Source organism: Abditibacteriota bacterium, from assembly GCA_017552965.1.
Classification (GTDB): domain Bacteria; phylum Armatimonadota; class UBA5829; order UBA5829; family UBA5829; genus RGIG7931.
Map to the genome: position 1 here is coordinate 1 of JAFZNQ010000112.1, position 45652 is coordinate 45652.

General features: G+C 60.4%; 34 protein-coding genes. 8 read left to right on the forward strand and 26 right to left on the reverse strand.

Translation table 11 applies throughout. The features are described from left to right. Positions 1-242: 242 nt before the first annotated feature. On the reverse strand, positions 243-3020 hold the full coding sequence (locus tag IK083_08995; GenBank protein ID MBR4749686.1) for a hypothetical protein: 2778 nt from the start codon (positions 3018-3020) through the stop codon (positions 243-245). Positions 3021-3150: 130 nt separating this feature from the next. Further along, on the reverse strand, positions 3151-5901 hold the full coding sequence (locus IK083_09000; GenBank protein MBR4749687.1) for a hypothetical protein: 2751 nt from the start codon (positions 5899-5901) through the stop codon (positions 3151-3153). Between the two features lie 194 nt (positions 5902-6095). Between IK083_09000 and IK083_09005 the strand changes: the two genes are divergently transcribed. The 7 genes from IK083_09005 (at position 6096) to IK083_09035 (ending at position 12987) form a co-directional block, all read left to right on the forward strand. After that, complete coding sequence (locus IK083_09005) at positions 6096-6917, forward strand: LysM peptidoglycan-binding domain-containing protein (protein MBR4749688.1); 822 nt, start codon at positions 6096-6098, stop codon at positions 6915-6917. Positions 6918-6961: 44 nt separating this feature from the next. Further along, positions 6962-7501, forward strand: a complete 540-nt coding sequence (locus tag IK083_09010) for an FKBP-type peptidyl-prolyl cis-trans isomerase (protein ID MBR4749689.1) — start codon at positions 6962-6964, stop codon at positions 7499-7501. A gap of 68 nt (positions 7502-7569) precedes the next feature. Further along, positions 7570-8187 carry an SIS domain-containing protein gene (locus IK083_09015; GenBank protein MBR4749690.1) on the forward strand — a complete coding sequence of 206 codons (618 nt, stop codon included), beginning with the start codon at positions 7570-7572 and terminating at the stop codon, positions 8185-8187. Positions 8188-8336: 149 nt separating this feature from the next. Continuing rightward, positions 8337-10295 (forward strand): ATP-dependent zinc metalloprotease FtsH, encoded by a 1959-nt coding sequence (ftsH, locus tag IK083_09020; protein MBR4749691.1) that lies wholly within the window; start codon positions 8337-8339, stop codon positions 10293-10295. Position 10296: 1 nt separating this feature from the next. Continuing rightward, entirely contained in the window at positions 10297-11283 is a 987-nt protein-coding gene (locus tag IK083_09025; GenBank protein MBR4749692.1) for a 6-phosphofructokinase, read from the forward strand. A 5-nt stretch (positions 11284-11288) separates the two neighbouring features. After that, positions 11289-12359, forward strand: coding sequence for a hypothetical protein (locus tag IK083_09030; protein MBR4749693.1), 1071 nt, complete (start codon positions 11289-11291; stop codon positions 12357-12359). A gap of 10 nt (positions 12360-12369) precedes the next feature. Further along, positions 12370-12987 carry a sugar O-acetyltransferase gene (locus tag IK083_09035; protein ID MBR4749694.1) on the forward strand — a complete coding sequence of 206 codons (618 nt, stop codon included), beginning with the start codon at positions 12370-12372 and terminating at the stop codon, positions 12985-12987. A 58-nt stretch (positions 12988-13045) separates the two neighbouring features. Here IK083_09035 and IK083_09040 read toward each other — a convergent pair whose 3' ends face one another. The 13 genes from IK083_09040 to IK083_09100 all read right to left on the reverse strand — a co-directional run bounded on the left by IK083_09040 (position 13046) and on the right by IK083_09100 (position 31564). Next, positions 13046-14314, reverse strand: coding sequence for a hypothetical protein (locus IK083_09040; protein MBR4749695.1), 1269 nt, complete (start codon positions 14312-14314; stop codon positions 13046-13048). Continuing rightward, positions 14311-15018 (reverse strand): DNA alkylation repair protein, encoded by a 708-nt coding sequence (locus tag IK083_09045; GenBank protein ID MBR4749696.1) that lies wholly within the window; start codon positions 15016-15018, stop codon positions 14311-14313. Before IK083_09045 ends, IK083_09040 begins: the two co-directional genes overlap by 4 nt. A gap of 1 nt (position 15019) precedes the next feature. Continuing rightward, positions 15020-18283, reverse strand: coding sequence for a hypothetical protein (locus tag IK083_09050; protein ID MBR4749697.1), 3264 nt, complete (start codon positions 18281-18283; stop codon positions 15020-15022). A 67-nt stretch (positions 18284-18350) separates the two neighbouring features. Next, positions 18351-19148: a sugar phosphate isomerase/epimerase gene (locus IK083_09055; protein MBR4749698.1), complete on the reverse strand. Its 798-nt coding sequence runs from the start codon at positions 19146-19148 to the stop codon at positions 18351-18353. Next, complete coding sequence (locus IK083_09060; protein ID MBR4749699.1) at positions 19148-20314, reverse strand: U32 family peptidase; 1167 nt, start codon at positions 20312-20314, stop codon at positions 19148-19150. The genes IK083_09055 and IK083_09060 overlap by 1 nt, the downstream gene beginning before the upstream one ends. After that, entirely contained in the window at positions 20314-22053 is a 1740-nt protein-coding gene (locus tag IK083_09065; GenBank protein ID MBR4749700.1) for a proline--tRNA ligase, read from the reverse strand. The genes IK083_09060 and IK083_09065 overlap by 1 nt, the downstream gene beginning before the upstream one ends. A gap of 154 nt (positions 22054-22207) precedes the next feature. Then, entirely contained in the window at positions 22208-24445 is a 2238-nt protein-coding gene (locus IK083_09070) for a glycoside hydrolase family 127 protein (protein MBR4749701.1), read from the reverse strand. A 73-nt stretch (positions 24446-24518) separates the two neighbouring features. Beyond that, positions 24519-26753, reverse strand: a complete 2235-nt coding sequence (locus tag IK083_09075) for a glycoside hydrolase family 32 protein (GenBank protein ID MBR4749702.1) — start codon at positions 26751-26753, stop codon at positions 24519-24521. 10 nt (positions 26754-26763) lie between these two features. Next, on the reverse strand, positions 26764-28446 hold the full coding sequence (locus IK083_09080; protein ID MBR4749703.1) for a family 14 glycosylhydrolase: 1683 nt from the start codon (positions 28444-28446) through the stop codon (positions 26764-26766). Then, on the reverse strand, positions 28443-29006 hold the full coding sequence (locus IK083_09085) for a hypothetical protein (GenBank protein ID MBR4749704.1): 564 nt from the start codon (positions 29004-29006) through the stop codon (positions 28443-28445). The genes IK083_09080 and IK083_09085 overlap by 4 nt, the downstream gene beginning before the upstream one ends. Next, positions 28999-29640 carry a methionine biosynthesis protein MetW gene (metW, locus tag IK083_09090; GenBank protein MBR4749705.1) on the reverse strand — a complete coding sequence of 214 codons (642 nt, stop codon included), beginning with the start codon at positions 29638-29640 and terminating at the stop codon, positions 28999-29001. The genes IK083_09085 and metW overlap by 8 nt, the downstream gene beginning before the upstream one ends. Then, complete coding sequence (locus IK083_09095; GenBank protein MBR4749706.1) at positions 29637-30782, reverse strand: homoserine O-acetyltransferase; 1146 nt, start codon at positions 30780-30782, stop codon at positions 29637-29639. The genes metW and IK083_09095 overlap by 4 nt, the downstream gene beginning before the upstream one ends. Continuing rightward, positions 30782-31564, reverse strand: a complete 783-nt coding sequence (locus IK083_09100; protein MBR4749707.1) for a sulfite exporter TauE/SafE family protein — start codon at positions 31562-31564, stop codon at positions 30782-30784. The genes IK083_09095 and IK083_09100 overlap by 1 nt, the downstream gene beginning before the upstream one ends. Positions 31565-31735: 171 nt before the next feature. Here IK083_09100 and IK083_09105 point away from each other — a divergent pair, with 171 nt between their 5' ends. After that, entirely contained in the window at positions 31736-32644 is a 909-nt protein-coding gene (locus IK083_09105) for a hypothetical protein (protein MBR4749708.1), read from the forward strand. 103 nt (positions 32645-32747) lie between these two features. Here IK083_09105 and IK083_09110 read toward each other — a convergent pair whose 3' ends face one another. The 11 genes from IK083_09110 to IK083_09160 form a co-directional block, all read right to left on the reverse strand. Continuing rightward, positions 32748-33368 (reverse strand): flavodoxin, encoded by a 621-nt coding sequence (locus IK083_09110; protein ID MBR4749709.1) that lies wholly within the window; start codon positions 33366-33368, stop codon positions 32748-32750. Between the two features lie 101 nt (positions 33369-33469). Continuing rightward, the gene (locus IK083_09115; protein ID MBR4749710.1) at positions 33470-34372 is read right to left on the reverse strand and encodes a hypothetical protein; all 903 of its coding nucleotides are present in this window, start codon (positions 34370-34372) and stop codon (positions 33470-33472) included. Beyond that, positions 34369-35202 carry a hypothetical protein gene (locus tag IK083_09120; protein ID MBR4749711.1) on the reverse strand — a complete coding sequence of 278 codons (834 nt, stop codon included), beginning with the start codon at positions 35200-35202 and terminating at the stop codon, positions 34369-34371. Before IK083_09120 ends, IK083_09115 begins: the two co-directional genes overlap by 4 nt. A 70-nt stretch (positions 35203-35272) precedes the next feature. Continuing rightward, positions 35273-36127, reverse strand: coding sequence for a hypothetical protein (locus IK083_09125; GenBank protein ID MBR4749712.1), 855 nt, complete (start codon positions 36125-36127; stop codon positions 35273-35275). A 10-nt stretch (positions 36128-36137) separates the two neighbouring features. Continuing rightward, a complete protein-coding gene (locus IK083_09130) occupies positions 36138-36923 on the reverse strand; it encodes a hypothetical protein (protein MBR4749713.1) in 786 nt (261 codons plus the stop codon). Between the two features lie 460 nt (positions 36924-37383). Beyond that, positions 37384-38478, reverse strand: a complete 1095-nt coding sequence (locus tag IK083_09135; GenBank protein ID MBR4749714.1) for a hypothetical protein — start codon at positions 38476-38478, stop codon at positions 37384-37386. 53 nt (positions 38479-38531) lie between these two features. Continuing rightward, positions 38532-39923, reverse strand: coding sequence for a hypothetical protein (locus tag IK083_09140; GenBank protein MBR4749715.1), 1392 nt, complete (start codon positions 39921-39923; stop codon positions 38532-38534). After that, positions 39920-41581 (reverse strand): hypothetical protein, encoded by a 1662-nt coding sequence (locus IK083_09145; GenBank protein ID MBR4749716.1) that lies wholly within the window; start codon positions 41579-41581, stop codon positions 39920-39922. Before IK083_09145 ends, IK083_09140 begins: the two co-directional genes overlap by 4 nt. A 69-nt stretch (positions 41582-41650) precedes the next feature. Then, positions 41651-42712 (reverse strand): hypothetical protein, encoded by a 1062-nt coding sequence (locus IK083_09150; GenBank protein ID MBR4749717.1) that lies wholly within the window; start codon positions 42710-42712, stop codon positions 41651-41653. Positions 42713-43164: 452 nt separating this feature from the next. After that, positions 43165-44205, reverse strand: coding sequence for a hypothetical protein (locus tag IK083_09155; protein MBR4749718.1), 1041 nt, complete (start codon positions 44203-44205; stop codon positions 43165-43167). Positions 44206-45263: 1058 nt separating this feature from the next. Beyond that, positions 45264-45652 (reverse strand): DnaB-like helicase C-terminal domain-containing protein (locus tag IK083_09160; protein ID MBR4749719.1); only part of this gene is annotated, 389 nt, incomplete at its 5' end.

Sequence of the window (45652 nt, forward strand, 5' to 3'; positions counted from 1 at the left end):
CCCCCCAATGCCTGCGGCATCGGTCCCCCCGTAGATCTCTTACCGGTGAGGGCATGAGTAGCCCTCACCGCCGAGATGACGCGGGGTTTGGCGCTGCCGCCGAGATGACGCGGGGTTTGGCGCTGCCGCCGAAGTGACGTTGTGTTTGAACGGGACAGAGCGCGCTCCGCGGACCGGGCCGGGGGACAAAAAAACAGCGCCCCCGCGAGGGGGCGCGAAATGCCGTTTGCGCTGTTGCGCGCTTACATAGTGGCGCTCTTGATATCCGAATAGGCTATCTTTTCCACGCCGTTGGTGTCTCTGTAAACCACGAAGGCTCTGCCGTACCAGACGTCGCCGTCCGCTACGTTCTTCTTGTTGATGATGAAGGTCTTGCTCACGGCGGAGTAGCCGGAGGACTTGCCGACTATGACGCCGGGGGTGTCGATGACCAGATCCGTGACGGGCGCGTCGGACCTCAGGAGCAGCACGCCGTGCATGATCTCGGAGGCAAAGTCGTCGCCCTCGACTACCTGGCCGGTGAAGGCTATCTTGCCGGAGGACACTATGGGAGTCTGCAGAATGGCGAGGGTGACGCTGTTAGCGGCTTCCCCGTAAACTGCTTCCACATTCATGTCCGAATACACGGATACCTTCAGCTCTGCGTTATAGCTGAGCACGCAGCCCGAGTCGCTGTCCTTCCAGCAGGAGAAGGCGCTGCCCTCGTATTCGTCGGGAGCGGTCCTGGTAAAGAGAGCGGCCAGCTTCAGGTTAGCCGTTTCCTCTTCGCCTGCCACGTTGGAAGTCACCCGATAGGTGGTGGAGGTCTTGGTCAGGGACGCGGTGAAGGTCACGTTGCCGGTGACTTCGCCGGAGGCGGGCAGGCCGCCCTCATAGTCGTTGGTCCAGCCGCTGACGGCATAGCCGGTCCTGAGGCCGGTGGAACCTACCTCTGCGGGATAGGCCACTTCGCTGTAGTCGGTGACGGGCTGGATCTTGTAGATCTTGCCGTAGGTGTCCTTGTATATGAAGTCGTAACTGTTTTCGGGAGCCACCACGGCCGTAAGGGTAGTGGTCCTGTTCACGGTGTAGGTGAACTCGGCGTCCTCGGAGAGCTTGTTGCCGGCGGAGTCGGCCCAGTAAAGGAACCTGTAGCCTTCATCGGGCACCGCTTTGAGGGAGAGCTCGTCGCCGAATATGCGGTATTCGCCGTCGGTCTCGAACCAGTCCTCATCGGGCTCGAACCAGTAATATATGGAGGAGTTTTCGTTGTCAAAGATAACGGTATAGAGGAACTTGTCATGCTCTATGGAGAGGAGAGACAGTATCAGCCGGTCGGCGTCGTCCCAGGTCATGAAGAGATAGCGGTCGTCCAGCTCTTCCTGAGCGTCGTCTATGGCGGCCTTGAGCTCCGCTCTGCTGGCGGCGCTGTAATACCTGGCCGACTCCCGGTATATCCTGTTGGCTTCCTCGATAGTGGGTATCACGCCGTATTTGCTGGCGCAGTTGTCCACCACGGCGGAGAAGGTGAGCGTGTCAAAGTCGCCGGCGGTGACGGTCTCCGTCATTTCCTGTCCGTTCAGGGTGACGTATTCCACCTCCAGGTCCAGGCCGCCCTCGTCGGGTCCCACGATATAGAACAGGTCGGGGTCAAACTCGGCGGCCGGGTCCGCCAGGCCCATGGCGGCTACGTCCTCGCCGTCGTAATAGAGTCTGTAATCGGTTGCGGGCAGATAGTCCCCGCCTCTGTGCAGCCTGGCAAAGGAAACGGGCACCCGGTCGGTCCACAGGGGATAGCCCTCGGGGCCGTAGTTGGTCCAGCCTTCGCCCAGATTGTCGGCTGCCCAGCCCTCCGCTGTCATGGCGCTCTTGGCTACGCCGGCGCAGCCTGCAAAATTGGTGTCCGCAGCGTTGCCGCCGGACGTGCAGTAAAGCTCGGTGACGTCGGTGAAATCGGTGCAGAAGAAGCAGTTGGAGAATTTGACCTCGCCGTCAGAGGCGTCGTAGGTGCCCACTATGCCGCCGGCTTCGGAGGTGCTCCCGTACTGCATGCCCCGGCTGACGGCTCCCGCCCAGTAGCAGCTCTCGCAGGCGGCCGGCTCGTCTGCCGTGTCGGTAAACTGGCCGAACAGGCCGCCGATGGCGCAGTAGTAATTGCCGGAGTGGACGATGTCCACGTAGTTGATCCGGCAGTCCGTGACCACACAGCCCTGGGCAGAGCCGGCAATGCCGCCCACAAAGCCGCCTTTCGTTGACGTCAGTGAGCAGTTCGTGGCAGTGCAGAGATCCACCTCTGCCGGCAAAAAATAACCACCGGAAAAGGCCGAGCTTTCAATGGACCCGGCAATGGCGCCGCACCAGGAAGAGTCGTAGTTGCGGATCTCTACGCTTACGTTGTTGACGGCGCAGTTCTGCAGCGCCGTCTCGCCGATCTGGCCTACGTGTCGGCCTGCAATGCCTCCTGCGCAGCAGTAAAGGGCTGTTGTGACAATGGATATGCCGCTTACGCTGCAGTCTGCTATGACGCCTTCGTTCCAGCCTGCAATGCCTCCGGCGCAGGAGTTACTGGCTGTGGCTTTGATGGTCACGCCCTCCTCCGCGCTGCCGTAAACCCGGCAGTTTAAGATATCGCCCGTGTTGTATGCGGCCACTGCTCCGAAATACTGTTTGACCTCGGCGTCTGTGTCGAGCTCGATGTTCAGATCCTCCACAGTGCCATTGTTGATGGAAATAAAGCCGTGACAGTTGCCCGAAATACCCGCAACGCTGCGGTTATATCTGCTCATGTTCAGACCCTTGATCACGGCTCCGTTGCCGTTGAATACACCATTCATACAAATGATGGGCTGCCAGGAATTGGCGCCGGTACTGTAGGGGGACATGTCATAAACCTCGCCGGTGAGATTGACGTCCTCATTTATTTCGGCGCCGCTGCAGTATTCATACAGCTCCTGGGCGGTGGCTATGTCAACTGCTGCCGCAGCTAAGGGAAGCAGAGCCAGCAGGGCGGCAAACAGCCACAGTCCGGTAAATCGTTTCATTTGTTACTCCTTTTGCGACCCCGGCCCTGCGGGCCGGAGAGGCAGAAATATCAGAATTCATCCAAGTATATTATAGCAGAAAAAAGCGCCCCGCGAGGGGGCGCGAAAACATCTTGCGCCGGCGGCGCGCTTACATAGTGGCGCTCTTGATATCCGAATAGGCTATCTTTTCCACGCCGTTGGTGTCTCTGTAAACCACGAAGGCTCTGCCGTACCAGGTGTCGCCCTCGGCCACGTTCTTCTTGTTGATGATGAAGGTCTTGCTCACGGCGGAGTAGCCGGAGGACTTGCCCACAATGACGCCGGGGGTGTCGATCACCAGGTCGGTGATGGCACTGTCGGACCTCAGGAGCAGCACGCCGTGCATGATCTCGGAGGCAAAGTCGTCGCCCTCGACTACCTGGCCGGTGAAGGCTATCTTGCCGGAGGACACGATGGGAGTCTGCAATACGGCCAGGGTGACGCTGTTAGCGGCTTCCCCGTATACGGCCTCCACGTTCATATCCGAATACACGGATACGGACAGGGTCTTGGCGTAGCTGAGCACGCAGCCCGAGTCGCTGTCCTTCCAGTAAGAGAAGGCGCTGCCCTCGTATTCGTCGGGAGCGGTCTTGGTAAAGAGAGCGGCCAGCTTCAGGTTAGCCGTTTCCTCTTCGCCTGCCACGCTGGAAGTCACCCGATAGGTGGTGGAGGTCTTGGTCAGGGACGCGGTAAAGGTCACGTTGCCGGTGACTTCGCCGGAGGCGGGCAGGCCGCCGTCATAGTCGTTGGTCCAGCCGCTGACGGCATAGCCGGTCCTGAGGCCGGTGGAGCCCACCTCTGCGGGATAGGCCACTTCGCTGTAGTCGGTGACGGGCTGGATCTTGTAGATCTTGCCGTAGGTGTCCTTGTATATGAAGTCGTAACTGTTTTCGGGGGCCACCACGGCCGTAAGAGTAGTGGTCCTGTTCACGGTGTAGGTGAACTCGGGATCTTCGGAGAGCTTGTTGCCGGCGGAGTCGGCCCAGTAAAGGAACCTGTAGCCATCATTGGGCACAGCCTTCAGGCCGACTTCCTCGCCGAACAGGCGGTATTCGCCCTCGGTCTCGAACCAGTCGCAGTCGATAGTGGACCAGTAATATACGGTGGAATCGGGGTGCTCAAAATCAATTCCGTAAGAGAATTTATCCATCTCTATCTCCATGAGCCTGGCGATGAGCTCGTCGCACCGGTCCCAGGTCATAAAGAGATATTCTTCGTTCAGGGCCGTCGTGGTGTCGTTTATGATAGCCGCAAACTCCGCCCTGCTGGCGGGGTTGTAGATGCCTTCAGTCTTGGCATACATTTCTACGGCTTCTTCCAGGACGGGTATCACGCCGTATCTGCTGGCGCAGTTGTCCACCACGGCGGAGAAGGTGAGCTCGCCGAAGTCGCCGGCGGTGATGGTGTCCGTCATCCGCTGTCCGTTGACGGTGACGTATTCCAGCTCCAGATCCAGGCTGCTGTCCTCGGGTCCCACTATGTAGAACAGGTAGGGGTCAAACTCGGTGTCCCGGTCAACCAGGCCCAAGGAGGCTACGTCAACGCCGTCGTAATAGAGCCTGTAACCTATGGGCAGATACTGGGTGAGTCTGTGCAGTCTGTCAAAGGAAACGGGTACCCCGTCGGAAAACACGGGATAGTTGTCGGGACCGTAGTTGAACCAGCTGCTGCCCATGTTCTGGGGGGCCCAGTTGGGAGCGGTCATGTCATCCTTGGTCAGGCCCGCGCAGTTGACAAAATTGTCGTCGGAGGCGTTGCCGGTGCGTTCGCCGTAGAGAATTTTGACGTCGGTGAAATCGGTGCAGAAGTAGCATTTTTCGAATATGGTGGCGGCGCTGTCGTCGGCGTAGTAGGAGCCCACTATGCCGCCGGCATTGTCTGTGGTCTTGTACTGCATACCACGGGCGATGCCTTCCGCATAATAGCATCTCTCGGCAGTGGAGGGCGTGTCAATTTCACTTTCAAACTCGCCGAACAGGCCGCCCACGTTGCAGTCCAGGCTTCCGGAGTGGATGATGTCCACGAAGTTGACGCGGCAGTCGGTGATCTCGCAGGCCTTGGCGAAGCCGGCGATGCCGCCCAGATAGCCTCCGTCCGTGACCAGGGAGCTGTAAATGGCGGAGCACTCCGTCACAGTGACCGGGACATAGGGATCGAACTCATAGCCTTCCACGCGTCCGACGATGCCGCCCACGGTGCAGGAGTTGCTGGCAGCGATGGCCACATTGTACACGGTGCAGCCACCTATCTCGCCCCCTTCACTGCAGAGGCCGGCGATGCCGCCTCCGTAGGACAGGTTGACGGCCAGATCAAAGCAGACGTCGTTCACGATGCAGTTCTGTATCAGACCGAAGTTATCTCCGGCGATGCCGCCGGCGAAGCCGGCTTTGCCCACGCTGATGACCACGTCATCGTCAGCGTCGCCGAAGACCCGGCAGCCGAGGATGCTGCCCTCGTTATGGGCGACCACGGGGCCCAGGTAAAACGCCGAGGTGTTGGAGCTGGAGCCCAGCTGTATGGTCAGGTCAGCTACGATGCCATAGTTTTTGGCGATAAAGCCGCTGTAGCCTTTGGAGCCTTCGTTATATCTTTTGGACAGGTCCAGTCCCTTGATCACGGCTCCGTTGCCGTAAAAGCCGACCCCGGGGCCGACCTGGGTGATGGGCTTCCAGGGATTCGAGCCGCTCATGTAGGGGGACAGGTCGTACTCCTCGCCTGTGAGGTTGATCTCCTCAGTCAATACAGCGCCGCTGCAGAACTCGTACAGCTCCTCCGCGGTGGCTATGTTCCTGGCAGCGGCAGCTACAGAAAACAGAGCCAGAAGGACCGCGAAAAGCCACAATCTGGTGATTATTTTCATACTGTACTCCTGAAAAAAAGTGCAATTTTCTATACTAATATTATAATCTCCGGCGAGGTGATTTGTCAAGGGCCGGCGGATTTTTTGCCTGAAAAAAGGGCGTTTTTCGTCCCTTGCGCCCCGGGCCGGGGGCTTGCCTTCCGGAGCCGGCTTGTGGTATAATATAATTGAATAAATCAAGGAAGGTATGCTTTTTGATTTGCAAAAAGATAAGGCTCTTGCTGCCGTTTGTGGTGTGCTCGCTGGCTGTCTCCGTTCACGCTTATAAGGTGGAAAAGGGAGACTCGCTCTACAAGATAGCCAAGAAGCACGGCACCACCGCCGCGCAGCTGGCCAGGCTCAACGGCATTGAGGAGGATGCGGTCCTTACGGTGGGGCAGGAGATCCGGCTCCCCGGCGCTGCCGACAGCCCCAGGAACAGAGTGCTGAACCGCGCCGACAGCGCAGCGCTGTCCTCGGTGTATGTGGTGGAGCAGGGCGACACCCTGTCCGGCATTGCCAAAAAAACGGGCGTGACCATAGCGGCCCTGCTGAAGGCCAACGGCTTTGACGAAAAGGCCGTGCTCAAGCCCGGACAAAAGATAGATCTTCCCAAGGGCGCCGAATATACTCCGCCCAAGGTCAAGTTTGCCGAAAAGCCCCCCGCGCAGGGCAGAAGCGATATGGCCGGCCTGGCTCTTTCGCTGGTGGGAGGCCGATACGTCAGCGGAGGCACCTCCAGAGGCGGCTTTGACTGCTCCGGTCTGGTGAGCTACGTGTATTCCAACTTTGGCATCAAGGTCCCCCGCACTTCCCGCGAGCAGGCCACCTTTGGCAAGGCCGTGGACAAGGCCAATCTGCAAAAGGGCGACATCCTGCTCTTTTCCATCCACCGCTCCGGTGTGGACCACGTGGGCATTTACGTGGGCGGCGGCGAGTTCGTCCATGCGGCAAACAGCAAAAAGGGCGTTGCCAAGGACAAGCTCGGCTCCGATTTCTACTCGAAGCATTACGTGGGAGCCAGGAGAGCGCAGTAGTTGACAACAGCGGGCCCCGGGCCCGCGGCTTTTGTGAGGAGCGTATGAGAACACTATTTTTGATCGCTCTTTGCGTTCTGACGGTCTGTATGACGGGCTGCCGGAACAACAAGGTGGAGAGCGTCGAGATCAATAAAGGCGAGACAGAAGTGACCCGCACCGAGGACGCCCTGTACGAGCAGGCCGGCGAAAATCCTTTCCAGAGCGATTTTCGCGAAAAGCAGGAAGAAATAAACAACAGGCTGGCTGTCGGCAAGGCAGAGACCGGGCTGAAGATAGAGGATCTGAAGCTGGGCACCGGCGACATGGTAGAGGACGGCGACACTGTCAGCGTCCACTACAAGGGCACCCTCGAAAACGGCGAGGAGTTTGACTCCTCTTACAAGCACGGCAAGCCCTTTGGCTTTACAGTCGGCAAAGACAGCGTGATACAGGGCTGGGAACAGGGCATAAAAGGTATGCAGGTGGGCGGCAAGCGCAAGCTCACGATACCTCCCTCCCTGGGCTACGGCGATGCGGATATGCCCGGCATACCGCCCAACTCTACTCTGATATTTGAGATAGAGCTGCTCGGCAAAGAATAGTCTCTTTCGTATATTGTGCAAAAGGCGTGACTTGACTCATGCCTTTTGTTTGTTTTGTTTGGTGGCAAATGATGAAAAAACCCTTTGACGATTATCCCGAGATGCTGTACCTGGAGCCGGCGCTGGACGAGGCCTGCCGGCTGCTCGTTGACTCCGTCACAGGCGGCGGCCGCATACTGGTGTGCGGCAACGGCGGCAGCGCCGCCGACAGCGAGCATATAGCCGGCGAGCTGCTGAAAGGCTTTCTCAAGCGCCGCCCCATAGCTGCGGACATGAGGGAGGCCCTGCGGCGTTATGGCGGAGAGGCGCTGGCCGACGGGCTGCAGCAGGGGATAGACTGCGTCAGCCTGGTGAGCCACAGCGCCCTGCTGAGCGCCGTGATCAACGACAACGGCGCGGAATATATGTATGCCCAGCAGGTGTGCGCTCTGGGCAGGAAGGGCGACGTGCTCATAGGCCTGACCACCTCGGGCAACGCCGTCAACGTGGTCAACGCCGCCGTCTGCGCCAAGGCCATGGGCATGCGCGTCATAGGCATGACCGGCTCCGGGGGCGGCAGGCTGAAGCCTCTCTGCGACGCCCTGCTCAACGCGCCTTCGGACGTGACCTACAGGGTGCAGGAATACCATATCCCCCTGTATCACTATCTCTGCGGCGCTCTGGAAGAAAAAATCTTCGGAGCCTGATGACATTTTCGGGCTGATATCCGTATAATATATAGTGGCAGACATGCCAAGTATGAAGTGGAGGAAGCATCATAAAAAAGATATTCATATTTTTGCTGGTGGCCGCGGGGCTTTTGCTGATATTCAAAGGCGACGCCATCTTCGGCGGGATGGGAGCGCCCAGCAAGAACATATCATATTCCCGCGCTCTGGACATCATTGAGTCCGGAGCGGTGTCCGGCGCCGCGTTCAAAAAGGATACGCTGGTGCTGGAGACCACCAAGGGGGACAAATACACTGCCAATATGGATGCGGCGGCGCCCGAGGAGAGGGCCCGCCTGCATACGCTGCTGCAAAAGCAGAAGGTGAGCTACAAGATAGAAAAGCCTCCCATCACCGACATGATATGGACCATAGTGGTGTCGGTGATACTGCCTGTGGCCATGCTGCTGTTTTTCTGGATGTTCATCATCAGAAGCCAGCAGGGCGGCGGCTCTGCCATGAACTTCGGCAGGAGCAAAGCCAAAAAGATAGAGGACAACGGCCAAAAGGTCACCTTCAGCGACGTGGCCGGCATAGACGAGGCCAAGACCGAGCTGGGCGAGGTGGTGGACTTCCTGAGAGACGCCAAGAAGTATCAGAAGCTGGGCGCCAGGATCCCCAAGGGCATACTGCTCCTGGGACCTCCGGGCTGCGGCAAGACCCTGCTGGCCCGGGCCATAGCCGGCGAGGCCAAGGTGCCCTTTTTCTACATATCGGGCTCCGATTTTGTGGAGATGTTCGTGGGCGTAGGCGCCAGCCGCGTGAGGGACCTCTTCAACAATGCCAAGGAGAGCAGGCCCTGCCTGGTGTTTATCGACGAGATAGACGCGGTGGGCAGGCACAGAGGCACCGGCATAGGCGGCGGCAATGACGAAAGGGAGCAGACTCTCAATCAGCTGCTCATAGAGATGGACGGCTTTGAGACCAATTCCGGCGTCATCCTGGTGGCCGCCACCAACCGCCCGGACGTGCTGGACCCCGCCCTGCTCCGCCCCGGCCGTTTTGACCGGCAGATCACGGTGGATCTGCCCGACGTGAAGGGCAGGGAAAAGATACTGCTGGTCCACGCCAAGAACAAGCCCCTGGGAGATGACGTGGATTTCAAGACTCTGGCAGCCAGGACCGCCGGCTTTTCCGGCGCGGAGCTGGCCAACCTGGTCAACGAGGCGGCCCTGCTGGCAGCCCGTCTCGATCAGAAGGAGGTCACCGCCGCCAACTTCAGCGAGGCCATCGACAAGGTGCTGGCGGGACCGGAGCGCAAGAGCATGACCCTCAACCCGGAGGAAAAGAAGATGACTGCCTATCACGAGGCGGGCCACGCCATAGTCATAGAGACTCTGGCCGCCGGGGACAAGGTGCAGAAGGTGTCCATCATGCCCAGAGGAAGGGCGCTGGGCCTGACCTGGCATACTCCTCAGGAGGACCGCTACACCCAGACCCGCTCCGAGCTGCTGAACCGGGTGTGCGGCCTGCTGGGCGGCAGGGTCACCGAGGCCATGGTCTATGACGAGATCACCACGGGAGCCGCCAACGATCTGGAAAGGGCTTCCGGCATCGTCCGGACCATGATATGCGAGCTGGGCATGAGCGAGAACCTGGGGCCCATAGTCTTTGGCAAGCATTCCGGCAACCCGTTCCTGGGCAAGGACATCTACGAAAGCCGCAACTATTCGGAGAGCGTGGCCCAGGCCATAGACGCGGAGATCAAGCGGATCATAGAGGAGTGCTACGCCCGCACCGAGGAGATACTGCTGGCGCGCAGAGACGCGCTGGACAGGCTGGCCGGCATATTGGAAGAAAAGGAGACCATAGAGAGGGACGAGTTCCTCTCGGTGGCCTTCCCCGACAGGTATGAGCAGGAATACGGCCGGCCGGGCGACGGCGAGGCCGAAGCCCCCGCCGCCGGCGAAGCAGAGGCTGCTCCGGAGGAGACGCCTGATGAGGCCGGATGCGGGGCCGCAGAGGTTCCCGAAGAGGCGCAGCCGGCGGACAGTGACAACGATACAAGCGAGGCCGGATGCGGGGCCGCAGAGGTTCCCGAAGAAGAGCAGCCGGCGGACAATGACAACGATACAAGCGAGGAATGACATGAAAAAGATAGCAGTTCTGACCAGCGGAGGCGACGCCCCCGGTATGAACGCCGCCGTCCGGGCGGTGGTGCGAGTGGGTATATCCTTTGGGGCCGACGTCTATGGGATATACAACGGCTACAAGGGCCTGATGGAAGGAGACCTGCGGCAGTTCTCGGCCAAGGACGTTTCGGACCTTTCGCGCAAGGGCGGCACCATCCTGGGCTCTGCCCGGAGCAAGGAATTCATGACCGAGGAGGGCTTCAAAGAGGCTCTGCGGATCATCAAGGGCTATGAGCTGGACGGTCTGGTGGTGGTAGGCGGCGACGGTTCGCTGCACGGGGCCCAGCGCCTGTCGGAAAGCGGCGTGAACACCATGGGCATACCCGCTTCCATCGACAACGATCTGGCCTTTACCGATTATTCCATAGGCGTGGATACGGCCCAGGATACCATCATAGAGGCCATAGACAAGATCAAGGACACCGCTTCTTCTCACAGGCGGGGCTTTGTGATAGAGGTCATGGGCAGGGCCCACGGCTTTTTGGCTCTGTCCACGGCAGTCGCCTGCGGAGCGGAAATGGTCATCCTCCCCGGCGACGACCTGACAAACCCTCAGCGTCAGGAGCAGATCGTGGACGAAGTCAACAGATACTACGTCCGCAAGAAGCCCAACTTCATCTGTGTGCTGGCGGAGGGAGCCTCCGGGCCGGACTGCAACGCGGTGGATATCCTGGCTGACCTTATCAGCCGGGCCGGCTATGACTGCCGCAAGACTATACTCGGTCACGTCCAGAGGGGCGGGACCCCTACCTGCAACGACAGGAACCTGGCCACCATCATGGGCTTTGCCGCCACGAAGGCTCTGCTGAACGGAGATACCGGGAAGATGGTGGGCCTGAAGGGAAGAGAGGTGCTGCTGACCCCCTATGAGGAGGTCTTTGCCGCCTCCATGGACCTGCCTGCGGAAATGCTGGACAAGGTGCGGCTCCTGTCGGTCTATTAGGGCCCATGAAGACTCTGCCCTGTGTCATAATCATGCTGCTGATCCCCGCCGCACTGTGCGCGGCGGGTTTCTTTGATCCCGATTACGTGGGCGCCCTCTACCGGGACGCCTCCGAGCAGCTCCTGAGTCTGGAGGGCGAAAGGAACACGGTCTATACGCCTGCCGGCGCCGCCCTGTGCGGCGCCCTGCTGTGCGTGGGAGCCTCCGAGGAGGAAGCGGCAGCCTGCGCCGCCGCCTTTGGCCTCGGCAGCGATGCTCTCATAGAAAACAGCGTCAAGGCGCTCTCTTATCTGGACAAGCCGTCCCTCAAAAAGCAGCAGGTCTTTTTCTCCGGCGCCCTGTGGTACCGGAAGGGAGCCCGGCTGTCTCCGGATTACGCAAAGGCCCTGGAGAGCTTTTTCGGGCCCAGGGCCCTCGCCTATGAAGCGGGAGAGGAACTGAGCCGGTTTTTTGAGGAGCTGTCTTTGCGGGGAGGCGAGGAGGCCGACGCCGTGAGCCTGCTGGCCTGCGGCGCAGCGGCAAAGCCCCGGTGGACCACCCCTGCCGGCGCCTCGCGGGTGGACTATTTCCTGCCTTATATAGGCGAGCGGAGAGCGCTGGTGTATTTTGCCGCCGCAGTGAGGGCCCGGTATTATGAGACGGAGCGCAGCTTCTTTGTGTCTATGCCCTTTGCGGGAGACGCCATGCGGCTGGATATATACTGCTCCGAGTCACGCCTGCAGCTGCTGGAGGCGGTCAGAAGCCTGGGCAAGGGAGGGCTCCCGTCGGACAACACTTCGGAGAGGGACCTCCTGGTCTATATGCCCGGCACGGTCATCGAAAGCCGGGAGGAGCCCCTGGAGAGGCTGGGCGCAAAGGGCCTCAGGACTCTGGGCTACAGCCATATACTGGGCAAAAGGCCCATGCCGGTGGACGATCTCATAGCCAAGGGGGCCCTGACCCTGGAGCCCGGGGAAGACGGGGAGGCCCCGGCGGCAGCCGCCGAGCTGTCTCTTTGCCGGCCCTTTGTGTTCGTGGTAAGAGACGAAAAATACGGCCTGCCGCTGATGGCGGGCGTGTGCGCGTCGTGCAAATAGAGGAGGACCCATGATATCAAAAGACGTGATCCACGGAGGGATGCTGTATGATCCCACCGACAAGGAGCTGATGGAAGAGCAGCTCAGGTATCTGGACAGGCTGTATGACTTCAATCACACCCGGCCTTCCCAGATGGAGGAGCGCATAAGGTTTATGAAGGAGCAGTTTGCCGAGTGCGGCGAGGACTGCTATATAGAGCCTCCCTTTTACGCCAACTGGGGAGGCAAGAACGTCCATTTTGGCAACGTGGTCTATTGCAACTTTGGCTGCACCTTCGTGGACGACACCCATATATACGTGGGGGACTACACCAAGCTGGGACCCGGAGTGGTGCTGTCCTCGGCAGGGCATCCCATACTGCCGGAGCTGAGGGAGAGATCTCTGCAATACAACTTTCCCGTACGCATAGGCCGCTGCTGCTGGCTGGGGGCGGGAGTCATCGTGGTCCCCGGGGTCACCATAGGGGACAACTGCGTCATAGGCGCAGGCGCTGTGGTCACCAGGGATATACCCGCCGGCAGCGTGGCTGCGGGAGTGCCCTGCCGGGTGCAGAGGCCCATCGGAGACAAGGACAGGGAGGTCTATTTCAGAGACAGGAAGATAGACTGGGACAGTCTGAAGCTCTGACACCGCCGCAAAACACAGCGGGCCTCGTGTGAGGCCCGCTGTTATTATTTTCGGAGTGTTATTTTACCCGGACCCGGATGACGGGTCTGATCCCCGCCAGAGCCGTGGCTGTGTTGGCTGATGCCAGGGCTGTTTTTTCCACTCTGCCGTCCTTGGTGACGGCGCAGGCCCTCATGTCGCCCATGCCTTCGGATCTGAGCCACCAGGGGCAGGTCTGAGGAGCGCCCTGCTTTCTGGCGTATTCGGAAGGGCGGCAGACCCGGGCGTCGTACCTGTTGAAGAAGGACTTGGCTTCGGCTTCCGACAGCAGGGTGACCCGGTCCTCCGTGTCCTTGATGTCGAGGATGGCGCTGCGCTCCCTGGGTGAAAACGCTGCAAAAAAGAATTCCGCGTTGAGAAAGCCCCGGAGAGTGCTGTCTTCCCAGGTCACGGGAGGGTAGGCGTTGTGTTCTGCCTTGTAGGCCTTCAGCTCTTCCACGGACTCCTTGTAGGCGTGAAACTTGCCGTAGCCCAGGGCCTGCTCGCTGAGGAGCAGGGCTTCGGAGCCCTCCTTCTTCAGCACCTGCCAGGTGATGGGCTTGTCCATATAGGCGCCGAAAACGGCTTTGCCGCCCTTGAGCTCCACGGCTGCCTCTTCTTCCTCTTCTTCCGCGTCTTCTTCGGACCCGTCTTCCCCGTCCTCTTCATAGGTGTTTTCCCGGGGCTTCAGATTGTCCAGGCATTCCGATATCCCGGCGGCTATGTCGTCCGGGTCCGTGATATATATCACCGGGTTGCCGCCCGCTTCGTACACGTAGCCTGCCACTGCTCCGCTTTTGAACACGGGGCCGCCGCAGTAAAAGTCCTCCAGAGGCGCTGTCAGGACGGCGCTGTCTTTTGTGACTGCGCCGAGAGTGACGCTCACTGTGACAGGCTTGCCTTTTTCGGGGTCAAAGCCGGCCGCCGTCAGCACGTCGCCGGTCTTGAGAGACACGCTGCCAAGCTGCAGGGGGCTTTCGAAAGCGCCGGTCAGCAGGATGGTGTGGCCGCTGTCGGTGAAATTGTAATTGGAGACAGGCCGGCTCTCCTGCCCGATGCGGGCAGTCATCTTCATGTCCTCAAAGCCCACGGCCATCTCTCCGTCACCGGAAAAGTCGAGCCATACGCTGTCGGAGGTGACCAGACAGCCGCCGGTCCCCACGAAAAAGCCGCTGACGTCCGTCTTCAGGCCTTCCTCGTTTTCTATGTGTATCCCCGCAACTGACTTATCAACGTCTGCGTTCAGGTCTGCCATACAGGCTGCCGCAGACAGAATAACAAGCAGGATGCATACAGTAAATGTTCTCATTTTTGTCTCCTGTTCTTAAGTGTTCTCAGATATTGTTTTTGCTCCTGGGTTATCCGCCGGCTTTCCAGAGCCTTTTGGATGGCCGCATTGTGGACCCGGGGGTCCAGGAGCCTGTCCTCCAGATAGCAGAGGACCGCCCGGTACTGCTTGGCCAGAGCCGTGGCGAAATACCAGGCCGACATCATATTTACGTAATATTCCCCGGATCTTATCCCGGCCACCAGGCCGGGGTATTCCGGCAGGAAGGCCTCGTCCAGATAGTGCTGCATCAGCATGCCTATGCCGAAGCGCACCGTATAGGTCTGGCCGGAGCCCAGCCAGCCCCTGATATGCTCCAAGAGCTCAGGCCTGTGTTTGGCAAAGCATTTGGGCGACAGCTGGTCGCAGGTGGCCCAGTTGTCTATAAAGGGCAGGAAGCGGCAGGTCCGGGACATGCACAGGCCGTAGTCCCTGGTCTCCGATATGATAAAGGCGTGGAGCTGGTTCTCGTCAAAATAAGCGTGGGGCAGGGCCTCCAGAAACTCCGCCAGGTCCCCGCGCCCCACAAGCTCCTTTGCCAGGCTCCTCAGCTCAGGGGTCCGGACGCCTATGATACTTGCCGGCGCCACGGCGGGGATCAGCTTTTGCTGGAAGGCTCCGTAATCCGGGTCTCTCCTCCGGGAGAGCTCCTGCCTTATATAGCCTGTGATACCGTCTTCTGCCATGTTATTGCTGCCAGAGGAGCTCCAGCTCCGCTTCCTCGCCAAAGGCGCCTATGCCGTCGGCCACAAGGCGCAGCCTTATGGCGGAGGGCTGCTCCTTCAGGGTAAAGGAGGCCCGGGCCGTGGCCAGATAGCCTGCCGGCCTGTCCAGAGGGTAAAAGGCCTCGCCTCCGTCCCAGGAGACCCTCAGCCGGACCCTGCCTGCCCCTTCGTTTTCCCACAGGCAGTCGTCGATATTCGCCATGGTGACGGTGAAGCGGGCGCCGGGCCGGGGCCTCAGGACGCCGGACTCAATGAGGGTCTCGGCGCCGCAGACGATGCTGTCTATCTCGCTGTCCAGATATTTCACGGGGCCCACGCCTCTGTAGGGTATATTTCCCACTCCCTCGGGCTTCAGGGTCCGGGTGGTGAGGCCGGTGCCGGGAGTCACCAGCCGGGTGTACTTGCCCTCCTGCAGGCGCTCCGAAACATGCATGGCGTATTGTTCGAAGAAATCGCCGTAGCCTCTGGCATACAGGTCTCTGTCATACACCAGAGTCTCGTCGGCCTCCCGGGGCCACAGGTCTCCCTTGAGCTGGTCCGCCGCCCTGTCGGAGAGGGCCAGCAGGGCTCCTCTGGGGGTGAGATCGGGCTCCGCAATGCCGTAGTCCGACCTTTCGTCTATCCTGTAGCCTCCCGGATACCACCAGGCAAAGGAGCCGGTAGCGGAGCTGCGGGCCACAAAATCGGCCATGGTCCTGTAGTAGTTTGTCTGATACTGCAGCTTTTTCAGGGCGTCTTCCTGCCTGTAGCCCAGCTGAGCGGCGCCGATAAACAGGTGGACGCCGTATTCGATCCACACCACGGGCTTGCCTCCGGACACCAGCCGGCACTGGAGATTGGTCAGCTCTCCCATACCCATATATAAAGACGTGGCTCCCAGGTTGTATCCTTCGGGGCACAGAATGTCCAGATGGCGGGCGCCGGCCTTCATGTCGTAGGGGAAAATGTGGGCATATACCACCGTGCCGTTGCCGCCGGCCCCGTTCCGGAGCCCCATACAGGTCCAGGGATCGTATTTTCTCAGGTTGCGGACGGACCTCTGCAGGCCCTTGCCTATCAGGTCGTCCAAAAAGCGGCGGTAGGCGGCTATGAAGGGCAGGCTCTTTGTGTCCGGCTGCCTGATCTGCATGTCGGTGGGGCCGCCATAGGCCCCGTCGGTGATGGAAGGCGTCCAGCCCAGCAGGGTCAGGGCCGTTTCGGCCGAGCCGTATTCCCGCATGAGCCACCGGTTCCATTTGCCGTCGAGATGCCTGCGGCTTGCTTCGTCTCCCAGGCTCACTTCCCAGCCCAGATCGTAGCAAAACATGGCTCTGGCCTGTCCCAGGCAGGCCGCCCGGACGAGAGCCGCTGCCGTTTCTTCACGGACGTCCAGAGGATGGCAGCCCTCCAGAAACAGGTGCGCCTTGATGCCGTATTTTTCGCAGCGCTCCAAAAAGTCTCTGATCTGGGGCGCCTCGCTCAGCCTGAGATACTGGGTGCTGACCACGTTGACGTTCATGTCGCTGAGGAGCCGGAGGTCCGCCTCGATCCTGTCGGGGAGATACTCGTCGGCAGCCAGCCAGGCGCCTCCTCCCTCCGCCGTTCTCAAAGGCACTCCCGTGGCATACATGGGCCAATAATTGACCCCCACCGGCACCCATTTTTCATCGCCCTTCCACAGGTGGCCCTCCTCGGACCGGATGATGTGGTCCCAGGCGCGGGACCGGGAGTCAAACACCGAAAAATCCTGGGTGATGCGGTCGGTCACCTGCCCGTCCTTTTCCAGAGTGATCTCGGCAGTGTAAAAGCCGGGCTCCGACAGGGTGAGAGACGCCGTCTCTCCCGGCTTCACCGTCCGGGTGAACACGGGTGTCCAGGGCTCGTCTTTGATGAGTATGCGGACCGAGGCGCCCTCGGCATTGACCGTCCGGGCTCCCACGGTGATCCGTTCCCCGGGCATGTAGGAAAACCGGGAGGTCCCGGCGCAGAGGAAGCGGGGCCGGTCGGTGAAGCAGTCGGCCAGCCGGTCAACAAGGGCCGGAGCCCCTGCGAGAGCGTCCGGGTCTATGCCGGCAAAGACCCAGGTCCCGCCGTGAAAGGCGGAGTCTTCCCTGTGAAAGACCGCCTGGGCTGCCATGCCCTTTTCTCTGCCCTTTTCCACGCACATGGCCAGGGGCACCTGCCGAAAGGCGCCCCGGTTGTCCAGGCCGTAGCCCTGATTTCTGTAAAAAGGCATGACGGCTTCGCTGACCTCAATGCTGCCGCCTTCAAAGGTCACGGTGTCGGCGGAGCAGCGATACATATGGACTGCCGGGAAAAAGGCGGGCATTTCCATGGGCTCCCTGATCTCCGGCAGGGAGCCGCCGGGGATCAGCCTGAGGGCGCCGATATATATATCCTGAGGCTTGCCCGTGGGGGTGGTGGCGGGATAGTCTTCCTCTTCCTGAACGGCGCTCATAATGGCAAATTCAAAGGAGGCCATGTTGCCCGGGTCCAGCCTGTCTCCCGCGCCGCCTCTCTTGCCGTCTCTGCTGTTGTCCCACATGCCGAAGTCCCGGGGGCTGATGACGTAGGTCTTCCATTCTTCGGATAGGGAAATATGGCTGAACCAGCGGGAGCCGTCCTTTTCCCTGATACCCAGAGAAAGGGAGGGGGAATAGCGGCTGCCCCTGATGCTGACGGCAAACAGAGGGCGCTCCGGCACTTCAAGCTCCGGGAGAGACCCGGTGTAGCTCTCCCAGGTGTCGGCGCCGTCATTGGTGATGTGAAAGGCGGGCCTGCCCTCAGGGGAGGCTGTCTCGAAATGGCGTCCGGGAAGGCTGTTGCAGGAAGTGACGGTGAAGCGGGAGATGCTCCCGGGCAAGGCCGGGTCCGCCAGGGTCACGCCCCCTTCGGAGGAAGCCTTCTGAGCGAGCCCTCCGGCGGGAACGTCCTCATTGCCCAGCCGGACCGTCATTTCCGAAAAGGGGATGCCGCCTGCGGCCAGCAGGCTGCCGCCATTTTGTATAAAGGCGTTCAGGGCGTCCACTCCCTCGGAGGGAAAGCGGCTGCAGTCGGTCAGCACCAGCACGTCGTCCCTGCCGCCCCGGAAGTCGGCCATGGAGCCCAGCTCCGCCGTGGCAAAGCCTCTGGAGGCCAGGGCGTCCATAAGGACCGGGTCGGCAGCCGTGCCGCCCCGGAACCAGGCTGTCTTTGCGCAGACGGGCAAAGCGCAAAGAAGGATAAGCGCGATCAGTGTGTGTCTCATATATTGCTCCCCTTGTCGTCAGTATTATTATAGCACAAAAGGATGCTGCCCGCGCCGGCCGCAGCCTTCAGACCAGCGAACGGATATATCCGAGGGAGGCCAGAGCCTTGTCCAAAAACTCTTCCGGCGGCAGAGAGCTGTATTCCGGGGAGTTGTCTGCGTTGACCTCCAGATGCAGGGAGCCCTCATAGGGGGACGCCTTGACAGCGCCCATGACCTTCTGCCAGTCGGCAGACCCGCTGCCGGGCAGGGCGTGCTTGTCCCGGTCGCCCTCATTGTCGTGGAGATGCAGCGCCAGCAGTCTGCCTGCATAGCGCGCGAGGGGGTCTGCGTCCGTCTTTTGGAAGCATAGGGAGTGGCCCGAATCGTAGCAAAAGCCCAGATAAGGGGAGTCTATCCGGTCCAGGATCTCCAGGGCAAAGGTGTGTCGGATGTTCTCGGCGGCCAGGCGCACCTTTTTGCTCTCCGCCAGCCGGGTCAGAGCCTCCAGCCTTTCTCTCCCCTTGGCGGTGATCTCTTTCGGATGATGCCAGCTGGTGATGTGGACCACGCATACGGGAACGCCCAGGTCCGAGCAGAGGCCTACGTTCTTTTCGATGACGCTATAGGCCTGCTCGCCCTTGGGGCCGTATTCGAATATATAGCCCGTCACGTCAAAGGGGGTGTGGATGAATTCTTTTTCCAGGCCCAGAGTGTCCGCCAGCGCGGACAGCCTGCGCAGCTCCTCCTCGTCGGTCCATTCGTGGTCTATCCCCCACAGGGACACCGCGTCAAAGCCGGCGGCCTTGATGAGCCTCATCTTGTCTTCGAGAGACAGGCCGAGATAGCCGAAAAAGTTGTATATACCGTTTTTGGGACTCAGCATCAGTCTATGATCCTTCTCAATATAGAATATGGCGGCAGGTCTGTCACCAGCAGGTGATCGTTGTTGGCTTTGGTGAGGACCCGGCCCTCCGTGTCGGTGAAGGTCTCCGGGAGAGTGACGGTCCTGACTCCGGCGGGGGTGAGCAGCTCTGCCTCTTCGCCGCCCTCAAACGAATTGTTGACCCGCAGCAGGCCGTCGGCGCCTGTGTGCCCCAGCAGCCTGGAGGTGAACAGGTAGGAGGAAGACCCGGTCTTGTAGTCCTCCGGGCCGATCTGTCCCTTCATAAAGCCTTCGGTGTAGCCCCGGTTGCTCACCCGGGACAGCAGAGTCTCTGTCTCTTCCCCGTCCATGGGCTCTCCGTCCAGCAGCCTCCTGTAAACGTTTACCACCGAGGCTATGTAGTGGACCGTCTTCATGCGGCCCTCTATCTTCAGGGAATCTATGCCTATGTCCGCCAGCCTGCCTGCATAGCGCCAGAGGGCCAGATCCCGGGTGTTGAAGAGATAGAGGCCCCGGGAGTCTTCAAAGACGGGCAGCAGGGAGCCGGGGCGCTTTTCTTCCACGAGATGATAGCTCCAGCGGCAGGGCTGGGCGCACTCGCCCCGGTTGGCGCGCCGGCCCGTCAGATAGTCGCTGATGGCGCAGCGGCCGGAGTAGGAAAAGCACACGGAGCCGTGGACGAACACCTCCAGCTCTATCTTTCCGTAAGTCAGCTCCCTGATCTCCGCTATTTGTTCAAAGGACAGCTCCCGGGCCAGGTTGACCCTGGCGCAGCCCAGGTCGGCGTAAAAGAGAGCCGTCTGGGCGCTCATGGTGTTTGCCTGGGTGGATACGTGTATGGGGGTCCGGACGTCTGCCTTCGTGAGAGCCGCCATGAGGCCCGGGTCCGCCACGATGAACCCGTCCGCCCCATCGAGGGACCCCGCCAGGTCAAGGATGGCTCCGTATTCCCCCGTAAAGGGATACACGTTCAGTGTGACATAGGCCTTTTTGCCCCGGTCATGCAGATACCGGAACGCCCGGGAAGCCTGGTCGGGGGTGAAGTTGCCCGCATAGGAACGGAGAGAATACTCCCCGAGCCCGAAATATACCGCGTCGGCTCCGTATTCGGCGGCCCAGATCAGCTTTTCCGGGTCGCCGGCAGGGGCCAGCAGCTCGGGCTTCATTATCTGACCTCGCCGGCCCTGAGGCTGAGCTCCTCGTAAAGTCTGCCCCTGAGGTCCAGCACGGCGGCGGAAGCCTCGCCGATGGGGACAGACTCCTTGCGCTGCTTGTCCCTTCTCAGGGACAGCTCCGCCTTGCCCTCGGCGGCTCCCTTGCCTACCACTACCTGAATGGGAATGCCCCACAGGTCATTGTCCTTGAACTTGACGCCGGGCCTCTCGTCCCGGTCGTCCAGGAGCACGTCCGCGCCGGCCATGGACAGCTCCTCGTAGAGCCGGGTGGCCATGGCGCACTGGGTCTCGTCGGCGGGGTTCACCAGGATGACCGACACCTCAAAGGGAGCGACGGACACGGGCAGGATCATGCCGTCCTTGTCATTGCTGACCTCGATGATGGCGGACATGAGCCGGCTGACGCCCATGCCGTAGCAGCCCATGATAAAGGGCTTCTCGGCGCCGTCCTCTGCCAGAAAGCCGGCGTTCATCTTGTCGGAATAGAGGGTGCCCAGCTTGAAGATGTGGCCTACCTCCATGCCCTTTTCGGTCTGGAGCTTGCCGTGACAGCGGGGGCAGGGGTCTCCCTTTACAGCGATACGCAGGTCGGCATATTCGGGCTCGGGAAAGTCTCTCCCGGTGTTGACGTTGATGATGTGCACGTCGGTCTCGCAGCCTCCCACGGCGTAGTTGACCATGTTGCGGATCTCGTTGTCCGCTATGAGCCGGTCCACCTTGCCCAGCCCCACGGGGCCGGCAAAGCCGGTGTCGGCCCCTGTGACCCGCATCACGGTGTCGGGCTCCGCCATCTCCAGGCTCTTGGTTCCCACTGCCCGGGCGGCCTTGCTCTCGTTCAGGTCTCTGTCTCCCCGGAGAAGGAAGGCATACACCTTGCCCTCGTGCTCATAGATGAGGGTCTTCACCAGCTTTTTGGGGCTGATCTTCAAAAAGGAAGCCACCTGGTCTATGGTCTTGGCCCCGGGGGTAGCCACCCTTTCCATGGGAGCGGGCTCCTCGGAGGAGGGGCGGTCACTGTGGGCGATCTCGCATTTTTCGGCGTTGGCGCTGTAGCCGCACTGAGGGCACACGAGTATGGTGTCCTCGCCCGAGTCGCAGATCACCATATATTCCTGATTTTCCTTGCCGCCTATGGCGCCTGAGTCTGCGTCCACCACCTGCGGAGCGATGCCGCAGCGGCGGAAGGTCCTGCCAAAGGCTATGAACATCTTGTGATACGACCGGTCCAGGCCCTCCCAGGAGCTGTCAAAGGAATAGGCGTCCATCATGATGAACTCTCTGCCTCTCACCAGGCCGGCTCTGGGCCGCGCTTCGTCTCTGCCCTTGGTCTGTATCTGATAGAGATTGAGGGGCAGCTGCCTGTAGCTGCGGACGTCCCGGCGGACTATGTCCGTCACCACTTCCTCATGGGTAAAGCCGATGGCGTAGTCGGCGTTTTTGCGGTCCTTGAGCTTGAAGAGCACGTCCAGGTCCCACCTGCCGGTCTCCTTGTAGAGATCGCCGCTGACCAGGGCGGGCATGAGTATCTCCTGGGCTCCCTGCCGGGCCAGCTCCTCCCGCAGGATGCGCTGTATCTTGCAGAGCACCTTGTAGCCCAGGGGCAGATAGTCGTAGATGCCAGCGGAGACCTTGCGTATAAAGCCGGCCCGCAGCAGCAGCTTGTGGCTGATGATCTCAGCCTCGGCGGGGATCTCTCTCAGAGTGGGTGAAAACATATTTGAAGCGCGCATAAAATGACCTCGGAAAACTATGGAATACTACACACTTATTATAGCATATCGGCCCGGCAAATAAAAGAACGGGGCTCCGGCAAGGGCCGCCGCCCGCCGGGGCCGGGCCGGCAAGAAAAAGGCCGGAAGGAGCTTCCTTCCGGCCGTATGCCGTCTATTTGTCGAGCCTGAAGGGGTTCCCCTTTTCGTAGGGCATATCCTTTTGGCCTGTCCCCTTGATCCAGGTGGCGAAAAAGGAGCCGGTCTCGGCGGCGCTGTCATAGTCCGTGAGGGTGACTGTGTTCCCATCCGTGTCTCTGAGCTGCACCGCGATCCCCAGAGTGCCCTCCGGATCATCCTTGACCACAGCGTTTTTGAGGGCGCTGACGTCTATGACCGGGGCGGAGCGCCGGTCCAGGAACTCTATGACGTTCACCGCGCAGTCCAGGGAGGCCTCCTGCTTTTGGCCTGTCACCTCTATCTCCAGAGTGTGCCTGCCGGGGCCCAGGCCCTCCTTTTCCCACACTGTGGAGAGAAACAGGTCCTTGCGGCCCTGGTTGTAGCCGAACAGGTCTCCGGCATCGACCCCTTCCCTGTAGAGGTCCACCGTGTCCGCCAATTTGCCGTCTATATACACGTCGGCGATACCGGCGTCGTTGAACCTGTTGTAGGTCCAGGCGCAGTAGTCTCCTTCAAACTCATATCTGATGCGGCTGCCTGGCTTCACCGAGCGCAGGCCGTGGAAATAGGGCAGGTGTCTGGCTCTCAGCCATTCCTGCCAGTCTTCCCCGTATCGGGCGTAGTCGGCGGGGCTTTTTTTCTGCAGGGCCAGGAGCACGGGGCCTCTGTATATGCACACCTTGCCCTCGGACTCCTCATGGCCCGTCTGATATCTGAGGCTCATGTCAAAGCCGATGTCGATGCGGTCGCCCTTTTGCCAGTCTCTTTTTATCTTCAGATACCCGCCGCTTTTGACTCCCTTCACGCTGCGGCCGTTCACCGACACGGAGGTCTCCCGGCTCCAGCTCGGGATCCTGAGGGAGAGGGTAAAGGAGGCCTCGCTGCCGGGGCTCACGGCTATGGAAACGCTGCCGTTCCGGGGATATCCGCCGGAGACCTCAAGGGTCACGGGCATATCCTTGTAATAGCCCGTGAGGACGCTGTCCCCGTACCAGTTGAGGGCCGGGCCTTCCTTGCCGGACATCAGGGCCCAGTCGGTGACTATGGCCAGCCCCCTGATGGCGTTCACCGTGCAGCAGTCTATGCCGTTGTTGCGGGCGGCCTCCCACAGGTTGGGGTCGGAGGGCACCACCATGCCGTCCATGGGGGTGTTGTAGCTGGTCCACCGGCCGTCCCGGGACAAAAAGCCCAGAGCCGCGTTGCAGACTGTCACCTCCAGCTCGTCGGCGTAAAGGGAATTGCCGGTGGCCCGCAGAGCCTCCACTCCCAGAGCCTCCCAGGCTATGGTGCAGCAGGTCTCCTCGCTGCGCACGTCCCAGGGGTTGCCGTTGGCCTGCTCCATGCTGGTCCAGGCGCCGTTGTTGTGCCGGTCATACCGGGCTATGCCGTGGAAGATGTTTTCAGTGGCGGTCCTGTAGTCCTCGTTGCCCGTGAGGAAATACATCTCCGGGATGATGAGGGCTGAGTGCAGGGCCTCCCAGCGGATGCCTCCCGCTCCGTTGTTCTGATACCAGGCTTCGCCGGCCAGGGCGCGGTTGAGAAAATTCAGGTTGAAGTGGGGGTCCGGGAACACCTTGTCGATCATATTTTGGCAGAACTTCAGGTATTTCTCGTCCCCGGTGATCTTATACAGATACGCCATGGAGTGGCCTATGGCCCAGTTGCAGTAGCCGGAGTCCGTCCAGGCCAGGCGGATGGGGTCGTCGAGAAACTTCTCGCACACCAAGTCGGCCATTTTCACGGCGCAGTCGAGGGCCCTTTGGTCCCCGGTGTCCTCGTACCACAGCAGCATGCCGTGCATGATGTGGTAGTGGTTCCACAGGTCCCAGCTCACCTTGCCGCATATGGACTTGTGGCCTATGCCGGTGAGCTGATAGGGCTTGGACCAGACTCCCAGATAGCCGTTGTCCGCCTGCAGGTCTATGATCCTGCCCACGAAGCCGTAGATGTATTCCCTCAGCTCCTCGTCTCCCGCCATGCGCCGGAGATACACCAGGCTCCGGAGGAACTTGCCGGGAAACTCGCCGGACCAGGGCAGGACCTCGGGGCATTCCTCTCTCTTGCGGAACAGCTCCAGCATGGAGGGATTTTGCTTCTCCAGAGTGGCTGCCCAGTTGTCCTTCAGGTTCTCGGCCTGCTCGCCGAAAAAGCCTCTGAATTCGCAGGCCGTCCGCCAGTCTCTCGTCAAGACCGGCTCCTGCTTGTAGTCCAGTGTGTGTCGGGGGTTTTTCATATTTGCATCCTTTGCAAAAAGGCATACGGAGCATGCCAGTATAAGTAATATCAATACAGAGCTTTTCATGTTATCACCTGTCAGAAAGCGGGACGCCTGAGAGCGCGCTGCCGGACAGCTGCCATACTGTGGCCGACAGCGGAGCTGTGTCATCGGAGAATATCCTGATCTCCCTTATGCCGCTGTTGAGGGATGTGGTGCAGGTCTGCCCGTTCACAAACACCTCCAGCAGCTGTCTGTCAACAAATATCCTGAGGTCGGCTCTGTCTCCCGCAGAAAAATAACCCGGGCCGGAGCCGGTCATGGAGGCGGCGCCGGCGATACCGACGGAGCCGTCGGCAGGGTCCAGCCCGGCAACCGCTTCCGAGCCGTCTTCAAGGAGAAACCTGAGGCCGGCCCTGCCTTTGAGGCTGTGAAAGCTGACTGACATTTCCAGGGCCTTGCACTCCGTTGCCGCCGTATATTCCCCCCGCAGAGTCAGGGTCCCGGTGTCTGTTGCCGGTCCTCTGAGGGCTTCGAATTCCGGCGCCGGCTCCTGGCAGAGCCGCTCTCCGTTGAAGGTCAGCACCCGGGGCATGGCGTGGCAGCAGGCCCAGGGCAGCAGTCCCGGCCCGGAGTTGTTCAGCCCCGGAAACAGGGCCATTATCAGCCGGCGCTCCGAGCCGCCGGGTCCCTTGTCGTCCACGCACAGGGGGTTGAAGCAGTGAAAGCTGCTTACAACGTCCAGCAGCATGCCCTCCTCATGCTCGGGTATAAATTTCAGGGTCTCCCAGTCAAAGCGGCCCACCCAGTATTTTACGGGATGTCCCCCCAGTATGAGCACGTCCCTGTCTCCGTAAAAGAGCAGGTAGGGGAATTCCATAAAGCCTCCCGTGCCGTTGTCCTTCCGGGCGCAGAATATCTCGCCCTCCTCCCGCCAGTTCTCCAGGTCCGGGGAGGACCACAGCATGACAGGGTCTCCCAGATTGCCCGGCCGCATGCCCTTGCTCAGCCTGGAGGTGATGGTGTACCAGACGCCGTTGTGCCGGAACACGTGTCCGTCGTGGTGGTATTTGCCGATGACCGTGTGCTTGTCCGTGTAGGACAGCATGCCGTCGTCGGACCGGGCCAGGACTCCGGTCTTGCCGTTCTTGCCCTGGGCGGTGTAAAGGGCCCTCAGGTCTCCCTTATCGTCGATGAAGTGATTCAGCAGGTATATGCAGAACACGTCGCAGTCCGCATCCGTCATGGGGGCTATGGGCAAGCCGGTCCAGTGCAGCAGGTCCGGCGAGGCGTAGTGGTCCAGAGACGAATATTTCAGGGTGTAGCGTATGCTGTGATACGAAAACACGTGATACCGTCCGCCGTAATAAAAGGCGCCGCAGGGGTCGAAGATGGTCCCGAAGGGCTGGGTCAGGTGCCAGAGGGGCCTGGCCGGGTCCTCCGCCGCCAGGTCTGCCATCACCTTCCAGGCGTCCCGGCAATCTGCTTCGGATCTGCGGCAGGAGGCGTCGTAAAAAGCGTTGCAGGCGGCCACTGCTTTGTCAAAACGGTCCGGGGACTTGACGGAAAGCCGCTTGCCGCCGCACAGGGCGGATATGCGGGCCGGCTCCAGGACCCTGTGCCACAGGGCCGCGGTGTCAATGGCGGCCTCGCGAAAACGGGCAAAGGGCTCGCCGGTCTCATAGGTGTCCGGCTTGAGGCACCTGAAGCCTCCCAGCACCAGATCGTCATCGAAGGGGGCCGCGAGGCCGTGGGTGAGAGGAAAACAGGCCAGCCTGACTCCGTCCTGCCAAAAAGCGATGCTGCCATTCCCCGCGGTAAGCGTCAGGTCGGTCCAGCCCTCGCCTCTCAGGAGCGCCAGGGGCACCTCGCGGTAGTTTTTGCCCCCGGGGACCCGGGCTCCGATAAAGGCCACGGCCAGATTTTTGGTCCCGCAGGGATAGACCCCCAGGCTGAGAAAGTCCGAATAGAAGAAGGTGCCCTCCTGGGGCGGGCCTTCAAGCCGGGCCCGGACGTATAAGGTCAGCTCATCCCCGTCGGGTCTGAAGCGGCGGGCCCTGTAGGTATTCAGAAGCAGGTATCCGCCCTGCAGGAGGGCGGCGTTGCCGTCGCCGCCTCTTTTGCGGGACTCCTCCGCTTCGCCGGCGGGCAGGGGATAAAACTCCACGCCGCCGGATATCTCGTGGTCAAAGGGGGTCGTCACGCTGCCCGCTCCGCCGGCAAAGTGCCACAGGCCGGCGGCTCCCTCCAGGGGATCGGCGTTCTCTGCAGGGGCGGCGCAGACCTGCCCGGCAAAAAGCGTCAGGACGACGCACAGGAAAAGCAAATAAAAGGCGTTATAAAACATAGTCGGTTATAGCCCCCGCCCTGGCGCAGACGGTCTGCATGAGCCAGTTTTTGTATAGAAATACCACCTTGTCGGCGGACGACGGGTTGAATATGAGATACCTGCCGGGCTCGATCTGTGTCAGATACACGCCGTTGTCCGTCACGGCGTGCCAGCAGGTCTGTGTCTCGGACAAAAGCTTTTCCAAAGGCCCGGCCAGGTCTTCAAAGCCGCTCACCCGGACGGCGTCCCTGAAGACGACGGCCCTGCCCTCCACGGTCCGGGAAAACTCCCTGCCTATCCACAGCAGGCGGCCGCCCTTTTCCGTCCATTCGGTGATGGCCCGTGCGGTCTCTTCTTCCATCCAGGGCTCGTCGAAAGCGATGAGTATCCGGTATTTCTCCAGAGCGCCGTCGGCGATGAGGGTCTCGCAGAGCATGTCATAGTCGGTAAAGCCTCTGAGCCTGGCGGCCCTTTGATACCAGTCCGAGGGGGATATGGCCAGGCTGACGGAGGGGTAAAACACCGCCGCCGGCGCCGCGGGGCTGCGCTTCTGCAGGGCGCCTATGCTCTGCCGCTGGGCCTTTTGCATGCTCTTGGCGCTCATGTTGTAGGCGTAGTCGTGGAGCTGGTCCGCTCCGGAGGCGGCCGCGTTGTAAATGCGGGCGGCGACTCCCGTCTCGTTTTCGACGCTGGCGGGCTCAAAGCCGAAATATGCGCCGTAATACCTGCCTGCCGTGGCCACCTGGCGGGTGACCGTGAAGTTGGAGGCGTAGTCCGAGCCCTCGTTGGTGATGCGCACTCCGCCGCCGTATCGGGCCGCTGTTCTGCTCTGAGCGCTGAAGTCGGAGCCCATTTCCGGCAGGGATATGCCGCCGGTGCACAGATATATCTGCCTGTCCGGAAACGCCCGGCGGGCGGCCTCCATCCATTTGCCGGCATATTCGGTCATGGAGAGGCGGTACCATGCCACAAAGTCCAGCCAGCGCCGGCGGAGATGAGGGTCTCCGGGGAGCCTGCGCATCAGGTCTGCCTTGCTCTCCTCGCTGTCAAAGGGGTAGGCGATGCCGCTCTCGTCGGTGAAGGAGGTCTTCCAGGCCTTGTTGACCGCGGCAAGAGTCCCGTATTTTGAGACTATATGCCGGCGGAAGGCTTCCCGGGCCGGCTCCTCGCCGCACCAGAAGCCCAGGTGGTTGTGGTATTCGCCGGGCAGTTCGAAGGTCCAGCCTCCTCCCGACACGGAGTAGATGGCTTCGCCGTAGTCGCCCTGTATGCCCAGGAGCACCGATTCTATGAGGCCGCCGGTGTCGTATCTCCCGGCAAAGGCCTTCATAAAACGCTCCGCGTATTCCATTATCCGCGGGGACCACAGGCTCTCTATCTTGCTGTCTGTGCCGTGCTCCGCGCAGCGGCAGGGGGTCCCCAACGACTCCCGGTACCAGGCGGGGGTGGCGTAGGCGGGGCCGGCTATGAGGAAGGGCACCCACCCAAGGCCCGCTGCCTTCAGGGTCTCCGCCACGGAGTCCCACACGGACCAGTCCCACCGGTCCCTGCCGGCGTCCTCTGCGGACTGCCAGGTGACGTAGCTTTCCACGGAGGTGGCGCCCAGAGACTTCCAGAGACGCGCTTCCTCCGGCGTTATCTTCGGGTCCGTGCCTCCTCCCTGTCCGAGACAATAGCTCATGTCTTTCATTGTCGTTCCTCGGTTTTCTGCTGCTTTTGCTCCGGCAGCGGCGGTATGTCAACCCCCAGGTTCTCCCGGGCAAAGCCTTTGACGAAGTCCCGGGCCGTCTCTCCGTGCTCCCTGAACCAGCTCTCGTCAAACACGCCCACCAGGTGCCACAAAGAGCGGGGGCCGGCGATGACGTATTCCGTCGCTCTGGCCTCCTTGCGGCTGTCCTTCGCCGTGTAGGTGCAGAGCCACAGATCCCGGGCCGTCTTTTCCCGGTAGTCCTTTTTGGCGGTCTTCTCCTGATCCTTGGTGTTTTGGTCCACGTAGCCCTTCAGGTCCGCCCCGGGGATGTTTTTGGCGGTGATGAAGCCCGCGGGCTCCGCCAGCCGCTTGCCGGGGATGATGAGCTGAAAGGCGTAGTCCTCGGTGCCTCCCGAATAGATCCAGTTTGCCGGGACGCGCACCGTCACCCGGGAGGGGCCGGAGCCGGCGTGGCGGGGAAACATCTGGTTGTGAAACTTGCCGAATATGATGATGAGCGCCAGCAATACCAACAGGCCTATGGTGGCGGGCTTATTCATCCCGGGCCTCTCTGGATACCACGTATATGGCGGTGTTGCCCCTCAGATTGGGCAGCACCCGGAGCATCTTCTGGCTGCCCCCCTGCTCGGCCAGATAAAAGGCCTTTTCGATCGTGATGTCGTTGTTTTTGCACAGCTCCATAAAGTCCGCAAAGGAGGAAAAATGTATGTTCGGCGTGTTGTACCACTCATAGGGCATGCTCTTGTTCTTGGGCATCTTGCCGGTGAACAGCAGCTGCAGACGGACGAATATGTTGCCGAAGTTGGGCGTGGTGACTATCACCCTGCGGCCCACCCGGGCGGCCTCCAGCAGAGTCTTGCGGCAGTCCGGCAGGGTCTGCAATACGTCGGAGAGGATCACGTAGTCAAAGCGCTTGTCCGGATAGTCCGCCAGGCCCGTGTTCAGGTCGTCGTTATATACGAAAAGGCCCTTTTTCACACATTCGTTCACGTGGTTGGAGTTCAGCTCCACTCCCTGACAGTGGCAGTGCCGCACGTCCTGCAGCAGCTGCATAAGGTGGCCTTCGCCGCAGCCCAGATCCAGGATCTTGGAGCCCTCGTTGACCAATTCGAGTATATAGGGGTAGGTGCCCCGTATGACCTCAAAGCGTTGTTTTTCCAGGCTGTTCATCATATGGCGTGCTCCATAAAGTTGGAGAGAAGGCCCGTGAGTATCTCGGCTTCCTCCAGAAATGCGTCGTGGCCCTTGTTGGTCTCCACTTCCGTGTAGCTGACGTCTCTGCCCGCCCGGCGGAGGGCGGAGACTATCTTTTTCATGGTGGCCGGCGGGAACAGCCAGTCCGAGGAGAAGGATATCACCAGGAACTTGCTCTCGGTCCGTTCAAAGGCCTTCCGCATGCTGCCGTAGTGGTGGTTCAGGTCAAAGTAGTCCATGCCCTTGGTGATATACAGATAGGAATTGGGGTCGAAGCGGTCAAAAAACTTTTGGCCCGCATTGTATTCCAGAGTGCCCTCGATGGAAAACTCTATGTCCCAGTTGAAGTCCGGCTTTTCCTTCTTCTGAAAGTCCCTGCCGTAGCGCTCCCGCATGTATTCCTCGGAAAAATACTGTATGAGCCCGATCATCCTGGCGGTCTTGAGGCCCTGGACCGGCTGCTCTTCCCTGTCGTAGTAGTCCCCGTTGTTCCAGTTGGGGTCGTTCATGATGGCGTTGCGGGCCACGCAGTCAAAGGCTATCTCTCTGGGGTCCACCGAAGCGGTGGCCGCCAGCAGTATATTCAGATCCATCATGTCGGGATAGTCGGCGGCAAATTGCAGCAGCTGCATGCCTCCGAAGGAGCCTCCGGCCGTGGCAAACAGCTTCTCTATGCCCAGAAAGTCCAGCAGCCTTTTCTGGGCGGCCACCATATCCCTGATGGTGACTATGGGAAATCTCATGCCGTAGGGCCTGCCCGTGGCCGGGTCTATGGACGAAGGGCCGCTGGAGCCCTGGCAGCCGCCTATGATGTTGGTGCAGATCACGAAGTATTTGTTGGTGTCAAAGGCCTTGCCCGGGCCTATCATCTCGTCCCACCAGCCCGGGTCCCGGTCCTGAGGGGAATGGTAGCCGGCGGCGTGGGCGTCGCCCGTCAGGGCGTGAAATATCAGTATGCCGTTGTCCTTCTGATCGTTCAGCCTGCCGTAGGTCTCGTAGGCCACCGTCACGGGGCCGAAGACCTCCCCCGATTCGAGGGTGAGGCTGTCAAAGGTGAATTGCTTTAGCTTGACCAGTCCTACCGTGGTAGGGTCCTGGGGGTCGTAGGGCTTGTGAGCCATTAAGAACCTCCCTGTTTGTGAACAAGAGTTTTTATCATAAGTCCTGTGACTATGAGCAGAAATATCCCGAAAATGATGCGCAGGGCCTTGTAGTCGGCCAGGGCCGCCAGGTCGGAGCCGGCAAGGGAACAGACGCCCGCCGCAGCTCCGGCTATGAGGCCCGCCGCGAGATCCACGTTGCCCCAGCGGGACTGGAGTATGACTCCGGTGACCGAGGTGGGGATGATGCACAGCAGGCTGATGCCCTGAGCCGTTCTTTGCTCCACTCCCAGAAGGAGCATGCAGGGGACCAGCACAATGCCGCCGCCTATGCCCAGCAGCCCGGACAGGATGCCGCTCGCGACCCCCAGCAGGACCAGCAGGGCATACAGGGCCGGGTTTGCCTCGGGAGCGGGGCGCAGGCCGAAAAGGCCCTGCCCGGTGACCCCGGAGTAGATGATGTTTGCCGCCGTCAGAAACAGCAGGCAGATAAACAGCAGCCTCAGAAGGCGGGTGTCGATACGCTTCACTATCCAGGACCCGACGAAAGACCCGGCTATCCCGCCGGCTATGATGAACATGCCGAAGGACCAGCTCACGTGGCCGTGAAAGGCGTAGCGGGTCAGGGCAAATACAGCGATAAGGCAGGCGCACACCAGGCTGATGCCCTGAGCCTTTTTTTGCGGCTTGCCCAGAAGCAGCACCAGCATGGGCACTATCACCGTGCCTCCGCCTATGCCAAGTAGTCCGCCCAGAAGTCCGGCGGCGGCGCCGGAGGCGGCGAGTATCAAGGTTTTTTTCATGATAAAGCTGTGTATGCCTGTGGATGTGATTTTTGGCTGCTATTATATTTTATCATAGAAAAAGGTTTTTGGCAAACCCGGGACGGGAGGGGCCCGGCGGCGCCGGCGCAGATTGCCAAAAACGCCGGGAAATGGTATCATTTAGATGGAGTAGCAAAAGGAGATACAGACATGAAAAAACTGCTTTTGATGTTGTTTGTGATAGGCCTGGCTGCGGGCGTGAGCGCCGCAGACAGCACGTTTATTCTTTTCGGGGTCCCCGACAGCGGCAAGCAGGGCTTTTGGGACGGATATCTGACCAACGTGAAGGCGGTCTTCAACTCGTCCTTTCCCTCGGTGCTCGCCAAGGGCTTCGGCTTTGAGTTCGCCGATCCGGACAAGGTCAAGTCCACCGCCTCCAGGCTGGGCTACAGCCCCGACTTTTACAACGCCATGGACGACGACGATCTGGCAGCCCTGGGCGCCGGCGCCGGAGCCAGGTATATCATCATCCCCCGGATCGCCACCAACCGGTGGAACTCTTTTTCCGACGGCAGCGAGACCGTGGAGCTGGCGGTGGCCTTCAAGGTCTTTGACGCGCAGCAAAAGCGCTACGTCAGCGATTTTACCTCCCGGTACTACGATTCCAAGGCCGCTACCCGCATCGTGACCGGCAAAAAGGACATAGACGAGCTGGTGCTGCTTATAGAGGCTCTCAGCGGCGACAAGGAGGACAAGAACACCTTTGCCACCGACAGCGTGTATGCCTTCATCAAGCAGGCGGCCGCAGATCTGGACAACTCTCTGGACGGCACCATTGCCATCAAGGTCAAGACCTCCCTGAAGCCGGGAGAGCTGACCATCACCAAGACCGACAAATGGAACTCCGTGAAGGCCGGCGACAAGGGCGTGATCTTTTTTGTCAAGGACGGCTCTCCCAAAAAGCTGGGCGCCGCCACGGTCAGCTACACCAAAAAGAACGAGATACATCTGACCATCGACTCTCTGTCGGATGAAAAGGAAGCCAAAAACAAGAGGGAATACGCCTTCGTGTTCACAGTCAGCGACCCCGTGGTGCGCACCGTGGCCTCCTTTGAATAAACACACACATCCACGCCGGCGGCAGCCGGCGTTTTTTTTGCGCCGGGACGCCGCAAAAAAAGGCCCGGCGGACTCGTCCGCCGGGGCCCTATTGCCGCCGGGTTTACATTACGCTCTGTACCCACTCTCTGACGGCGCTCTCTTCGGGCTGCTCCTCAAACCGGATGCCCTCCTTCCAGTCGCCCTTGCCTGCGGCCCGCTCCAGAAGGCTGCCGCTTTGGCCCAGGCCCACGTGGGTGGAGGTGCAGAAGGGGATGACTATCTTGCCTCCGAAGTCGTTGGCCTTCACAAAGGTGGTGACTGCCCAGGGGGCTTCGCCGTACCATATGGGATAGCCTATGAACACTGTGTCATAGCTGTCCCAGTCGGCTGCTGTCTTCTCCTTGAGCTCCATATCCTGCAGAGCGGGATCCTGGTGCTGCTTGTTCACCCGGCTCTCGGGGTCCCGCCAGTTCAGGTCCGCTTCGGTGTAGGGCTCGGAGACCTCTATCTCAAACAGAGCGCCGCCGGTCTCGCCGGCTATGAGCTCCGCCACTCTCCGGGTGTTGCCCGTGCAGGAAAAATATACAATGAGGGGCTTTTTCGCCTCCGCCGCCTTGTCAGACGGGAGGGGCTCAGGTTTGCCCGCAAGCTCGGGCGCGCCGTTAGGCTTTTCCTTGCCGTTGCAGGCGGAAAGTCCGATGAGTATCGCCAAAGCTGCCAGTATCGCCAAAAAGGTCTTCATGGGGTGTACTCCTTGTCTCCGGCGCCTTGGCGCCGGGTGTTTTTCTCATTATAACCCATTTGGCCGCCTTTTGCAACAGGCCTGCCGGGCGCCGGCTCCCGTCAGGAGCCGCTCCTTTCGGGAAATGAGACGAAGAGGCTCCGGCCGAAGGCGTCCGTCACTGAGTGATATTCCATGCAGAGATAAAAGGTCCACTTGCCTGTCCACCGGGAATAAGCGGCGTTGAAGCCGGTGATGCGCCCTCTGACGGTCACCTGCTCATTGTTCGCGGCGTATCCGGACTCGGAGGGCCGGTCCGGCTCCCGGCATATGATAAGGACCTCTGTATTCGCGGGGACGCTGGCTACAGTCAGGCAAAACTCCCCGGATACGGGCAGGGCGGCGCCGCTGTCTTCGCCGAAGAGGTCACAGGACAACAGTATGCGTCCCGTGACGGCTGTGTTCAGAGCCTCCGGCAGGATATACTCGTCATACCAGCGGGGCAGCAGCCGCCGCTCCGGGTTAAGCTCCGCAGCGCGGGCCTCCGGCACCAGCATGTCCAGTATTTTCCCGGCTTCGTCAGAGGTCAGAGGCTCCAAAAGCCCCGTCTTGTCCGTCTCGTCCCGCAGGGCCGGGTCCGTCAAATGTCGACTGAGGCGGCTCATGAAGTCCATATTTGCATCTTCCCACTCCGCTTCGGAGAGAGAAAAGTTGACCCAATGATCCGGGAGGACCAGACAATGGCTGTCGGAAAAAGCCTCTATATGCCCTATGGCGTTGATCCTGCCCGTGCCGTCTGCCATGAGCAGGCGCCCGGACTGCTGCAGCATACGGGCCAGCCGGACCATTTCGGCCCCGGAGGCCGGTCCGGCCTCCGGGTCTCTCAGCTTTGCCGCAAGGCGGTCGTCAAAGGGGCAGCGTATCTCGCCGGCCGGCCGGAGCGTCCGGACCAGAAACCAGACGATGCTGCCGTCGGCTTTCAGCCGCTCCAGCACCCGGGCGGTCAGGGGTGTGTTTCTCGTCATAGCCCTGTCCTCCCCCGGTCCAGATAATCCAGGACCGCTGGCGGTCCCGGGGTGATGCGGGAGGGGGCTATATCCACGTCTATATGCACCACCAGCCTGGCGTCGGCGCTGTAGTGGTCGGAATAACGGCAGCCCGTGATCTGCCCCTCCACGGTCACAGAGTCGCCCACGGACAGGTCCCGGCCGCCGAGGTCCGCGTCGGAGCGGCAGGTGAGGGTGATGTTGACGCCTCTGTCCCTGGCGCAGGATACCCGCAGCAGGTCTCTCTCCGTGTCAAGGGATGTGACAAAGCCCCGGGCCCGGAAAGCCTCCCCCTTCAGCTCGTTGGCGCTGACCTGAAAGGCCCGGCACAGAAGGGAGGTGATGCCCCAGAAGGAAAAGTCGGCGTATTCGGCGCCGGCGGCGCTTTTGCGCAGCAGGGCTCCGGCAGTCCGGCGGGTGATAAGGCACACCCCGGACCTGTCAAAGCAGTCCAGGCGGAGACGGCCGGCGTGGGGATAGTGGTAGTCCAGCACCACCCAAATATAGCGGCAGGATACGGCTTCCACCCGCCCTATGCCGTACACCGAGCCGGACCTGTCCGCCATGAACACCCTGTATCCACGGTCTTCCAGAGTGACGCCCGTATCCTCTATGATGGGGCCGCTTTCCGCGAGGGCGTAGAGGCTGTCTTCTTCCGGGCCGGCGGCCTGCTCCCGGCAAAAGGGGGCTGTGTTGGGGAGCCTCTGCTCCAGAGCCCCGTTGTCGCACCGCAGACACATCCATTTGAGGGCGGTGTCCGCCGCCAGCTCCGAGATGATCTCTCGTGTAATGGGTCGTACTTCTTTCATATCTTCTCCTTTGACGCTCCTTTCAATGCGACGGAAAGGGGCGGCAGACGCCGCCCCTTTCCGCAGGCCTTTATTCCCCGGATCTGACCAGGTCGTGCAGGGTCAGCTCGAAGCGGGCCCGCCTGCCGAAGCTCAGGTCCGTCCCGGTCAGCAGCCCCGACACCTCCACCGGGTCTCCCCGGCGCAGAGCCCTTGCCTTGGCCAGCAGGGCGCTGTCCGAGGGGTCGAAGACGCAGGAAAAGACGGCGCCGGCGTCTTCGCCAAAGGCTTCGATCTCCAGCTGCGCAAAACTTCTGCGGTCGTCCCAGCCGGTGCGTTCCCGATAGTCTTCGGCTATGCCGCAGACTCTGATGAGCCTGTCTGCCGACAGATCGGGGACGTTTCCCAGGTCAAAGGCCATATCGTCCGATACCCAGTCGTCTTCGAACCGGAGGGCGCTGCAGGCCTTTTCTTCGCAAAGGCTATCCGCTGCGTCAAGCAGCCTGCGGGCGGCGGCTTCGGATAATTCCATGAAGCCAGCCCCACTCAGATCGCGGTCCTCGTCTTCGGAGAAGGCGGAGCTCACGTCCGGACAGTCCTCGGTGAAGAAGTCCGGGACAGCCCATATATAGCGGTCCGAGGCGGCTTCGATGCGGCCTATGGCGTAGAGGGCTGCTTTTCTCTCGGTGTCGCGCGTTTGCAGGGGACAGAGGAAAAACACCCGGCTGCCGGCCAGCTGCGGCGCGATGACGCTCCAGTCGGAGTCCGTCTCCTGCCCATAGCAGATGATCTCCGATATCCGGCGTCTGCGGAAGCCCCTGTCGTCAAGGGAAAGGCACACCTCTTTCAGAGGGGCGCTGCAAAAGACAGCGAAGCTGCGTTCGCTGCGTTCGTTTCTCAGCCGATCTATATCTTCGGCGGTGATGAAGGTGACGTTGCGTGTCATAGCATCTCCTTTATATAGTCTCATCCGCAGCCTCGCCGCAGGGGGTGACGCTGCAGTCCGCGAGCCGGATCTCCAGGGTCCGGCTCTCCTTGCCGTCTTCTTCCTCGCTGATGCGGGTCCGCATGCGGGCCAGCCGGCCTTCCACGACGACGCAGTCTCCCTCGGAGAGAGACTGCCCGGGGTCAGCATGGAAAACGACCCTCATGTCCTCGCCGGCGATGACGCAGCGTCTCCCGTGTACGCCGGTGACGGCGCCTTCCACGCGGAAATGCTGAGGGGCCAGCCGGTCTGCGAGCCGGTTGTCCATGTCCGCAAGGCTTTCGGAGGTAAAGTCGGTATAGACGTGGACGCCGTCAAAGGGCTCTATGCAGTCCAGTATCTCCTCCGCCGCAGTCCTGGTGACAAAACCGTCGCGGGTCCAGAAGTCGGAAAAAGGCTTCTCGATATAATAATCCAGCACTACCCAGAAATACCGGTCCGAAGCCGCCTCTATACGGCCTATGCCGTAGATGCCTTCCGAGCCGTCCATGAACACCCTGCAGGCAGGGTAGTCCCGGAGGAGCTCTGCCTTGACGGCGTTCTTGTCGGGCTTGTTTACGCTGTCGCGCAGCAGGCCGCTCTCTATGAGGCTGTTCTGCTCTTCGCTCAGAGCGTCCGCTATGTCGCCCGCGATCTCGTCCGTGTCAAAGCGGCATACGGCTTCGTTGTTGCGGCAGCCGAGCATAAGCCATTTGGCGCCGGACGCCAGCCGCAGGGCTGCCAGGTCTTCGGCAGTCAGGGATCTGAAGTTTATCATGTGATACTCCTTAAAAAGTTGTCGTTATTGCAGACGGGTCTGCAAAGGTGGGTGCCTGTAACTCGGTAGATGGTGTGTGTCTCGCTATAGGCGCGGCCTCCTGTATCCGTGGGCCCCGGTCAAAAGCGGTCCTCCTGCCGGGCGGCAAAGGCCGTCCGCAGCAGCGCCTGCCCGAAGGGCTCCGTAATTCTACTGTGACTGTGATGCTCCGATACGCAGACCAGAGTCCTGCGCACCGCAAAGAAAAGGGGATAAAGGGATCAAAAGGATGATCGGCAGCTTCTCTGCAGCCTGCGGCTGCAGACACCCCTATATTAGTTGGCTGGTCCGGGACAGTGCCCTCCGGCCGGCAGGCCGGACATTATATTATACGCATGGGCGGGGAAAAATATACCCGGAAAATGCGTTTTTTTCGGCGGCGGGAGCTTTTTTTGCGCCGGCGGCCCCGATGCCTGCCGGGTCAAAAATAATAGCCGCCAAAAGAACCATAGAAATAGGCCTTGACCTTGTCCCCCAGATCAGCTGTGACCTCTCCGAAGGAGGCTCTGAAATCTATGACGGTCAGCCTGAGGGTCCCCGCTCCGGCAAGCCTGCGCAGGTCGTCGGGCACCAGGTCCTCCGCGGGCAAGCCCCGCTCTTCCAGCCTCCCCGCGATGTCGGCGAGGACCCTGGCCAACACCTCCACGCGCAGGTTCAGGCTGTCGGTGGTCAGGTTGAGCCGGTCCGCCCAGTCCTTGTAGTTCAGCCAGGCTTTGTCCGTGGTGTGCCTTTTGAAGGCTCCCACGTACACATGCGCTCCTCCGGCTATAAGGGCGTTGATCTCCTCTTCTTCCCGGGCGAGCCCGTTCGTTGTGTTGAGGGCGGGCCTGTCTATGAGCCTCAGCAGGACTCCGATATAACCGCATATAAAGGTCATGAGGACGGTCCTGCTGCCCTGCTTTATACCCGTGAGCCCGAGGATCTCCGGGACCAGCGGGTCGGCGTCTTCGGTGAAATAGCGTTTGCCCGCGTAGGCCGCGGGGCCTTCTTGGTCGCTGTCCGGCACGGCTATGAGGAAGACCACGGAGCTTTTGTTCCAGAGGACCACGTCCGCCATGCCGGTCTTTCCCCGGAAGGGAGAGGGGTTCCGGAAGCCGAAGGCCGTCTTGTCGGAGGTGAACCGGGTATTGAGTCTGTTCCTCTGATAAAGCTGCAGGCTATTAATGTCCCGATGAAAATACAGCAGCTCGTCCAAAGGGAGCGATTTGGCCTTTTCCAGGGCGGCGGCGTTTGCCGGGTCAGCCTGTATGAGCTGACAGTATTTGCGGACAAAGGCGTCCGTGTCTTCTATGTCGAACACTTGCGCCAGGCCCTTTGCCGCCTCCTGGTGGTCTCCCTCGGCGGCCCTGGCCAGATAAGGCTTGACGGCCTTCTTCAGGCTCTTGGTGGAACGGAAGGGGTCCAGCAGATCCAAAAGGTCCGGGATCACCGCTTGGGGATAGGCCGCCCGCCTTCTTTTTTCTGCTTTCCACGCGTTAAACCGATCCCCCAATTCCCTGGGGCTGATGCTTGCCATGCTTTCCTCCCTATACCAATTGCTTATGCGTAATCCGCAGCAGGATAATTCCGCTAACGGTAGTAATAAAACAGACCTTTCAGTTGCTTTACTGTCTCTGCGACTTGTTCCCGGGGCTGCCCCTTCATGCCCCTGAGCCTGTCGGGATTCAGTATCCAGAAAGCGCGGGAACGGTTATAGCCCCCTATGCACAGATCGGCAACGGAATCACTGTACCGCTCGTCTGCGGATATCCTGAAAAGCCTTTTCCCGGGGCGGGCCATAAAGGCCTGCAGCACCTTTTCCGGCTCTGTGCGCATATCGCCCGGGCAATATGAGGTCCCTTCGCTCACGGGAGCCCCTGAGGGGTCCGTGGCGTCCCGGGTGTAGTATATATGCGCCTTGCCCCGGCAGTCCGCCAGCAAGACCTTTTCCTGTCCGTATCTCTCCGCCAGGCCTATGGCCAGACCGTGCAGATACTCTTCATCCTCTGGTCCGGAGCAGAGCGCGGTCACGATCTCCTTGTCAATATTATCCCGGCCGAATATCCGGGAGCCCACAGGGTCCAGCCGGCAGCTGTATGCCTCATCCAGCATCCATCTGCGCATGGCCTCCCGGTCTTCCGGTTCCCGAGGAGTCTCTCTGTCTCCGTCTTCTGCCCCGGAGTCATATGAGCCGAACAGGGAGAACGTGTCAAGGCGGGCAAAACCGGCCAGCATCTGCAGCTCTTTGGTCATCTGTCTGTTCCGGAGCTCCGGCCCCTGTCCCCAGGCGGACACCAGAGCCATAGGCTCCCCTTTTTCGAGATGCCCGGAGAGGGCTTTCAGGGCGCTGCCGCAGACGGGATATTGGGCAAACAGGCCGCAAAACGGGGCGTCGTTCCACAGAAACGTCTCTGCGGGGAATTCGTCGTCGCAGGCTCCGGAGATGAGCCCGGCAAACAGCCTCGGGTCCTCCAGAAAACGGTTCAGGTCATGATATACGTAAACTCCCCAGGAATTGGGGCTCTCGGCCCTTGCTTCATAGTTGTAATAATCCCGCTGCGTAAGCCCGAAATTGTCGCGCAGATACAGGCGGACCATTTCCGTGAGGATCTTCGCAGGAGCATCGCAGTCGAGACTGACCTTCATGCGGAGCACCCCCATATCCGAGGGGATAAAGCCGCCCCTCTCTATACGGGCCTCCTTCAAGGGTTCCACGGAAAAGGTGAGGACCCTGTCCGCATAGAGCCTGTAGAGATCCCTCTCGTACTCGATACGGGTCCCGTCCGCAGCGTAAAACCACTCCCGGGGCAGTTCATCGGGAAAAAAGGGGAATTGCACCTCGCCCTTGAGCCCCATGATGTGAAACCGTTTGCGCCTGTAGCGGCGGTCTATAGAGTCCCGCAGCATTTCCGTGTCGATCGCTTTGTGCTTCAGCAGTGTCAGAGCCTTCTCCGAAGCGTCTTCTGGTATAGTGTATATCATATCCGCCCTCCTTTTGCCGCAGCATCGCCCTCCGCCTGTCCTTTGTCCGGCCGCAGGCCGTGGAGCTTCAGCTTCAGAGTGCGCAGACCGTCATGACCTACGGATATCTGCCGCAGCTCGCCCCTGACCTCAGCCGGATCTCCGGGCCGCAGTTCCCTGGCCAGGTCCAGCAGGTCCGTGTCGAAAGGGTCGAGGTCACAGCAAAGGCGGGTGCCGGATCCCCTCCAAAATGCATCCAGCGTCAGGGTCGCCTGCCCCGTCAGCGCGGAGCCCTTGCCCCATTTGGTCCGTTCGCCAAAGCCTGCGGCATAGCCCCGGACGCTCACCAGCCTCTCCGGCGGGCAGCCGGGGATATCGGCGATGTCAAAGAGCAGGTCGCAGGCGGCGTGCCGTCCGTTCTCCCGGACGGTGCTCACGGCCTTTTTGCCCGAATCGAGGGACAGCCGGTCAATAATTCTGCCTGCGGCAGCCCCGGATATTTCCGCAAAGCCGTATTCCCGCAGTACTGCTGATTCCCGGCGGTAATAATGGCGGGCCAACTTAAGCTTGCGCGTCGCGCGTTTGGGCAGCAGGTCGCCCACTTCGGGCATGCTGCCTGTGTAAAAGTCGGGGATCGCCCACATATACCGGTCGGAGGCTGCCTCTATGTGCCCGACGGCGTATAAGGGGTATTTCCTGCCGGCTCCGCCCTTGCAGACCATAAAGACGCGGCTGCCGACGAGCTGCTGCGCCACAAGGCCCAATTCGCCGTTTTCCTGGCAGCAGCGGCCTATCTTTACCTGCAGGGGGATGCACACCTCGCCGAGGGGCGCCGGGCTGTAAACCGCGAACTGTCTGCCGCATTGTTCTGACCGCAGGCTTTTGACCGTTTCCCCGGAAATATGCTGATGGCGGGGGGCGGGGCTGTCTGCGAGATAAAAGGTGACAGTATTGTCTTCCGAGCCTGTGCTGATGGCTGTGCGGCTGGTTTTCAGAAGCATCAGACGGCCTTCCGCTGCCGCCCGGTCTCCGACGCGCGCTCCCGGCTCGAGGGCGCATTTCACTATCCATTTCGTCCCGAGGTCAAAGGGGACAGTCAGGGTAAGGGTCTCGTTCTCCGTGCTGCTGACGGTCCCCTCAAAGCGGAGCCAGCAGGGCTCCAGCTTTTCCGGGCGGAACACCGCCAGGTCATTCAGCCTCTCGGGGGTCAGCTCGGCGTAAACGTGAGCGCCTTCAAAGATTTTGCGGGAGTCGAGTATCCTGGCGGCGGAGGCGCCGGAGATGAGGCCGGTGTCGAAGGGCACGCAGGACGTCTCTTCGAGCCACAGCTCCGCTGTCACCCACACGTACCGTTCCGAAACAGCTTCTATGCGTCCTATGGCGTAAACGCCGCACCAGTTGGTCATAAACACTCTGTAGTTCCGGAAGTTCGCGGCGATATCTCTTTTGACGGCCTCTGCGTCAAAGCTGACGCGGTTCCTGAAGACTCCGTAATACGACAGAGCCGTCTCCACTTCTTCCTGTTCGGCCAGTATGATGTTCGCCAGCTCGTCCATGTCAAAGCGTACCGAGGCGGGTTTGCCCTTGCAGTCTTCGCAGCGCAGGATCAGCCATTTGGCGCTGTGATCCTGTCTCAGAGCCGCAGCGTCTGCGGCTGTCAAAAAACTAAGACGTGTCATGATATACTCCTTTGTATCCGTTGTCATTGCGGCAGAGCAGGCAGCCCGGCTCGCCGACCTTATCCCGGCCTATTGATAGCCCATTACTGCCGGGCAGACCTGCAGGTTGACGCCCCCGGGCAGGACCAGCCCTCTGAGCCCTGCGGGAAAGACCTCGTCCGGGTCTATATTGCGCTCTTTCAGCTTTTCGGACAGGCTGCGGTAAACCGCGGTGATATCCGCCGAGCGGCTCTGCAGGCGCTCCGCCTCTCTGTTGAGCCTGTTTGCCAGGCCGTTGTATTCGGCCTTGCGGGGAAAGCTGCGTGGGCCTGCGATGCCCAGATACACCTGCGCTCCGCCGGCGATAAGGGCGTTGATCTCTTCTTCCTCTTCTGCCAGACCGTTGTCCGTGTTCACCGCCGGACTGTCGAGTATCCTGTGGAGGACTCCCGCAAAAAGCAGCACGAACTGCCTGAAACGGGTCTTCTCATATTCCGGTCCCGTGTATTCCAGAGTATAGCGGAGCAGAGGGTCTGCGCTGTCTCCCGTCATACGTATGCCAAAGCTGCGGGGGGCGTCCGACACGCAGCCGCTGCCGCAGAGAAAGACGATCTGCTCCCGGTTCCGGAGCACCACGTCTATGACGTCGGTCTTTCCCCGTAGCGCCGACGGGTTTCGGAAGCCGAAGACCGTCTTTTCCGAGGAAAACCCCGTGATGCCGGCAGTGGTTGACAGCCATCTGATATAGTCTGCCCTGTCGCGATAATAAAACAGCAGTTCATACAGCGGCAGGGACCCCTGCGGGTTTTCCATTGCCGCCGGCATGTCCGGATCCGACAGCATCAGCTGCCGGTATTTCCGGGCAAACAGCTCCCTGTCGGCGCCGATGCCGAACAGGTCCGCCAGGTCCAGGCCGTCGGAATAGTGATCCTGCGCGGCCTTTTGCGCCGCAGCCTGCAGCCCTTTTTCCTGCAGCAGCCCCGAGGGACAGAGAGAATCCAGCAGCGCAAGAAGCCCGCTGACAGCCTGCCTCCGGTCGCCCTTTTTCTTTCGGCCGATCCACTCTTCCAGGGCCCTGACAGTCTTCGGGGGAAGGGGCTGTCCCAGCTGGACGGCGTTCATGGTGTGGTATAGATGATCAAAGCTGGCCATATGCGCCTCCGCTGCCCGAGCTGAAAACAGGCTCGCGGGCATAAACGACAGGGGATACAAGAAGGGACCGAAGAAAATGGCGTCTTCTCCCGCTGCCGGCCTTCCGGACGACCGGCTGCGGGCTCCCCATATTAGTTGGCTGCTCCGGGATCTGAGGCCCGGACGGTCGGCGTCTATCGCCGAACGATGTATGGACTGTGCGCCGGCAGGAGCTGCCTTTCGGAAATACCGCGCCTGTGTGAGCGCCTGACTGCGCCTGCGGATCAAGGGGCGATCTGTGTGAGGCCGAACACCTTGCGGCTCTCCGAAATGATCGGGCAAACAACCTCCGGCAATATTATTATACCATAAAGACAAACAAGAAAACAACTGCCTGAGGTGTAATTGTGCCAAAAATATTTGTTATTTTTGCAGACAGTCCCTTTTGTGACCTGTTTTCCGCAAGTAAGCGTTCACTCTGCGCTCCCGTCAGGGCTGCCGGTATCCGCTCCGTATCTCTTCATGAACTCCGAATATGCGGCCGGATCTTCCCGCTGCAGGAGCCCCGCGAGCCGGTCTGCTGGTATGGCGGCAAAGCCAAACCGGACGCCTTTTTCTCCGAACAGGTCAAACACCGAGGGAGAGCTGGCGGCCAGACGGTCCGTAAACAGGGCGCAGTCCCCGATGAGTTCCTCCCGGGCCGCCTCATAATGCCGGGGGTCGATGTCTGTGCCGGCAAAGTATTCCGGCTCCGGAGCCCAATAGCAGAGCGCCAGGGTGATCCGGCTCAGGGTGCCGGGGAGCCCTCCCAGATAGCACCGCTCGTTGAAAATGCCGATGATATGCCTGTAGAGCTGGGCGGCGTCCAGGCGCCGGAAGTCTCGGGAGTTGACCCGCTTCCGGAGGGGCGCCAGAGCCTCGAACAGTCCGGCAGGATATCGGGACGGGTCGCCGTAGGCGTGATCGAGGACCTTGGGCGGGTCGCACAGCCACTCCGAGAGCTTGGTCTCCACAAAGACGCCATTTTTTCCGTCATACAGATAAGCGTCCAGATTGGCCGGCCTGTTGCTGCCCCATAAGACCCGCAGCTTTTTTTCGTATTCTATCCTGTAAGGGCCGCCTTCCGGCCCGGAGTCCGCTGCCGGCGGATATGAATGCGCGCTGCTCTCTCTGAGATCGCCGGCGAAGACAGCCTCGGGCCCGTTGCCGAATATATTGAAGGTCAGGGCAGACGAGCTGGCGACAGAGTGCAGCTTGGGCGGCTGCAGACTGCCGTGTTTATCGACGTATTCCTCCAGCTCCCCGCCGTCGCCTTCTCTGTAGGCGCGCTCCGTGTCCGGGGACATGCTTTGGAGCAGGTTGTCGTCCCGGCGGATGAAGTAGAAGTCTCTCATCCGGGTCTTGTAGGGGCAGTCCTCTGCGTCTCCCCGGAAAACCGGCCGCTCTGCGCCGGGATGCAGCCTGAGCCATCTGTCTTTGATGACTTTGTATAATGATAGTCGCGAAATGATCATTGATCCTCCTTATTTGCTGCCCGGCATCCTGAAAATGCAGAACAGTATGAATATACAGAATATATAAAACATTACTTCCTTCATAGGGCGGGTGGAAAACGGGAACCTGCAGCCCGTGGGGCTGCGCTGCGGGAACAGCGGGGCAGCGGCTGCGGCAGCTGCCGGGGCTTTGTGAATAAACAAGCGTAAAAAAAATACGCGGGCACATCCACACCTTCCTTTATATACATGGCAAAAAGCTGTTGAGACTCTTTGCCGGAGAACATGGTCCTCCATTTATAGCTGACGGCAAAGCAGCCAAAATTGTTCCCCGGCAGGCGACATCTTTTTGCCGGCCAGGGCAACACACCCCGCGTCATCCCGGCGGAACGGCGCCCGGCGGTCAAGTCAGAACGTCATCTCGGCGCCACACTCCGCGTCATCTCGGCGCCTCCGCAGGAGGCGGTAAGAGATCTACGGGGTCCCCGAAAAATCGTAAGATTTTTTGGGGTGGTTTGCGGACCCCACCGACGGCATTCGCCGTCGGTGTCTCCGGCTCCCCGGGATATCGTTTAACTGTCAAACATCAAGCTGCATATGACGTAAACATAGTAAAGAACAATACCCACAGGAGCCGTAATAATGCAAAAGAGCAGAATCAGTATAAAACTTATGGCGTCGTTGCTTTTCATAATAACACCTCTTGTTAAACCGGATCCTCCGCTGCAAACAAACCTACTGTCCTTGTTTATTAGAATCTCCAAATCTACTCAGGAATCTATCTGTTCTCTCTAAGAGTTCCCAAATTCTTTCTGCGAGCATTAAAGATCCTAACTTTTTGATCACCTCACTATAGAATTCAGAAGTCTTTTATGTCCTGCATTCTACTATACGATAAGGCGCCTGACCTTTGATACTCCTTTTGTGATCGCGCGGCAGATAAAGCCGTCAGATACATGATCCCCGAGAGGAGCCTCCCTCATTTCTTCCCAAATAAAATACTCAAAGCCAGGCTGACAATGGCTATGGTAACCAGCAGCTGCATCACACACCTCCTTTACTTACTGATCGCGCGGCGTTTATATCTGACAGATGGCGGCATCCCGCTCCGGCGCGTTCCCGACTGCAGCCGGATCGCGAAAGGCGGCGTATTTTCTCATGAAATCCAGCGTCACCTCCCGGGTCCCGCCGTTTCTGTGTTTGGCGATGATCACCTTCGCCTCTTCCGCCGGGTCCTGCCCGGCGTCACCGGAGGCGCTGCCGTCATAATAGGAAGGCCTGTGCAGCATGAGTACCATATCCGCTTCCTGCTCTATAGAGCCGCATCCTCTCAGATCGCTGAGCTGAGGCCTTTTGTCCGGGCGGTCCTCCAGCTTGCGGTTCACCTGAGACAGAGCCATCACCGGACAGTCCATTTCCTTGGCCAGGAGCTTGAGCCCCCGGACTATCTCGCTGATCTCCTGGTTCC

What these genes read in the sequence shown, in the direction of transcription:
- IK083_09000 (MBR4749687.1), bottom strand. Translation starts at nt 5,901, where the DNA reads ATGAAAATAATCACCAGATTGTGGCTTTTCGCGGTCCTTCTGGCTCTG.
- IK083_09030 (MBR4749693.1), top strand. Translation starts at nt 11,289, where the DNA reads ATGAAGACTCTGCCCTGTGTCATAATCATGCTGCTGATCCCCGCCGCA.
- IK083_09045 (MBR4749696.1), bottom strand. Translation starts at nt 15,018, where the DNA reads ATGGCAGAAGACGGTATCACAGGCTATATAAGGCAGGAGCTCTCCCGG.
- IK083_09100 (MBR4749707.1), bottom strand. Translation starts at nt 31,564, where the DNA reads ATGAAAAAAACCTTGATACTCGCCGCCTCCGGCGCCGCCGCCGGACTT.
- IK083_09010 (MBR4749689.1), top strand. Translation starts at nt 6,962, where the DNA reads ATGAGAACACTATTTTTGATCGCTCTTTGCGTTCTGACGGTCTGTATG.
- IK083_09040 (MBR4749695.1), bottom strand. Translation starts at nt 14,314, where the DNA reads ATGAGAACATTTACTGTATGCATCCTGCTTGTTATTCTGTCTGCGGCA.
- IK083_09110 (MBR4749709.1), bottom strand. Translation starts at nt 33,368, where the DNA reads ATGAAGACCTTTTTGGCGATACTGGCAGCTTTGGCGATACTCATCGGA.
- IK083_09115 (MBR4749710.1), bottom strand. Translation starts at nt 34,372, where the DNA reads ATGACGAGAAACACACCCCTGACCGCCCGGGTGCTGGAGCGGCTGAAA.
- IK083_09035 (MBR4749694.1), top strand. Translation starts at nt 12,370, where the DNA reads ATGATATCAAAAGACGTGATCCACGGAGGGATGCTGTATGATCCCACC.
- IK083_09145 (MBR4749716.1), bottom strand. Translation starts at nt 41,581, where the DNA reads ATGACACGTCTTAGTTTTTTGACAGCCGCAGACGCTGCGGCTCTGAGA.
- IK083_09025 (MBR4749692.1), top strand. Translation starts at nt 10,297, where the DNA reads ATGAAAAAGATAGCAGTTCTGACCAGCGGAGGCGACGCCCCCGGTATG.
- IK083_09125 (MBR4749712.1), bottom strand. Translation starts at nt 36,127, where the DNA reads ATGACACGCAACGTCACCTTCATCACCGCCGAAGATATAGATCGGCTG.
- IK083_09130 (MBR4749713.1), bottom strand. Translation starts at nt 36,923, where the DNA reads ATGATAAACTTCAGATCCCTGACTGCCGAAGACCTGGCAGCCCTGCGG.
- IK083_09050 (MBR4749697.1), bottom strand. Translation starts at nt 18,283, where the DNA reads ATGAGACACACACTGATCGCGCTTATCCTTCTTTGCGCTTTGCCCGTC.
- IK083_09055 (MBR4749698.1), bottom strand. Translation starts at nt 19,148, where the DNA reads ATGCTGAGTCCCAAAAACGGTATATACAACTTTTTCGGCTATCTCGGC.
- metW (MBR4749705.1), bottom strand. Translation starts at nt 29,640, where the DNA reads ATGATGAACAGCCTGGAAAAACAACGCTTTGAGGTCATACGGGGCACC.
- IK083_09085 (MBR4749704.1), bottom strand. Translation starts at nt 29,006, where the DNA reads ATGAATAAGCCCGCCACCATAGGCCTGTTGGTATTGCTGGCGCTCATC.
- IK083_09140 (MBR4749715.1), bottom strand. Translation starts at nt 39,923, where the DNA reads ATGATATACACTATACCAGAAGACGCTTCGGAGAAGGCTCTGACACTG.
- IK083_09105 (MBR4749708.1), top strand. Translation starts at nt 31,736, where the DNA reads ATGAAAAAACTGCTTTTGATGTTGTTTGTGATAGGCCTGGCTGCGGGC.
- IK083_09155 (MBR4749718.1), bottom strand. Translation starts at nt 44,205, where the DNA reads ATGATCATTTCGCGACTATCATTATACAAAGTCATCAAAGACAGATGG.
- IK083_09015 (MBR4749690.1), top strand. Translation starts at nt 7,570, where the DNA reads ATGATGAAAAAACCCTTTGACGATTATCCCGAGATGCTGTACCTGGAG.
- IK083_09120 (MBR4749711.1), bottom strand. Translation starts at nt 35,202, where the DNA reads ATGAAAGAAGTACGACCCATTACACGAGAGATCATCTCGGAGCTGGCG.
- IK083_08995 (MBR4749686.1), bottom strand. Translation starts at nt 3,020, where the DNA reads ATGAAACGATTTACCGGACTGTGGCTGTTTGCCGCCCTGCTGGCTCTG.
- ftsH (MBR4749691.1), top strand. Translation starts at nt 8,337, where the DNA reads ATGGGAGCGCCCAGCAAGAACATATCATATTCCCGCGCTCTGGACATC.
- IK083_09060 (MBR4749699.1), bottom strand. Translation starts at nt 20,314, where the DNA reads ATGAAGCCCGAGCTGCTGGCCCCTGCCGGCGACCCGGAAAAGCTGATC.
- IK083_09065 (MBR4749700.1), bottom strand. Translation starts at nt 22,053, where the DNA reads ATGCGCGCTTCAAATATGTTTTCACCCACTCTGAGAGAGATCCCCGCC.
- IK083_09095 (MBR4749706.1), bottom strand. Translation starts at nt 30,782, where the DNA reads ATGGCTCACAAGCCCTACGACCCCCAGGACCCTACCACGGTAGGACTG.
- IK083_09070 (MBR4749701.1), bottom strand. Translation starts at nt 24,445, where the DNA reads ATGAAAAACCCCCGACACACACTGGACTACAAGCAGGAGCCGGTCTTG.
- IK083_09150 (MBR4749717.1), bottom strand. Translation starts at nt 42,712, where the DNA reads ATGGCCAGCTTTGATCATCTATACCACACCATGAACGCCGTCCAGCTG.
- IK083_09135 (MBR4749714.1), bottom strand. Translation starts at nt 38,478, where the DNA reads ATGGCAAGCATCAGCCCCAGGGAATTGGGGGATCGGTTTAACGCGTGG.
- IK083_09080 (MBR4749703.1), bottom strand. Translation starts at nt 28,446, where the DNA reads ATGAAAGACATGAGCTATTGTCTCGGACAGGGAGGAGGCACGGACCCG.